Below are 57671 nucleotides of genomic sequence, written 5' to 3' on the forward strand. Positions count from 1 at the left end.
ATGACCTCATATGAGATTTCTGTTCGTCAGACCAGAGATTTGCCCGTGAGTTAGTATATTCCTCACATCCAGCTTCCTTCAGATTCCATCTCACGATGGACACCCTTGCCTTCGGCTATATCCTTCCCACTACCGGGCGGATTCGGGACTTTAACCCGTTAGAAACGTGCGCCGCTAGGCGCACAAGACTCTTTAAAAGACTATGCGTATTCCCCACGCATAGCCTTTTCGTTAATATCTTGTACCATTTGAACCTATTCCCTTTTGCATTCCATAAAAAGCTGAAAGGCACACTTGAATCCTTGTGTAAACCCAATTTCTTCTCCTATCTCAGCAATCGCAAATGCCAGATCAACGCCTTCTCGTCCAGTTTTATCTTCAACCTGGATAGAAGCCTTGTTATTTTCCAGAAGTTTTCTGACTTCTGACAGTAATTTTTCATCCTGCCAGCCGCTCCGTCCCAGTTCTTCCAGTTCCATGTCATACAATTTTTTTATCATACTGTCCATAATGTTCTGAACCTGCTCTGGTTCCAATTCTCCCTTCTATGAGCATATCTAAATATTTACACCTTGCTACAGATTTGAAGATATAAAAAGAGACCAGAATTCAAATTTCCAGTCTCTAATCAATCTTCTATATAAAATTACAATCCTTCATCACCTTTTGGAATATCAGCTAAATTATGCCTTTCCCAAACCATTGCCTGTAATACTGCTGATATAATCGTCAATGTCCTGTACAATGCTATGGTCTCCCATTGTATGCAGCGATTCAAAATACTTTGTAATGTACCCATAGATACCGCATTTTTCAAAAGTTTTTGCCATATCAGCTCCAGAAAGTCCTTTAAAATGGCGGTATCGTTCCATGCAGTAAATTAAGAAATTTGATTCCTTACTCATCTCTCACGACCCTTCTCTACGTGTCACGTAATCGTCATTCAATACTTTACTTCTGACTGACAGCATTTCACGCTATCATACCATTGATTTCCTCGAGTTCATATAACGTAAATGGATCAATATCTACGCAATCAGCTTCGTCCCATTTGCCAGAAATATCCCAGGCAAGCGTTCCATTCATTACCGTACAAGCATTTTTGAAGTTCTCAATATCCCTCATTGGTGCCATAATCTCAGCCTTTAAATCGTTTGTAGCATCATAATCAACTATTTTTCCATCATCAAAAAAAACCTGTACATGAAAATTATCCAAAGGAATCACCTGTACAACTGTAGGAAAATACTCATTCATAAACGTTCACCTCCATATATTATATAAGCGGATTAATTCTGTTCAACGGCTTCATGTCCTTTGACAGCTCCCAGTTCTGCATCAATTCGTCCTGGTGAATTGTACACCACGCCAGTATCAATCGTAATTGCTTATTTGGTAATGATCCCTTTATTACCTGTATATTGTTGATATCAACTAATGCTTTATGTCCATTATACTCTGCATGGAAATGCGGTGGCATATGGTCATTATAATACATCGTTACCCGAATCCCATAAAATAATGATATCTCTGGCATATACAACATCTCCTTTTCAATGCTTTTTTATAGTGTACCATTTTTTTATAATAAACGCTATAAAATAGGATAAGAATTTGCCTTTTCATTCTGTTTCCGTACCCAAAATATACCCAAGATTTCTTCCTCACCTATAAACTTTCGTAAACTTCAACACCCGATTTTCCGCGTATTTACGCCATTTCATACCCTATCAAACTATGCCGTTTATAACCCCTTATTTAATTATTTATACTCCCCTCGAAACACCCGGTAGCTCCCCTACCGGGTGTTTCTCTTTGGATTTATAAGGGTTTGCGGGGTTTTGGGGTTCACCATTCTCGTAATATTTCTGTAACATTTAATAGATATGTCCAAAATATGTCCAAGATTCTATTTTCCGTCCAATCTTGGCTCTCCAAAATAACCCAAAATGAGGACAGTTTTATCACTGCCTCCTACAATGCTGTCCCTTTCTTTGGAACAAATAAATAACTCATATCCGCGTGTTCCAGTTCAAGCAACGAAAGCTTTTTATCAATTCCCCCGGCATACCCTGTCAGACTTCCATTTGTGCCTATCACACGATGGCAGGGAATGATAATAGAAATTTCATTGTGTCCAACCGCACCTCCAACTGCCTGGGCAGACATGCGGGATACATTTTTCAGCTCTGCCATTTTGCGGGCAATTTCTCCGTATGTGATCGTCTGCCCATAGGGAATCTGCAATAAAATCTTCCACACTGCCTGTCTGAATGTTGAGCCGTCCGGATGAAGTGGCGGAGTAAATTTTGGTTCTTCACCGGAGAAATAAACATCCAGCCATTTTTTCGCTTCCGTGAGAATCTCTGTTTCCTGTGGAATATGCTTGTCTGGAAGTGTATTCGCAAAATATTTCTGTCCTTCAAACCATAGACCAGTAATTCCCACTTCATCTGCCGCCAGTAAAATATGCCCTAACGGCGATTTATATTTGTATGTGTATATCATATTTATACCTCAAAAATGCATGGAATCCTACGATTCCTATGAACAGATTTACAAAACAAAGTTTCCATTTTCCCTTAACCACTCATCCGCTGAGCAAAATCATCACCATCTGCACACAAGTGGTTCCGCAGGTGTAGCCACCATACTGACGCAGGTTCGGGATATCGATAAAAACATCAGCATCCTGGGTCTGCCCAGAATAAGGGAGACTGAGCAGATGGACTCTCTACCGCCTGCACCTGGTAAGTGAATAACAAGAAACATATGGCACCATCAAAAGCACCTGGTATCAAAATTCTGCATAGCTTTTTCATTTAGGCTCCTCATTCACCGTTCATACAACATGCTCCTTAAATGCTTTTCATTGTCAACACATCAATTTGTAAAATACAGAAAATCCCCACATGGTCTCTCATAATTATTAATCAGCTTATTCATGACCTGACCATTGTAATACAATGTGGCTGAGCCGCCGCCGTCCAGGTTGTAGGCGTACTGACAGCCATAGCTGTTGAAGATATTAACAAGATCCCAGTGGTTCAGACCGGCGTAACTGCCAGTGTCGGTGACAAGAAGCACATAAATGCCAGGTTTCACCATTCCCACAGCAGTTCTCGGATAATATTTGGCTGTTTCTGACCAGGCCGGCTGGGCCTGTCCATCTTTGATCAGGATTGGGCCAAAATTATAGGTATCTTTTACCCCCTCTTCCAGAAGAGCTTCGCCTTTCAATCCCTGCTTTGGTGTATAAATAGTGCCATCATACCTTACAGCCATTACACTGTAACTGGTCTCATAATTTCCATAAATCACACCATTCTTGATACACATTCCAAGAGGTGACGGCCGCCCTGTCTGGTAACTAAACGCACTTCCATTCACTCCGATAATACCCCCATTACCAGAAACCGCACCGGAGGTAGTCTGTCTGGCACCACCATAGGTTCCATAAGATAAAGCGGATTTCAGCTGTCCGGAATTTTTGATTTTTATCAGCGCTACCCAGTAAGGAACATTATGTGTGGATTTTCTGCGCAGATCAATATTAAGAGAGCTGCTTTTATATGTATAGCGGTTATCATTCACCTTCACATCCGGTCTGGTCTGTCCGGTTCTTCTCCCGCTATCATTTACATAATATTTTCCCACCCACACATTTGTATACAAAGCACCTGTTTTCTTATCAAAATAATAACGATATTCACCAATTTTCTGCCATCCTGTTGCCATTCTGGAATTAGGAAGGAAATAATATCGCTTTCCTCCGTAGCTCAGCCAGCGGTTGGCAATTGCCACACCTGACTTATTGAAATAATAAGAGTATTTCGTTCCTGTAGCCCATCGGTTGCGGAACATAATGCCATTCTTCCGGTTGTAATAATACCGTTTCCCGCCTGATTTCAGCCAGCCTGTATAGCGTTTTCCATTCTTTGTGCTGTAATAACGCTGACCTTTGTAGGTAATTTTTCCCCAAAGCAGTTTTCCCTTGGAATTATAAAAATAATAGTCTTTTCCCCGCTTCACCCAGCCATGCTTTTTCGAAGTGATACTCACAGTCGTATTGGAAGCCTTCACATAAGAAGCGGCCCACACCGAAGAGGAACACATGGTAAATATCAAAAACAGAAAACAGATAATCCCAAAGCTTCTTTTTTTCAATTCCTTCTCCCCCCTCATTTCAATAAAAAATCGTAACAGTTCAGTACTTTCACAGTTACACGCTCCGTGATGTACAGAACTCACTAAGCATTTGCTTTCTGGTTATAAAAAATTCGGGGCAGACAAATTACTTCGTCTGCCCCGCTGTATTTGCCTTGCTGCAGGTAATTATTATGCGGCTGCCTGCTCGCATAAATTACTGATTAAGCTGCCGGTGTCTCACTGTCATCCAGTGTATCTCCAGCCATATCTGTCTGCTCTTCGGACTCAGCAACACCATCTGTCTCCGTACTCTCAATATCGCTGTCGCCTGTAGCAGCGATCACATCGTCCAGCCATCCCTCAGGCATGCCTGCGCTGGTCAGATTCTCTGTGATTGCATCCATATTCATGGAAGCTGTATAAGCTTCAATTTCATCATCATTACTGAAATCATAAACATCTGTCAGGGAAGCAACATCAACTGCTGCAAGTGACTCACCGCCATTGCCGCCTGTCAGAGAAACTGAACCAAGAGTTGCACCACCTGCTGCAATAGCAAGATTCCAGTCAATGCTGTCCTCATCTGCACCATCGGCTGTAAAGATCAACTGCATTCCACCAAATGGATCATAGGAATTTCCATCTTCATCTTCCACAGGCGCACCGGAAATTGTGTAAGTTCCCTTCCAGATTCCGTCCTGTACTGCCTTGGTATCATAATCTGTAACATCAATCACAGCTGCATCCGCTTCACCGGAAGAAATCGTGTAAGTTCCGCTTAACAAGTCACCTTTCAGCTCACCGCTTCCTTCAATTGCAACCTTGTCATCTCCGGAACCCAGCTGCATGGAAAATCCTCTCTTATCTCCATCCGCTGTACACAGATATCCGAAAAGCTCTTCCTCCTGCTCATCATCATTCAGAAGGAACTGGCGTCCAACAACCTCTCCGTCACTGTCAACCCATGCCCTTAAAATAAATCCGGACTCGTCAGTCTCATCAGCTTCTGTATCCAGATCTTTCTCCATATCCTCGATTGCTTCCAGGAAAGTCTCATAAGTATAATCTGGATCATTCATGGCTTCTGTCCAGGTCTCAATAAGCCCCTTCAGTTCTTCATCAGACTTGGCTGTATCCAGAATCTGCTGGAACATTGGAAGTGCCTCTGCCTGTGTAACATGTCCTTCCAGAACACTAAGCTCCTGGCTTACATCTCCTGCAACAGCTTCCTGTGCTCCAGGATTCTCAGCATCTGCAACATTATCAAAAATAATATCTGTGTATCTTGTAAGAATAGAGGTCACTAAGTCTGCTTCCGGAAGGTTCTCCAGAGTGGAAAAATAGCTGTTCATGCTATCTGCCAGGTCAACACTCGTGGTAAAGGAAGAATCCAGTTCCTGATCTGCCTCTTCCACAGCTTCCTGAGTCATCTGCTCCATATTCATTTTAATATAGCCCTCACTCAGCTCCGGAATTCTCATATAAATTTCAGAATTCTCTGTATCAAAATAATATTCTATTGTACAGATCTTGGTTCCATTTACATTCACATCCATAAACTCAGTCATGGACTTATCAGACATACTTACATTTCCACTGATGGAAGCATCCGCCAGCCAGGAGATATCCACAGGAGAAAGCATTCCCAGAATTGCTTTTCCGCCATCTTCCAGACTTACCTTTATTTCCGCATTTCCCTTAACTTCTTCTGTATCCATTTCAGAAAGGCTCTTTGCGTAATCCGTGCCAAATTCCTCGATTATTTTGGCAAAAGCTGCTTTCTCTGTTTCCTTGTAAGAATCTGCTGCCCATGTGGTAGCCGGTACTGTACTGATTCCCATAAGGGATGCTAACAAAATTGCGGTAATTTTCTTTCTCTTCATAAGATCCTCCTTTGGTATAAATCCTTACGGATTCTGCAATCTTTCTGTTGCTGTTCGCTGGTAACATTTCCAACTGCTCTCATTACCAGTTAAGCAGCCAGTTTCTGTCAACGATCCACCACAGACCATACAGTGATCCATAACAGACATATCTGACAAAACAAGTTAATATCAGAATAGCATTTGCCGAACTTATTGTCAATAACCCATAAATATTCTGACGATTCCCGTGACAAAAAAGTGGTTACTGTTCCATCTGTGACCAATAAAACAAAAATTTTTCCCACAAACAAATCCTATAAATCCGGACAGGCTCTGATATATCATATTGTACCATTTACTCTCCACTGTCCTGTATAATATAACTATCCAGTTTTTCCATATACCTCTGGTCACGCTCAACAGTAATCACAATCACGTCATCCGGTTCATATTTATCCAAAAGCTCCTGGTCAAAGTCATCAATTCTCACAAATATGGTTTTCTGATAGCGATAGGGCATGTATTTTTCAAGGCGGAGTCGAAAAGAATCCCCGATCACCATTAAAGTTTTCTCATTCTCCGAATTGGATTTAAACACTTTCAGGATCTCCTCGCCGCCTTCACTCTCCTCTTTTTTCACCTTGTAACGGATACCATCGTGAAAATAATTCAACCCATACTCCCTGTCATCATTCAGCTCTTTATACCGCCCGATCATCCTGGACAGATCCCCCCTGCAAGGTTTAGTTCCGATCAGAACCTGAATATCTTCGATTGGCAGACTTTCACCTGTCATATCCTGTACAATTTTCTCGTTGGTAATATAGCCGCCTAAATTGTTCATATGAGTATCATATTTTCGGAACAGCTGGTATTTTTCAGTAAACTCCCTCAGATAATCTGCCAGAAAATCAAATTCCACGTCGGAATTTTCTTTCATATATTTTGCAAAAGTCTCCATTCTGGAATCCCCGATTCCAATCACCTTTGGCTTCTCCGGCATATACTTCGAATAAAGTGTCTCTTTGTTGGGAGCCACGTAGTAATGGAATTGTTTCACACCCCTGTCCAGGAACCAGTCCCGTACTTTTGCAATTCCGGATGCAATTTCCGCACTTTGTTCCAGTGTATACACATTGGTTTTCTGGTAATCTGCCATGCATTTTCTCCCTCCCTTTCCGGCAGGTAAAACAGCCAGTTATCTTCTCCGATCACCACATCCCCGATCTTTGTATTGCGGAAAAATTCCGTATCAATAAAGTTGCAGAACTTCACCAGGTCATTTTTGAAGGGCACATGATCCTTATAATACGCCTCAAACTGCTCCGGGAAGTCTCCCAGAGATTCCAGATTCACCTCCGGAAATTCAGCCAGTTTTCTGTTTTCATTGTTTTCCGTATCAAATCTGCCGGAAAATCCAGCCCACACCACTCCTGGCAGAACCAGACTTCCTGCAAATAATACGATCAGAATTTTCTGTTTTCTCATATGCTTCCTGTTAAAATCTGAAATAAATAAACGGGTTATAGCTGTTATTTACAAGTGCCGCCACACTCAGCCAGAAAATCACCATACAGGCGATCATTCTCGGAACTGTCACCATTCCATTGGCAGGGATTTTTCCAGCGGAATGTACCCGGACCTTCTCATATATCTTCTGCAAAACTCCTGCAAATAAAACACCCATAACGATCAGAAAGATCATTTTGCTGTCAAGATATGCAGAAAGAAGAATGGTTCCTCCATGTGCCACAAACATATTTCTCACATAAGTGAAAAACAGGGAAATATTTTCTGCACGGAACAGAATCCATCCAAAAAACACCGCGGTCACTGTGTAGCCCCAGCCCACGATTCCAGGCAGTTTTTCCAGTTTTTTCCCAAGCCACACACGTTCCAGTATAAGAAAAAGGCCATGATAAAGCCCCCAGAGGATAAACGCTATTCCAGCCCCATGCCACATTCCGGTAAGGAAAAATACGATAAGCAGGTTTCGATAGGTGCATGCCGCGCCTTTGCGATTTCCTCCCAAAGGAATATAGACATAATCACGAAACCAGGAAGACAGAGAAATATGCCATCTGTGCCAGAATTCCTGCACGGAACCAGCTGTATAGGGATAATTGAAATTTTCCTGGAATTCAAATCCGAACATTTTTCCAAGACCAATGGCCATATCGGAATATCCGGAAAAATCGTAATAAATCTGCATCATGTAAAGAATTGCGCCCAGCCACAGAGCCTTCCTGGATACCGCGTATGGACCATATTTAAAAATTTCATCCACCACACGGGCAAAGGAATTGGCAAGGAGAACCTTTTTCCCAAGTCCCCAGCAAAAACGCATTATCCCGGCTGCAAATTTTCGGATAGTCTCTTTTCTTCCTGTAATCTGAGCTGCAATGTCGCGATATTTTACAATAGGTCCTGCGATCAGCTGTGGGAAAAAGGAAATATACAAAAGCATATGCCAGAAATTATGCTGTGCCGGCACCTCTCCCCGGTACACATCGATTACATAGGACAACGCCTGGAAAGTATAAAAAGAAATTCCAATTGGAAGCGCCACCTGAAAAAGAGTGGTTCCTATTCCATCTGCTGAAAAAAGTCCGGTTATGGCTTCTGTCAGAGTTCCAAAATACTTGAAATATCCCAGCAGCCCCAGATTAATAAGCAAAGTTGCCACAAGAATCTTTTTTTTCCTGGTCTGATATTTTTCAATCAGAATTCCGCCAGTAAAATTCACTGCCACGGAAAACAACATAAGGAAAACATAAAGTGGCTCTCCCCATGCATAAAAAAGCAGACTGAAAAATACCAGGATTCCATTTCGGATTTTTCCGGGACTTATATAATATGCTGCCAGTACTAAGGGCAGAAAGATCCATAGAAAGAGCATCGAGCTGAAAACCATGTGTATCTCCTTTATTTTTCAAACAGGCTCCAGAGCATGTTTGTCTGTCAATGCTCAGTATTATAACATAAAAGACCCTCCCCATACCAGTATCCTGAAAAAATTCACATTCTGGTATGAGAAAGGTCTCCGTTTTTTAACTGAGAGAAAAATCCATCCGTTCTCACTTATTTCGTATTATAACTGCACAGAACTTTTTTCGCGTGCAGATTACGGGAATGATCTGAGGCATACCCTCCTCATTCCAAGCCACTTACCAGATTTTGGAGTCCACAGCTGCGCGCTCGATCGGCAGGCCTTTCATATATCTTTCCATGAACATATTAAAGCCTTCCACACCCTCCGGATCTGGATTCAGGGTGCTTCCCTGATTTCCTGCAAATACCTTGGTATCCAGGAAGTCTTCCAGGGTCTCATTCTCCTCTTTATTTACAAGATAGGAAGCGAGCACTGCAATTCCCCATGCACCGCCTTCACCGGCAGTCTCCATAACAGAAACCGGGGCATTTACAGCATCTGCAAGGATCTGCTGTCCAACACCTTTTGTCTTAAACAGTCCGCCATGACCAAGAAGACGGTCAACCTTTACCCCCTCTTTCTTAAACAGGATGTCAAGACCAACTCTCATAGCGCCAAGGCAGGTATAAAGATTGGTTCTCATAAAGTTGGCAAGGTTGAATTTGCTCTCTGGAGAGCGTACAAACAGTGGTCTTCCTTCTGTAAATCCAGTCATATGCTCACCGGAGAAATAGCAGTAGGATAAAAGTCCGCCGCAGTCCACATCCCCTTCCAGAGCCTTGTTGTATAAGGTTCCGAAAAGCTTGTTCATATCAGCTTCCATTCCCATTGCTTCTGCAAACTCACGGAAAATATTTACCCATGCATTCAGATCAGAAGTACAGTTATTAGAGTGTGCCATTGCAACCGGATGTCCGGATGGAGTCGCAACCATATCAATTTCAGAATATGGTGCAGATAACTCCTTCTCCAAAACAATAGAGGCAAATACAGAAGTACCTGCGGAAACATTTCCGGTACGCTTTGCAACGCTGTTGGTAGCTACCATTCCAGTGCCAGCGTCACCTTCCGGCGGACACATAGGAATTCCGGCTTTCAGCCTGCCTGTTACATCAAGAAGCTTTGCTCCCTCTTCTGTCAGGCAGCCAGCATCCTGTCCCGCAACAAGACATTTCGGCAGAATGCCGCGAAGCTTCCATGGGAACCCATAAGAAGCAACCTGCTCATCAAACTGCTGAACCATTTTTTCATTGTAATCCCTGGTAGTGCTGTCCACTGGGAACATTCCTGCAACATCGCCAATTCCAAGAACTCTTTTTCCAGTCAGTTTCCAATGTACATATGCCTCCAGAGTGGCAATATAATCAATATCTTTTACGTGAGGCTCGCCTTTTAAAATTGCCTGATACAGATGTGCGATACTCCATCTCTGAGGAATATTATACTGAAAAAGTTCGGACAGTTTTCTGCTTGCCTCTCCCGTAATATTATTTCTCCAGGTTCTGAACGGAACCAGAAGATTTCCTTCTTTGTCAAATGGCATGTAGCCGTGCATCATGGCACTGATTCCAATAGCACCAACGCTTGTCAGCTCCACACCATATTTCTCCTCTACATCCTTTGCCATCTGCTGATAACAGTCCTGCAAACCGGACCAGATATCTTCCAGACTGTATGTCCATACACCATTCTCATAGCGGTTCTCCCACTCGTGTCCGCCGGATGCGATTGGTGCATTATTTCCATCTACCAGAACTGCCTTGATTCTTGTGGAACCGAACTCGATTCCAAGTGCTGTCCTGTTATCCAGGATTGCCTGCTTTGCTTCTGCTGCTCCCATGTATAAAATCCTCCCGTTGTTGTTATATAATACACAGCTTTTCTACTGCATATTGTGCTATTTCTCCAAATTTCAAACTATTTAGAGCCTGTTTTTATTATAATATGCTTCCAGAAGGGCGTCAATATCTCTCCCAAAAGCTTTTTGTAAAATATGCGCAGCTGTTTGTGCCAGGCATTTTTTCGGGGACAATTGCCACCCTACAGAATATCAATCAGTGCAGCAATATCTTCCATCTTCGTCGCCCAGCTTGTTGCAAAGCGGATCACAGTATGATTCTCGTCATATTTTTCCCAAAAGCTGAACTTCACTTTTTCGCCCAATTCCTCCATTTTCTTATTTTCCAGGATAACAAAAATCTGATTGGTTGGGGAATTAATGAAAAATTCATAGCCCTTCTCTTTTAATGCAGCTTTCAGTTTTGCAGCGGTTTCAATAGCATTTTTACTGATTTCCAGGTACAAATTTCCTGTGAAAAGAGTATCAAACTGAATTCCAAGCAGTCTGCCTTTCGCAAGAAGCGCTCCCTGCTGTTTGATCATAGTAAAGAAATGTTTCGGTACTTTCTTCGGAAAAACGACTGCTTCACCGCACAGGGCACCAACCTTGGTTCCTCCGATATAAAATACGTCTGTATAATTTGCAATATCCTTCAAAGTCACATCTGTCTCTGCCACCAGTCCATAGCCCAGTCTGGCTCCATCCAGGAATAGCGGGATCTCATATTCCCTGCATACACTGGAAATATCTGCCAGTTCCTGCTTTGTGTAAAGAGTTCCGTATTCTGTCGGATGTGAAATATAAACCATGCCTGGAAAAACCATGTGATCATAGCTTCCGTCTGCGTAGTAGGTCTGGAGATAATCTTTCAGATCTGCGGCAGAAATTTTACCATTGTCCTGGGGAAGTGAAAGAACTTTATGTCCGGTAAATTCAATTGCTCCGGCTTCGTGCGCATTTACATGACCGGTAACTGCGGAAAGCACTCCTTCATACCGGTTCAACAAGGACGCGATCACCACTGCATTTGTCTGGGTACCCCCTACCAGGAAATAGACCTCCCCATCCGGACAGCCACATGCCTCTTTTATTTTTTCCTTCGCCTGGTCGCAGAAGGATCCTGTCCATATCCCGGAACCTTTTCCATATTGGTTTCCATTAATCTTTTTAAGATTGCCTCATGAGCACCTTCGCAATAATCATTTTCAAAATACAACATGATGTAACTCCTTTGTTTCATATTTTTCACTTGTACCATACAGGTATATTTTACTTTGATTTCGTTTTTTAATCATATACCTGCCCTGAATTTTTTACAAGAAAAATGTTTCCGGATAACAGTTCCGTAACCAAATGGCCAATAAATTCTTTCTTTTATATAATTCAGGGTTGACATTCCCACCTTTGCCGAATTATAATTACCACAACAAAATACATTTGCAGTCACGCTTCAATAAAAGGGAGTAGCTGGCATATCAAATGCACTGTTTCTGGTTTAGTGCATTTTTGTATATGGATTTTCATGCGTCAGAACGGTAGACAGTTCCATGAATCTGTCGCCCGCAGAAAATTGAAATGGCAAGACTTTTATTACAATAGTCGCATATCTTCAGATATGCAGTATTGTAATAAAAGTCTTTTTTATACCCCAAAAACAGGTTATAAAATGCCTTCCCTACAAGGCTTTCATTTTTATAACAATATTAACATTATGCAAGTATTTTTATCTATTTAAGCACTTACATTCAAACACCCAAAAGGAGGAAAAAGAAATGGAATTTTTAACAGACGGAATCCTTGCATTAACCTGGCAGCAAATTGTGATGTTTGCCGTCGGAATCACCCTGATCTGGCTGGCTATCAAAAAGGGATTTGAACCAGCCCTGCTTCTGCCAATGGGCTTTGGTGCCATACTTGTGAACCTGCCTTTTTCCGGAGTTTTAAACCAGACTCTGGCTGGCGGGATCCAGGCAAACGGAGTCATTGAATGGCTGTTCCATGTGGGAATTGAAGCCTCAGAAGTCATGCCGATTTTACTTTTCATCGGAATTGGCGCTATGATCGACTTCGGTCCCCTGCTTTCCAATCCCTCTTTGTTCCTGTTTGGCGCAGGTGCACAGCTTGGAATTTTTGCTGCAATTTTACTGTCCACCATCCTTGGATTTGACCTAAAAGACGCTGCTTCTATCGGAATCATCGGTGCTGCCGACGGACCTACTTCCATTCTGGTATCCCAGGTCCTGAATTCCAAATATATCGGCGCCATTGCAGTTGCCGCCTATTCCTACATGGCACTTGTCCCAATTGTACAGCCCTTTGCCATCCGGCTTGTCACTACAAAGAAGGAACGCTGCATTCACATGGAATATAATCCGAAATCCGTTTCCAAAACCATGAAGATTGCTTTTCCCATTATAGTTACTGTAATCGTGGGGCTGGTAGCACCTCAATCCGTTGCGCTGGTTGGATTTCTCATGTTCGGCAACCTGATCCGGGAATGCGGCGTCCTGGGCACCCTGTCCGACACAGCCCAGAATATTCTGGCAAATCTGATCACCCTGCTTCTTGGAATCACCATTTCCTTCAGCATGCGTGCAGAACAGTTTGTAACAAAAGAGACCTTACTGATTCTGGTGATCGGACTTTTTGCTTTTGTCATGGACACCATCGGCGGCGTTCTCCTGGCAAAATTTATGAATCTTTTCCTGAAAAAGAAGATCAATCCTATGATCGGAGGTGCCGGAATTTCTGCATTTCCAATGTCCTCCCGTGTAGTTCAGAAAATGGCCATGGAAGAAGATCCCACAAATGTAATTCTCATGCAGGCCGCCGGTGCCAACGTGTCCGGACAGATTGCTTCTGTAATCGCAGGAGGCATGGTTATCAACCTGGTGACAAAATTTTTATAAAAAATTTTTATAATGAGGAGGGTCTTATCTATGAATACATCAAATATCATTATTGCACTTGAAATCATGGCAAAAGGTATGGCAGGAATCTTTACTGCCATTCTGATCATCATTCTTTGTGTATGGCTTCTCGGAAAAATCGGAAAATAAATACTCCAATATATCTATAGCGCTTCTCTTTTCATCCCCGACAAAAAAACGAGCCAAGGTCACATGCAGCATTGACCTTGGCTCAATATTTTTACTAATACATCGTTTCGTAAATAACTATACCAATCGCGTAGGATGTAGATCCGAGTGTGCAGGTCTAAAATCCACATTTTCTCTCTGTTACTCTACTGCATCAGCAGCATTCTCAGAGGCAGAACCGGGCTCCCCATCATAATTTTCCAGGAAAGAATGTCTCACACCATATTGTTTATATCCCACAACTGTATCAATATTTACATTCTCTACGCTCTTGAAAATGTTGCCCTCTACAAACGGATTCACCTTTTTCAGGTCACGGATCAGTTCCTTGATTTCTACACGTTTGGAGCGATTTTCGTTATTGCAGGTAGTGCAGGTATCTGTAAATTTACATGCACACTGAATAAAATGGAGATCATTGTAGTCACGCCATGCCTTAATATCATCCTCCCGCACCAGATACAATGGACGGATCAGTTCCATTCCCTCAAAGTTGGTGCTGTGAAGCTTGGGCATCATAGTCTGTACCTGGGCACCGTAAAGCATGCCCATAAGAATGGTCTCAATCACATCATCATAGTGGTGACCAAGTGCAATCTTGTTGCAACCCATTTCTTTTGCAAAGCATAGAGATGCCCGCGGCGCATTCTTGCGCAAAGATAACAAGGAGATTTCTCCACATTAAATACAGACTCAAAAATATCAGACTCAAAAATACGAATAGGAATATTTAACCTTCTGGCGTTTTCCTCGATTACCTGACGGTTGGCCGGACTGTAGCCCGGATCCATAACCAGAAATTTCACCTCGAAATCAAATTTATTATGAAGCTTCAGTTCCTGGAAGCACTTTGCCATCAGCATAGAGTCCTTGCCGCCGGAAATACAGACTGCAATCCTATCTCCCGGCTTCACAAGCTCGTAAGTATTGATTGCCTTGGTAAACCTGGACCAGATTTTTTTCTTAAATTTCTTGCGAAGACTGATCTCCACATTTTTCGCAAAATCTTCGTCCTGGGAACTCTTCATGGCATCCATAAGCCAGGCAATGTACCCTTTCTCAAGGCTTACTGCATCCAGCCCCTCTTCCTCGAGCTTCTTAGCGATTTCTTTACTATTGATTCCGCGGCTGCAGCAAATAACCAGTTTTCTGGTCTTATCCACTTCCGGATTCTCCATGATTTCCTCTGGCTTACAGGCCAAAGCCCCCTTAACAGCGCCATGGGAAATCTCAATCTCGTCGCGGACATCAATGATCTGATAGGACTCCGCTGGTAACTTTTTTAATTCTTCTATTGTTATACTGCTCATTTAAATCCTTCCCTGAATATATTCTATAATGTCCATACTTTATATCACGATCTCAACAAAACTGTAACTCGTTCCTGCTCAGAAGAAACCTTGCTGAATATGATTGTTACTGTTCACTGGTCACGTTCCGCGAGGCGTTTTTTGTGAACAAAGTTCACAGAAAACCCGAGAATTGCGGCGCGAAATCATGCGAATGCATGATTTCTGTGCATCGCGAAGCGCGTTACTGTGAACGGAGTGAACAGTAACATATGATTCTCTAAAGCATGTCCGACATTTTTTTGTTACAAAACGGACATGTCGTCTATCGGCGACATCTCTATATATGAAAATCAGCTGCTGTGCGCCTGCGACACTCCCGCATCTGCCGTTTGTGACGTTCATAGTATCATGTTAATTCCGATTCTTAATCAGTGACACAATAAACAAAATCAACGCCAGTACCGCAAAAAACGGAATCACTGCCACCAGAATATGAAACAGCAAAAAGACGACTATCAGCAGGATCACCACGCCCAGAAGTTTGCTGTACCAGGTATCAAACCGCCATACATGTACATGATTCCGGCTGGAGCTCTGGGTATTCTGTGCGTCATCCGAATAGGTGCTGTACTCCTCATAATCCAGCTGCCCGTTATCCACATCTGTATCCAGCAAAGTCCTGGCGATCAGCCTTGGATCTCCAAGTTCATCAAGAACCTGCTGCTCATCGCGTCCACTACGTACCTGTGACTGAATATAATCTTCATAGTAACGCACATGCGCCGCCACCTTACCCTCATGCATCTGTCCGGACAGCTGACTTCTCAATGTATCCAGAAATTCTGTTCTATTCATTCAATTATTCAACCTTTCTTATATAAAACCACGAATCATTATCCTGTTTCAAACAGGCTCTGTGCATTTTCTATTCTAACAATACTTGCCCTCATACGCAACTATCCAAGTCATAAAATTTTTATGAAGTCTGAATCGGAGATTATATTTTTCCATTCAGACAAATTTTCTCCACATTCAAAGCATTTGTTATTTTTCACAAATATACATCGTCTTTTTTGACAATAATGCTGTCTGTTAATTTATTGACAAAATGTTTTTTTAATGATACAATGAGCACATCAATTGAAAAGCTTCTGAATACTGACGGATCGTGGAGTTAACCACAGGGACTTCAGGAGCAGATCATGAGGATTACTGTTTACAGCAGCTGCATCATATTTTGCAGACAGCATAGACCGTAATTTCCAGCCGACCGTCTGGGCAGTATTTGAATCATCAGATACTGCCCTTTTTTTACCGGGAGGTACCTCTGACATGAGGGAAATACCGTTGTCTTTTTAAGAAGCGGTCATATAAAAACCATTTAATCTTACACAACGAAAGGAGCTTTTATTATGGGGTTTAAAAGTGACATCGAAATCGCACAGGAATGTGAAATGAAACCAATCACTGAGATTGCAGCTAAAGCAGGTATTGCGGACAAATATCTTGAGCAGTATGGTAAATACAAAGCAAAAATCGACTACAATCTTCTGAAAGAAACAGATAAGAATGATGGCAAACTGATTCTGGTTACCGCTATCAACCCGACTCCTGCCGGAGAAGGAAAAACCACTACTACAGTTGGTCTGGCAGACGCTATGCAGAAGCTTGGCAAGAACGTTATGGTAGCTCTTCGTGAGCCATCCCTTGGACCGGTATTCGGTGTAAAAGGCGGTGCAGCAGGCGGCGGATATGCCAGGTAGTTCCAATGGAAGATATCAACCTTCACTTCACAGGTGACTTCCACGCAATCGGCGCAGCAAACAACCTTCTTGCAGCAATGATCGATAACCATATTTTCCAGGGCAATGCTCTTAACATCGACCCACGTAAGATCACATGGAGAAGATGTGTAGATATGAACGACCGTCAGCTTCGTAATGTAGTAGACGGACTTGGCGGAAGAACAAACGGTATGCCTCGTGAAGACGGCTATGACATCACGGTAGCTTCCGAGATCATGGCTGTTCTCTGTCTTGCAAGTGATATCAAAGACCTGAAAGAAAGACTTTCCAGAATCATCATCGGTTATACATATGGCAAACCGTCAGAGCAGAAACCGGTAACAGCTGGTGATCTTCATGCAGAGGGTGCTATGACAGCACTTCTGAAAGATGCTCTGAAACCAAACCTTGTTCAGACACTGGAGCATGTACCTGCAATCGTTCACGGCGGACCATTCGCAAACATTGCTCACGGATGTAACTCCGTAACCGCTACCAAGATGTCTCTGAAGCTTGCTGATTACACCATCACAGAGGCTGGATTCGGTGCTGACCTTGGTGCCGAGAAATTCCTTGATATCAAATGCCGTATGGCTGGTCTGAAACCAAATGCAGTTGTTATCGTTGCTACTGTCCGTGCACTGAAATACAATGGCGGCGTTCCGAAGGCTGATCTTAACAATGAGAACCTTGAGGCTCTTGAGAAAGGTCTTCCAAACCTTCTGAAACACGTAAGCAACATCAAAAATGTTTACAAGCTTCCATGTGTTGTTGCAATCAATGCATTCCCGACAGATACCAAGGCAGAGCTTGACCTGGTAGAAGCAAAATGTAAAGAGCTTGGCGTTAATGTTGCACTTTCTGAAGTATGGGCAAAAGGCGGCGAAGGCGGTATTAAATTAGCTGAGGAAGTAATCCGTCTTGTTGAAGAGCCAAACGACTTCACATATTCCTATGAGCTTGAAGGCTCTATCGAAGATAAGCTGAACCAGATCGTTCAGAAAATCTATGGCGGTAAGAGAGTTGTTCTCACAGCAAACGCTCAGAAACAGGCAAAACAGCTTGAGGAACTGGGATTCGGAAACTGCCCGATCTGTGTAGCAAAAACACAGTACAGCTTAACAGATGACCAGACCAAGCTTGGTGCTCCTACAGACTTCGAAGTAACCGTTCGTAACCTGAAGATTTCTGCAGGTGCAGGCTTCATCGTAGCCCTCACAGGAGAGATCATGACCATGCCAGGTCTTCCAAAGGTTCCGGCTGCTGAGAAAATCGATGTAGACGAAACAGGTAAGATCACAGGACTGTTCTGATTTTTACATGTCAGCCAGGTTTCCGTGTAAACATGGATTTGGCACGTTGCTCACAAAAATCAACGCCCGGGAGACCCAAACTCCCGGGCGCTTTTTACATACAAGCAAAGTGTATCCTTTGAAAATAAAATAAAGGATTTTATCAGCCTGCCAGGGACAGACGCCCTGGCAGTATTATGTATATTACTTATTTCAGCTTCTCCCCTGTAAGCATCTCATATGCCTGGAGATATTTGTCAATTGTCTTGTCCACGATTTCCTGTGGAAGAGTCCAGTCGTTGTCCGGGTTTGCTTTCAGCCAGTCACGGGCAAACTGCTTGTCAAAGGATGGCTGGCCATGACCTGGCTCATATCCATCTGCCGGCCAGAATCTGGAGCTGTCCGGTGTAAGCATCTCATCACCAATAACAATATTACCATTTTCATCAAGTCCAAACTCAAATTTGGTATCTGCAATAATAATACCTTTGCTTAAAGCATACTCAGCACATTTTTTATATAATGCGATGGTGTAATCACGAATCTTCTCTGCATACTCCTGACCATGTCCCGGATAGTATTTCTCAAGATGGGTAACGCTCTGCTCAAAAGAAATATTCTCATCGTGGTCGCCAATCTCAGCCTTGGTAGAAGGTGTGTAAATAGGCTCAGGCAGCTTGTCAGACTCTTTCAGACCTTCCGGAAGAGTAATTCCGCAAACTGTACCATTCTTCTGGTAGCTTGCCCAGCCGCTTCCAGTGATATATCCACGAACGATGCACTCAACCGGGATCATATCCAGCTTGCGGCACATCATGCTGTTTCCGTCAAACTTATCCTGCTGGAAAAACTCCGGCATATCTTTTACATCAACAGAAATCATGTGGTTCGGCAGGATATCCTGGGTCATATCGAACCAGAACTTGGACATCTGTGTAAGAACAGTGCCTTTCTTCGTCACTTCGTTGTTCAGGATCACATCAAAACAGCTGATACGGTCTGTCGCAACCATGATCAGGCTGTCTCCGTTGTCGTAAATCTCGCGTACTTTGCCTTCTTTAACTGGCTTCATTTCCTGCATAGCTTTACACCTCATCACTTTTCTATTTTTCATTTTTGTAAAAGTCCCAAAGGCATGACTGTTTCACAATCTCAGCCTGCCTGTTTCCGCTTTTACAGCACCCAATTATTTTACCATTTTGCAAACAAAAAAACAATTCTCTTAAATGCCGAAATCAAGGCATCTTTTCCCGAAATCCATGTGAATCTTCACATGTAACCATTCAAAGTGATTGATTCCTGCACTATCTTCGTTTTATAATAAGAAAAAACAACCAGCAGGATACTCTGCCTGCGAGGGGCATTTCAGCTCACAAAACTAATTTACCATATATTCCAGGAGGCACTATGATCTATAAATTTGCAGCCGCCGACATGGACGGTACTTTATTAAATGACAAAAACGAAATTACACCATACACCATTGAAATAATCCGGCAGGCAGCCGCGCAGGGACTGATTTTCTCCATTTGCACCGGGCGCCCCATTCAGGGAGTGGAGCGCTATCAGAAACAGCTGGGCATTCAGGGACCTGTGATCACTTATAATGGGGCTATGATCCTGGATTCTGCTGACGGACGCGTTCTGTATAGACAGGAGCTGAAAGCTGACGATGCGCGTCTGATTCTGGAAGCAGGACTGAACTATGATACTACCATGTGCATCTGGTCGGACAATAGATTATATGGGAACAAGCTGAATAACCGGATTCAGGAATACAGCCAGGCTACCAAGGTAACGCCCCTTCTCATGCCATCTATCGACAAGCTTTTGGCGCAGGGAATTACGAAAATTCTCTGGTATGACGATGTTTCCCAAATTCAGCAAATAGAAAAAGAGCTACGGAAAACAGCTCATTTTCATAACGTAACTTTTTGCACCTCCAAGCCCTTCTATCTGGAGTTCTTCAGCAGTAAGGTGTCAAAGGCTGCAGCTATTGATTGCATTGGTAAGCTCTACGATTTCACCCCCGCTGAAACTATCGCTATCGGCGACGGTTTCAATGACCTCTCCATGATCCGCTATGCTGCCCTTGGCGTTGCCATGGCAAATGCACCAGATGGCGTGAAAGAGTCTGCGGATTATATCACTGCACGCACTAACAATGAGGATGGTGTTGCAGAAGTTCTGGAAAAATTTGTTTTATAGGATCATGACTATACAAAAATGGTGATTGTGTTAATTATTTCACATTCAACACAATCACCATTCTATTAATCCGTTTTAAACCAAATTATGTCCGCCTTGCTATATCTCTTGCAGATTCTTAAACATTACAACTGTAGACTTCGCTCTTACAGCCGAATATGCTTGCTACATCTCTTACAGATTCTTAAACAGCGGCTTCATAGCCGGATACAGTTCTTTGAACTTCTGGTATCTCTCCTCATATTTCGCAGCCAGTTCTGGAGTAGGCTCTACAGTATCCACTACTTTTGCAAGCTTCTTGCCAGCAGTCTCAACGTCCGGATAAACACCGCATCCTACTGCTGCCAGCATAGCACCGCCAAGGGATGGTCCCTCTTCCACTTCCAGAACGTCAACCTTAATATTCATAACATTTGCAATAATCTGCTTCCACAGCGGGCTCTTTGCACCACCGCCACAGATCTTGGTACGCTCAATTTTAATTCCAAGACTCTTTGCAACCTCCAGAGAATCACGAAGTGCGAAAGCAACTCCCTCCAATACAGCCTGAGTCATATCTGCTCTTGAGGTGTCCATGGACATGCCGAAGAATACGCCTCTTGCATCTGGATCGTTGTGTGGGGAACGCTCGCCCATCAGGTATGGCAGGAAGAATACGTGATTCTCACCAAGCTTCTGGATAGGCGCCTGCTCTGCTGCGAAGTCCTTCGTTCCAAGAATCTCCTCGGCCCACCATTTATTACAGGAAGCAGCGCTGAGCATACATCCCATCAGATGATAGCTTCCATCTGCATGGCAGAAAGAATGAAGGGCATTGTGCTCATCTACACCAAAATTCTTGCTGGAAATAAATACAGTTCCAGAAGTACCAAGGGAAATATTGCACTGTCCATCACCAACTGTTCCAGTACCAACAGCTGCTGCCGCATTGTCTCCAGCACCAGCGATAACCTTTACATTCTCAGAGAAGCCAAGCTCTTTAGCAACCTCTGGCTTCAGTGTTCCAACAACCTCCCAGCTCTCATAAACCTTCGGAAGCTGCTCCTCTTTCACACCGCAGATTTCCATCATTTCTTTAGACCAGCAGCGATTCTTTACATCCAGAAGAAGCATACCTGAAGCGTCAGATACATCTGTGCAGAAGGAGCCGCTTAAACGATAAGCCAGGTAATCCTTTGGAAGCATGATCTTCACAACTTTTGCAAATTTCTCTGGCTCATTTTTCTTCATCCACAGGATCTTCGGAGCAGTAAAGCCTGCAAATGCGATATTTGCAGTATACTGGGAAAGCTTGTCCTTTCCGATCACATTATTCAGATAATCTGTCTCTTCAGAAGTACGTCCGTCATTCCACAAAATTGCAGGACGAATTACCTGATCCTGATCATCTAAAGTTACCAGTCCATGCATCTGTCCGCCGAAGCTGATTCCGGCAACCTGGGAGCGGTCAATGCCCTCTGTCAGTTCTTTCATACCAGCCATACTCTGGGTATACCAGTCTTCCGGATTTTGCTCAGACCAGCCCGGATGCGGGAAAAATAATGGATATTCTTTTGATACGATATTACAGATTTTTCCGGATTCTTCCATAAGAAGAAGTTTTACTGCGGAAGTACCAAGATCAACACCGATAAAATACATTTTTATCCTCCTTAAGTTCATGCCTTAGGCGTTCCTTCTAGGCTTTCCGGCCAGAACCCTCTTAGAATGCTCTGCCCGCCTATTCTAAAAACAGCCGTACCGCATAAAGTGGTACGGCCGTTTCTATATACGCCTATAATTCTATTCAAATCGTCCCTTCCTGCTTTTTAAGCAAGAAGCAATCATTCTACATTGCTCTCAACTTTGTACACAGCAATTACTTACCGCTTATTTAAGTATTAGCCCCATGGATTCTCTGTAGGATATCTTACACCAGCCGGCTGGTTGTAACCGATTTTCTTAACATCAAGTCCAAGGAATTTCACTACTTCGTAGAATGCCTTTCCATAATGTCCGAACATAACTGCACCGTGATGCGGGTAATTACCCTCGATCAATACGTGACGGTAGAATCTTCCCATCTCTTTGATTGCGAAGATACCAATACCACCAAAGGATCTTGTAGGTACGTCAAGAACTTCACCTTCTGCAACATAGGAAACAAGCTCTCCTTCAGAGTTGCACTGCAGACGATAGAATGTAATATCAGAAGCAGCGATATCACCCTCAAGAGTTCCTCTTGTGAAATCTGGTTCAGATCCTTCCGGCTCAAGAAGTCTGTGCTGGATCAGCTGATATTTAACAGCTCTGGAATCGCACATCTTGCAGGCCGGAGTATTTCCGCAATGGAAGCCCATGAATGTATCGGTAAGCTTATAATCATATTTGCCCTTGATATCCTCATCATAGATGTACTGAGGAACGGAGTTGTTGATGTCAAGCAGTGTAACAGCGTCATTGGAAATGCAAAGTCCGATATACTCGCTAAGAGCTCCGTAGATATCAACCTCGCAGGATACCGGGATTCCTCTTGCAGCAAGACGGCTGTTTACATAGCATGGCTCAAATCCAAACTGTGACGGGAATGCAGGCCAGCATTTATCAGCAAATGCAACGTATTTTCTGGCGCCCTTGTGAGCCTCAGCCCAATCAAGAAGAGTAAGCTCGAACTGTGCCATTCTCTCACTAAGGTCAGCATAGTATCTGCCCTCGCCCATTTCCTTTGCCATATCTGCGCAAACCTCTGGGATACGAGGATCGTTCTCATGCTCTTTGTAAGCAACCAGAAGGTCAAGCTCAGAGTTCTCTTCGATCTCAACACCCAGCTCATAGAGTCCTTTGATTGGTGCGTTACATGCGAAGAAGTCCTGTGGACGTGGTCCAAAGGTAATGATCTTCAGGTTACGAACACCGATAACGGCACGTGCAACTGGTACGAAGTCAGCGATCATGGTAGCAATGTCAGTTGCAGTTCCAACCGGATATTCCGGAATATAAGCTTCAAGATGACGCATCTTTAAGTTGTAGGAGCAGTTCAGCATACCGCAGTAAGCATCACCACGACCATTGATCATATCGCCATCGCCCTCAGCAGCAGCTACATACATGCAAGGTCCGTCAAATCTCTCAGCAATCAGGGTCTCTGGAGTCTCTGGTCCGAAGTTTCCAAGGAAAACAACAAGTGCATTACACTCAGCTTTGTTTACATCCTCGAGAGCCTTCTCCATGTCTTTCTCATTCTCAACAGTTACTGGACATTCATAAAGCTCACCCTTGTAAGCGTCCATGATAGCTGCGCGTCTCTTCTCAGAAAGCTGAATCGGGAAACAGTCACGGCTTACTGCGATTAATCCAAGTTTTACTACTGGTATATTGTTCATAATAGGTATTCCTCCATATTTTAATTTTTTAAGAAACTTTCAATTGTGGTAGCTATGTAAGCTCCTCAAGTCTCAATATTCATTTTTCAAACAGACTTTAGTAGTTACCCACCAACAACGTGTCGGTTTATCTTCTGAAAAAAATGAGCAACTATGAATTATTTTATCAGTCAATTGTGATATTCTCACCCTTCAGACCATTAAATGCGCCAGCGATCTTCGCATCCTCATGTGCGATCAGCCATTTGTTCTTGGCTGTCATCAAGCTGTCCTCTCCCGTCTTCTCAGTCTGGAAAGTAAGGTCTGTGTTAGTTCCTTTCGGAAGTACAACAACACACTGGAAACCGCCCTCATTCACATGACATGGTGCGTAGTGAAGTGTGGTAGCGTATACCTCGATTCCGGTTCCTGCCGGTACAAGGAATGCCTCGATCTTAGATGTATCATAGGTATGATCCGGCTCAATGTCCTGCTGATGTCCGATAAGAAGGACAAGATCTGTAACCGCTACATTGATCTCGGAATTACGATGATACTCCACTGCATTCAGCTTCTTGTTATGGCCGTTGCAGTATCCGATCTGGATCGGCAGCCCGCCGTATCCCTTGTTCTGCAGGTCCTTCATAATATCCAGTGCCTCCAGCTCCTCAACAGATGGAACATAGATTACGTCCTCTGGAACCGGAGTGTGTTTCATCTCCTTGATAAGACCTGTAAAGTCGTATCCCTCCAGCACCTGTCCATATTTACGGAATGCCGGATCTGTTACTTTCTGAATCTTCACGATTAACCTCCTTTTGCGCATATCAGAATGCGGACATGGCTGCTATCTGCCACTCTCACAGCAGTCCAACATGCTCATACTCAAGATTCCCGAACCAGCTGCTGATCTCAGTCTGCCCTGGTTCTTTCTGCATGAAAAAAGCATACCATATTCTGATATGCTTTACGACGGTTTTCTTGTCTTATCTATAGCACTTTTTTGACATTTTATTCTTTTGGAGTTGTATTAAATTTTTGTCTTACTTCGCTTGGAAGTCTGTTATATTTCTTCTGAAACTCTCTGGAAAAGGCTCTGCTGCTGGCAAAGCCGTTGTCCAGGGCAATCTGGCTCACTGTTTTCTCTGTATTCATCAGTTCCCGACATGCATAAGACATGCGAATTTCCTGTAAATAAGTCTTAAAATTGATTTTTGCATACTTTTTGAACATTCGCGACAAATAAGCGTCTGAATAGCCAAATAAATTTGCCATCTCAGAAAGTTTCAGTTCTTCTGTATAATGCTCACGCATATAAGTGGTAATTTTTGACAAAGCATCCAGTCGTCGGCTATCCTGAATTTCCTCCTGTGCAGCCTCGGTCTCACGATAATCCCTTACCATCAGGTACAAAATATTGTAGTACAGGGCCATAGTCCGGTACTCCCATCCTTCTTCACGGGCACAGTACACCTTATAAAGCTCCTCAATAAAAAATGCCAGCTTCCGATTATCCGGAGCCTTGGACTTCTGATCCTTTGCCACACGGGCTGCACTTGTAAATCGGATAAACCGCTGGGCAGTAAAATATTTTTCAAACTGCTTCAGTGGAATCTGCAAAACCACAGTCTCATTTTTCCTGGGGGCGTGAATGGAGTGGATCTCATTGGAATTGATGATGATCAGCCGCCAGCCTCCAGGGGGTACTCTTCTTCATTAAGAAAAAAAGTCAGTCTGCCTTTTAGCACTGCAAAAATCTCAATTGAGGTATGCCAGTGTTTTTCTCTTTCGTAATTGCCGTGTCCGCCTTCAAATAAAAAGATTTTGAAAGGAAGACCTCGTTTGGTATGATCAATTCATGCTGAAATTCCAAGATTTCACCTCCGGCAGGTATATTTCTATAAAGCCGCGCCATTTTCTTTCAGTTCCGAACCGGCTAGAGCGTGTTTGAAAAAGGCTTTCTGCAAGATGTTCGTCACAATTTGTGGGAGATTTCGCTCGGATGAGGGCGCCGTAGCGGGCTACGGCAACCGAATTCAGGTGAAATATACCGCAAAGTGGAGCGTGCAGATTGCGGGAATGATTTTTCAAACACGCTCTAAAGTCTCTTGCTGTAAGAATATCATTTTCCCCTATATTTGACAATCCTGTTTCTTAGATTCTTTTTGGCTCCGCTGCCACGTCTTTTCTCGTTTCGTATTTTCTTAAATACAAGTTTTTTCTTATCTTGTATTTACCAGCTCAAACGCTTATAATTGAAATTAATTTTCAATATGTTATTTTTATTTTCGGGAGGTTTATCATGAAATTTATATATCCTGCTGTTTTTAAGAAAACCGAAGATGGTCGTTATAAGGGAACTTTCCCAGACCTGGAAGGCTGCTTCGGAGAAGGAGACACTTTAGACGAAGCTATCGAAAGCGCTAACGCTGCTGCATTCGACTGGATTTCTGTAGAGCTCTCCGAAGAAGTTCCAGAGCTGCCTCCGATCACAGATCCAGATGATATGGAATTAGAAGATGAGGATGTGGTCAGAAATATCCAGGTGAACATCCGGTTGTATGATGGGTGGGATGAATGAAGTTTACCGTGAGTGTTTGAAATGTCCGCTTACGTTCCAGACTTCACTGACTTACCTAATAAGTCCAAAATGGGGAGGCAAAGCCTCCCCATTAATTTTACCACTGTACCTGGTCAGAACCTTCTCAGTTACAAAATATTTTTGTTTTATCTTGCCTGCTTCTTCACTGCCACTGCAATGGACAGACCGGGAGCATAATATGGAATCAATGTAGCCTGCAGTGCATGATAAATATCAGACTTTCCAGGCCATACGGTCTCCAGAAGATTGTTCTCTCTGTCCAGCTGGTGGAACCAGGAACCGTTTACGTGATCCAGAACTTTCTCATCCAGATATTTCATAAACTCTGCATAATCTGCTGCGTATTTCTCATTATCTGTTACATGGAACAGAACGGAAGAGGTGTTGATTGCTTCTGCAAGAGTCCAGTGCATTCTGTCATGGACTACAGGTTTGCCGTTCCAGTCTGTTGTGTAACAGATTCCCGGTGCACCGTCTGCATTCCATGCGTCAGCAACTGCGCGGTTATACAGATTCTCTGCAGCTTCAATATAAGGTGCTGCGCCAGCCTTATCCTCTTTATATGTAGAAAGCGCCCACTGTGTGATCAGTCTTGCCCACTCAATTCCGTGTCCCGGAGTTGCGCCGTATGGCTTAAACTGGTCGTCCGGGCGGTCTTTGTTGCATTCCAGATCCGGTACCCAGTCACTGGAAAAATGCTCCGGTATACGCCAGTTATTGTCCTTTGCCCATACCAGAACATGGTCGATGATCCTGCCTGCACGTACACGATATTTCTCATCCCCGGTCACATCAGCTGCGGCAAGAAACGCCTCAACGGTATGCATATTTGCATTCAAGCCTCGATAGGAATCCAGCTCTGTAAATTCTGTGTTCCAGGTATCACAGGAAAGTCCTTCTTCCTCGTTCCAGAATCTCAGATCATAAAGTGCCAAGGCATCTTTCAAAAGCTCTGCTGCCCCTTCTCTGCAGGCCAACACGCCGGAAGAAGCTGCCAGAATTACAAATGCATGGGCATAGCACTGCTTGGTTGGAACAATTTCATTGTCCTTTGTAAGACCTGCATACCAACCACCATTTTGATCATCGTGAAGCTCGCCTCTAAGCCCCTTCAACGCTGCATCAGCCAATGCCTCGCTGCCTTCATGTCCAAGCATGGAACCAATGCTGTACACATGTGTCATACGGCTTGTGATCCAGGTTTCACGGTTACGGTCTTTCCAGGGAGTGCCGTCATCTCCAAGATAATAGGAGCTTCCTCCTGGTGACGGAAACTGATGTCCGAAGCTTAATAAGCCATCTCTAACATCCTGCAGAAATTTCTGGTTTTCAGCTGTTCCAAGCTGATATTTATTCTCTGTAACTGCCATTTCTGTTTTCTCCTTTTATACTGTAATATCCTGTGAAAGTCCCGCTCTACAGCTGACTCTCATATATAGTGATGTCACAAATAGGCAACAAATCCGTTTTGTGATGATCTCCCACTTTGCAATCTTCATTTTACCTTATCTGGAAGGCCTTGAACAGAGGGGTGAACTTTGGCTTTTATGGGGATTTTTACTGTTTCACTTTTCTGACACAATTATACTCCCAGACGGGATTTCGGTCAATTTATTTAAGTTTCATCAAAACAGCCGCCATTAGTACGTTATTTGCACTAATAGCGGCTGTAAATGTTATTATTGTTATAATAATCTATATTCTGTTTTTTTCAAAAACAGTTCCAATCAGCAGATAGCTTTTCCAAGCTCAATGCAGGCTGCCTGAGCCTCATCATCGGGCTCTTCGTTGCAGATTACACTGTCAACAGCAAGTGCAACGCCATCGTTCTGGCATTTTTCTTCCCAGCTGCGCATCCAGTCGCCGTCTCCCCATCCGTAGGAACCGAAGAGCGCTACTTTTTTGCCTGCAAGCTTTGGCTCACATGCTTCGAATACCGGCTGGAATACGGAATCCTCAAGCTCCTCATCTCCCATTGCAGGGCATCCGAAAGCTACACCGTCAAAACTGCTGATATCTGTTCCATCAAAATCATCTGCACTGATCACTTCTACCTCAGCTCCTGCAGCTTTTGCACCTTCCGCTACTTTATTTGCCATTTCCTCTGTATTACCAGTTCCGCTCCAATATACAACTGCTACTTTACTCATAACTTCACTTAACCTCTTTCTTTTATAATTTTATTGCCAGCCTGTGAGATCATTTATGTTTTATCCTCCACATCTGGCACTTTAATAACGAAAGTCAGCTTTTCCGTGACTCTTATCGCTTTTTGGCTGTCACCCATAGTGGACTTTCATTGTATGTCAGGCAGCCACTGTCAGCTGCAGAACACTCCTGCCTTTTGCCCATAGATTCCGATAAACCTCCCGGCATTTATGGTACTTCTGAAACATTTTCAATGCTTCACATTCATTACAATATACTTTCCAGCAGCCGGAACATTTATAATTCTGTCCGCCATTCTGGATAAAACCAATTACGTCCCCAAGTGGATAATCAAGAAAAATCCCAATCTCATGTGGAAAATCTTCTGATGCCTCAAAGCGCTTCTTCAGTAACGCCAGGCACTGTTCCGGTTCTGTATTTTCATATCCATATTTTTCCAGAAACCGGGCAACTCCAGGACGATTCAGATTCTGTGCCAGCTGTTTTTCCCGGTATACATAAACCAGAGAACGGTTACCACGACTGCGAAGTGCCAGCAGCTTCACGCCCTTTGGATTCATCAGCTGATTCCACCTGGAAATCTGAAGGTCTATATTTTCTCCCTCTTCACAACAGGCATTGAAAAGATTGGCTGCTTTTAATGAAGCAAGGGTGGGAGCACAGTGCTCAATGAGACATTTCTCAATCATGATAAACTCCTTATCTTTTTTATGCCATCACCGCATGCTCATCCAGCGCACACTTTAAGGCGCTTGCGCTGCTGGTATGGATGCGCGCTACCGGAATGTTGTTTTTCTTTGCTTCCTGGGATGCACTGATGACCATTTTATGGGACACTGTATTGGTAAAAAGCACCATCAGATCCGGGCATCCGATTTTTTTACGGATGGCGCCGTTCTCTTTTGGAAAAACCTTCGCCTTATATCCATAGTCTTTGCAGATATCGGTATACTGACATACCATTCTCTCATTTCCGCCGATGATTACAATACTCATGTAAATTGTCCTTTCCGGGTTTCCTGAAGCTTCTGAAAATGAAGAAACCTCCCTGCTTCCATGCAATGTTTTCTCCTTATTTTCGTTAGTCTGTTCTAACCCTTTATTAAAAAAATTAGAAGCTTTCCGTTTACTGTTTACAACCTTCCCAGTAACGCCTGCACTTCTGAAATATGTTTTAGTTGCTGCAGTCCTTTACATTTTATTTTATGTAAAATGTGCTGATTATATATTTTTATAGTTCTACGCTTTGGTTAGCTTATGCTAACTTTTATGGTGTTAGTTTACACTAATTCCTTATTTCTGTCAAGTACTAAGCAAAAAAAAGAGAGCTAATGAAAAACAGTCTCATTAACTCTCTGATTATATTCAGAAGTTCCACTATTACCGCAGAGCGTGTTTGAAAAATCATTCCCGCAATCAGAACCCGATTTTTTTACAATGTCCGCAATGCGCGACACATCCGTTCAGATTTCCTCAGTGCCCACCAGATTCTTCATACTGTTCATACCGATCAGCAATGTTGAAGTATTGTGAAGCAATGCTGAGGTAGTCGGCTGCAGGATTCCGGCAACGCCCAGCAGGATCAGACCAGTGTTAAATCCTACGATCGTTCTGTAATTATTGTGGATACGCTTCATCAGCGCGTCACTGATATGCTTCAGAATTACGATACCTTCCAGATTATCCGCACCGATAGTGATGTCTGCGATCTCTCTTGCAATCTCGGCGCCTTCGCTTACTGCAATACCTGCGTCAGCTGCAGAAAGGGCCGGGGAATCGTTAATTCCATCACCAAGCATGACAACCTTGCGTCCTTTTGCTTTCTCTTTTTCCACAAAGCTTGCTTTATCTTCTGGAAGAACCTCGGAATAATATTCATCAACGCCAACCTTGGCTGCAACAGCCCTGGCTGTACGTTCACTGTCTCCGGTCATCATAACCACCTTGCTGAATCCGGCTTTTTTCAGCGCTTTTACAACTGCAGGAGCTTCCTCACGGAGAGGATCCTCAATGCAGATAACAGCTGCAAGACTGCCTTCAATTGCAAGATACAGATGGGAATACTCATTTGGAAGATTTTTAAACTTCTCTTCCATGCCTTCCGGAATGGTACATTTCTCATCCTCGAATACAAAATGGGAGCTTCCGATGATTGCTTTTTTCCCTTCAATGGTTGTAGAAATACCATGAGCCACAATGTATTCTACTTTGGAATGCATTTCCTCATGATCCAGTTTTCTCTTCTTCGCTGCGTCTACAACAGCTTTCGCCATGGAATGGGGAAAATGTTCTTCCAGGCAGGCTGCAATTCTTAGCAGTTCATTTTCGTTCTGTCCATTAAACGGGACAACCTCAGCTACTGTAGGTTCTGCCTTGGTAAGCGTACCAGTCTTGTCAAATACGATCGTATCGGCATCCGCAACTGCCTCCAGGAATTTACCGCCTTTCACAGTGATTTTGTATTCTCCTGCCTCCCGGATAGCGGAAAGTACGGAAACCGGCATTGCCAGCTTCAGAGCACAGGAGAAGTCAACCATCAATACGGAAACAGCCTTGGTTACATTTCTGGTAAGCAGATAGGTAAGTGCTGTACCGCCAAGTGTGTATGGGACCAGTCTGTCCGCCAGGTGCTCGGCCTTGCTCTCAAGACCGGATTTCAGCTTCTCAGTATCCTCAATCATGGCTGCGATCTTCTCATAACGGCTGGAACCACCAACTGCTTTTACAGTAATGACAGCCTCACCCTCTTCCACAACCGTACCTGCGTATACGGAATTTCCTTCCACTTTTCTTACAGGAACAGATTCACCAGTCAGGGAAGCCTGGTTTACCATAGCCTCGCCCTCTGCGATCAAACCGTCAAATGGAATCACATTTCCCATATGTACTACAACCATATCTCCGGCCTGGATCTTGTCTGCGTCCACCAGCACCTCTGTACCTTCACTGCGAAGCCATACCTTACCAGTGTTCAGAGACATGGTACGTGCCAGATCATCCACAGATTTCTTGTGGGTCCACTCCTCAAGCAATTCTCCAATTCCAAGCAGGAACATAACAGAACCGGCTGTGGAGAAGTCGCCGCGGAAAATGGAAACACCGATTGCAGTTGCATCCAGAACCGGAACCTCGATCTTACGCTTCCAGAGTGTCTTAACCCCCAGCCAGATGTATTTCACAGACATTGCGGTGGTATAGATTGCAGACAATGGATATGGCAAAAGCAGCTTGCGTCCGTAATGGAAAATAACTTTATTTACCAGCTTCTCCTTATAAGTCTCATTTAATTCTCTTCCGGAATTCTCCAGCACCTGGGCGGGTACGCTGACACGGCTGTAACCAAACGCCTGAATTGCCTTCAACAGTTCATTTCTCTCTCCTGTGTAGTAAATAAGAGCATCACTGGTACGGTTAAAGACCTGAGCCTTCTTTACTCCATCCAGATTTTCCAGATAATACTGAAGGGTATCTGCCTGGGTAAAATTCATATATTTCTGAAAAAGATGGACTCTGATACGTCCTTTTTTCTCATGTTTAACTGTAAATTTCAACTTGTTCACCTACTTTTTCTTCAAAGCAAAAGTTGCTGTTCATTACGTTCACCACAATCACTTCGCGCTACACTCTTCGCGTTTTCAGTAAAATTTGTTCACCCAAAATATCCGGCAGAACTTTTCGAACGAACAGCAACGATTAAGAGGACTGTCGCAAAAACGGCAGTCCCCAATATGTTTGCAATGTATTTCACTGCCATCTTACTCAGCAGTTTCCTCTGTCTCAGCTTCTTCAGTTTCTTTAAACTCAGTCTCGCTCTCAGCTGCCTCATCCTCAAACGGCTCCTCAGCTGCTTTTCTGTCCTCATTGATCTGCTGTGCATCTGCATAGATATCACCTGCATTTTCCTGAACAGTTGTAACCGTCTTCATTACACAGTCCTTTGCTCTTAAAACAGCTGCTGTGCACTCTGTGTAAACTTTTTTCGCATCTTTGCTGGAAAGAAGCTTGATACCTGCTGTTCCGAATAAAACACCTGCTGCAAAAAGTCCTGTCTTGTCCCATTTAAAACTTGCCATGATTAAATTCCTCCTTATAGTGAAACGCTATTGTTGTTAATTGTTTTTCAATATTTTGGTATTATATATCAGGTTTTCTGAAATTCCCAGTACTATTTTGCTTATCGAGAAATATTCTCATTATCTCCCTGTTTTAGGGCGTGTTTGAAAAAACTTTCTGCAAGATGTACGTCACAATTTGAGTGAAATATACCGCAAAGAGGAGCGTGCAGATTGCGGGAATGCTTTTTCAAACAGGCTCTAACTCTCTCCCCTGGATAACTGCTATTTTTATATGCCTTCATACTATCATGCAAGTTTTCAAGCACCGCACTTTGACATGGTCATCTCAATACTCTCAATATCCTGATCTCCAATATAGCCCATATTTTTCAATCCTTCTCTTACAACCTGTTTCCAGACTTCAGAAGGCAGCTTACAGACAGTAGCATCGCTAAGTCTTACCGTGCAGCCATTTTCCTGGCAGCATGCTGCACAGCTGGAAATCCGGTACATGTTCTTTCGGCTGATGGCGCCGATTTTTTCCAGCATATTTACCATACGGTAAATTGTGGCAGGTCCAATATTTCGGTCTTTCTCCTGCACCTTGTAATAAATCTCCTTACAGCAGGAACACTCCTCCTCCAGAATAATATCCAGTATCAGCTGGCGCTGTCTGGTGATCCTGCAGCCTTGTTCGCGTAATCGTTCAAGAATCATATCTTTCTGCATTTGTGTCCGCTGATATGCTTCCTGATTTTCATATGCTTTTTCTTCAACTGCGTTTTTCATCATTTTCATCGCCATCCTTTTTGATTTCTGTATGATTTTATATCAGGGCTGGAATTTCTATATAAGGAGAAACCATAACGGTTCACGCCTTCACTGCTGCAGAGCATCTTTTTCCAAAGTGAAAAGATATGGTGATTTCCCCTTATATAAAAATTCCAGCCTGTATCTTTTAAGGGATACAGGCTGAATTATTTTTAACAACTTTGCTTAAGCAATACTCTTTGTATTAACTTTTAAGCTGTTGCTCTCTTTATATGGTCTGAACAGCAGGTACAGGAATGCTGCAACCAGAACGAATGCAACAACTGTTCCGATTCCAAATCCGCCGCCTGTAAGCAGTGTACCAATCTGATAAATGCAAAGGGAAACTACATAAGCAAGACCGCACTGATAGCCGATTGCAAACCAGAACCATTTTGCATTGTTCATCTCTCTCTTAATAGCACCCATAGCTGCGAAACAAGGAGCACAAAGAAGGTTGAATACCAAGAATCCGTATGCTGCAATAGGAGTCATTACCTGTGCAAGATTTCCCCAGATCTCAGCTCCATCCTCTGCAACCTCAGCAAATCCGAAGAGCATACCAAATGTAGCAACAACGTTCTCTTTTGCAATAAGACCTGTTACGGCAGCAACTGCCATCTTCCAGCCTTCTCCTGCTTTTGTCCATCCAAGAGGAGCAAAAATCCAGGCGATTGCAGAACCGATCTTGGCAAGAATACTGTTGTTCAGCTCTTCTACCATTCCAAAGGAACCGCCTTCCCAGCCGAATCCCATAAGGAACCAGAGAACGATGGTGGAAAGAAGAATGATGGTACCGGCTTTCTTGATGAAGGACCAGCCTCTCTCCCACATGCTTCTCAGAATATTGCCAACGGTTGGCCAGTGATATGCCGGAAGCTCCATAACGAATGGTGCCGGCTCGCCAGCGAACATTTTTGTTTTCTTAAGGATAATACCGGAGCAGATGATTGCTGCGATGCCAACAAAGTAAGAGCTTGTAGCAACCCATCCGCTGTTGTTAAAGAATGCACCTGCGATCATTGCAATGATCGGGAGCTTCGCACCACAAGGAACAAATGTTGTAGTCATGATTGTCATTTTACGGTCACGGTCGTTCTCGATTGTACGGGAAGCCATAACTCCAGGAACACCACATCCGGAACCGATCAGCATTGGAATAAAGGATTTTCCGGAAAGACCGAATTTACGGAAGATTCTGTCCATGATGAATGCAACACGAGCCATGTAACCGCAGGACTCAAGGAATGCAAGGAACAGGAACAGAACCAGCATCTGCGGCACGAAACCAAGTACAGCGCCAACACCGGCAACAATACCGTCAAGAATCAGTCCCTGCAGCCATGCAGCGCAATTTACAGCTTCCAGAGCAGACTCAACTGCCGGAGGAATAATCTCACCGAAGAGTACATCATTTGTCCAATCTGTTACAATAGTTCCAACAGTGGTTACAGACACATAATAAACAACCCACATTACAACTGCGAAGATCGGAAGCGCCAGCCATCTGTTGGTTACGATTCTGTCGATCTTATCGGAGGTTGTAAGTTTCTTTCCTGTAGAGGATTTTGTATAGCACTGTCCAATAATGGAAGAGATGTATACATAACGCTCGTTTGTGATAATACTCTCTGTATCATCATCGAATTTATCTTCCAGAGCCTTTACTTCGTAAGACACATCCGGAACACTCTTCATCTGCTCTACGATCTTGTCATCTTTCTCGATAAGCTTGATTGCAAAGAAACGTTTCTGAGCCTCTGCAACAGTTCCTGTCAGCTTATTCTCAACAGATTTGATCGCATCCTCAACATCCTGTGCAAATTCGTGAACCGGAATTGTTTTCTTTTTGCTCTGTGCTGCGCTGATTGCTTTCTCAGCAGCTTTCATGATTCCGGTTCCTTTCAGAGCGGAAATCTCAACTACTTCGCAGCCAAGCTTTTTGCTTAATTTGTCAATGTGGATCTTGTTTCCGGATTTCTGAACCAGATCCATCATGTTGATAGCCATAACTACCGGGATTCCAAGCTCCATGATCTGTGTGGACAGATACAGGTTACGCTCAAGGTTTGTACCATCTACGATGTTGATGATCGCATCTGGCATTTCATTGATCAGGTAATTTCTGGCAACCACTTCCTCAAGTGTGTATGGGGAAAGGGAATAAATACCAGGAAGGTCCATGATGGTTACATCCTTATGACCTTTCAGTTTACCTTCTTTTTTCTCTACTGTTACACCAGGCCAGTTACCAACGAACTGGTTAGAGCCGGTCAGTGCATTGAATAATGTGGTCTTGCCGCAGTTAGGATTACCTGCAAGTGCAATCTTAATCGACATTTTCATGCCTCCTCTTTCTTTCCAGATTTTCTTTTTTTCCGGGCTTATTATATACAGCTTCTGCTGATTTTAGTTGCCCTGTGCTGCCTATTGTTTTAATCAGCTTTCGTTTGTTAGCCTTTCAACCTTATATTAGGTTTCGCTAACCCGCAAGGTAAAAAAAATTGCCCATTCTATTCCAGAACATGCAATTTCATGCTGTGCTGATTTTACCACTGTTCATATGACAACATTTGTAAAATGTTTTTCAAAAATATGTGACCAGTAACTTTTCCCTTATGTACACACAGCAAAGTACTATATCCTGTACAGTACTTATTCTACCTCTATCATTTCTGCATCGACTTTTCTCAGAGACAGTTCATAATCTCTCACGGTTACCTCAATAGGATCTCCAAGCGGTGCAACTTTACGTACATAGATCTGTACCCCTTTGGTGATTCCCATATCCATGATACGTCTCTTTACTGGTCCTTCACCGTGCAGTCTCTTCACTGTGACAGTCTGACCTACGCCAACTTGCCGTAATGTTTTCATAATACTTGCTCCTTTTTTCTGGATTTCAGACCATGATCCGATTCGCCATATCCTTGCCAATGGCAACTCTGGAATCTTTCACATTCACGATCATATTACCGCTGATCTCACTTACAACGGTTACTGTAGCTCCCTGTACAAACCCAAGATTTTCAAGGAATTTACGGGTTTCTTCTTTACCGCCGACTTTTTTAATCACCTGCGGCTCTCCTTCGTTTACCATTGATAACGGCATCATATCATCCTTCCTTTTTTGTGCTTTAGAAACACCTATTTATTATTATGTTTCGCTTACGTTGATTAGTATATTCTAATTTATATAAGCTGTCAATAATTTATTTGCACTTTTTTCTCATTTTTTTCACTGCAATTTCGTAAATTTTGACCAGTGCTTTTTGAAAATGTTTCGGGATTCCAGAGTGTGTTAAAAAAAATCTCTACAAAATATACCGCAAAGTGGGGCGTACAGATTGCGAAACGTTACCAGTGAACATCAACTGCGGGAATGCTTTTTCAAACACGCTCCAGGATGAATGGTGGATTTATGAGGAATTATTGTTTATAATGTAAAAGAAGATAAAAAGTGTTGAATGAGCGTATTTTTATGCTTCATACATTGTTTTAGATAGTAAAATCTGTGAAAAAGTTACATGTATAAAAAAATCACATGCACTTTATTGAAAAGAAAGGATTACTTTTTATGAAACAGGGAAGCAAAATCGGGATTGTCTGTTGTTCCAACGGACTTAGGCCAGAACAGGCCGAAACAATAAAAATGTTGGTGCAGATTCTGGAAAAATCCGGACTAGAAGTAGATCTTAGCCCTTATCTTTATGGAGATGAAAACGGACAGGCTGGAACTGCCAGGGAACGTGCCGGGGCTCTTATGAAATTTTATGAGGATGATTCTGTCACGGATATTTTTGACGTATCTGGCGGGGATATGGCCAACGAGATTTTATCCTATCTGGATTTTCAGACCATTGCTTACGAAAAAAAGCATTTTTGGGGATATAGTGATCTGACAACAATTATAAATGCCATTTATGCCCGAACAGGGAAATCATCTGTCCTGTACCAGATACGAAATCTCACCTACGATCACAGCCAGTCCCAGATAACGGACTTTCTTAGTACTACCTTGGCGGGGGCCACTTCTCTTTATGATTTTCCTTATGAATTTGTGAGGGGGACTCATATGGAGGGAATTGTAGTAGGAGGAAATATACGGTGCCTTTTGAAGCTGGCTGGCACGCCTTACTGGCCGGATATGCGGGAGAAAATCCTGCTTCTGGAGTCCTTTGGAGGAAAACTGCCGCAGATGGTGACTTATTTAAGCCAGTTGAACCAGATGGGGGTATTTAAGAAGGTGAATGGGATTTTATTGGGGACGTTTACGAAAATGGAGGAGGATAACTGTCAACCAGATATGGCGCAGCTAGTCCTTGAATTCGCAGAAAAAAAGACACCCGTTGCGAAATCACCTTTGATCGGGCATGGAACGGATTCAAAGGCGATTCGCATCGGGCATCGTTTAAAGTTATTCTCCGCAGAAGAAAACAAACGGATATATAAAGAATTTTAGATCCTAGCCACTCCGCTCTTAATGGCAGCTTCAGCAGTAGCCTTCGCAACCGCATCTTTCACTCTTGAATCAAATGCTGCTGGCAGAATATAATCAGCGCAGAGTTCTTCGTCGCTTACCAGGCCTGCAATGGCATAAGCTGCGGCAATCTTCATTTCGTCGTTGATGTCAGATGCACGGACATCAAGGGCACCGCGGAAGATTCCCGGGAAGCAGAGAACATTGTTTACCTGATTCGGGTAGTCGGAACGACCTGTGGATACTACCGCTGCGCCTGCTGCCTTGGCCTCATCCGGAAAAATCTCAGGAGTCGGGTTTGCGCAGGCAAGATGATCGGATCTTTCGCCATAGTGCGAACCATATCCGGAGTAAGGGTTCCAGGTGCGGAAACACCGATAAATACATCAGCGCCTTTGATCACTTCACTCAAGGAGCCTTTCTCCTGATTGGCGTTTGTGATCTTCGCCATCTCTTCCTTAATTGGGTTCAGCCCCTCACGGCCTTCATAAATTGCACCTTTACGGTCTGTCATAATAACATTCTTAAGGCCCATGGAAATAAGAAGTTTAATAATCGCAATTCCAGCTGCTCCCGCTCCGGAAGTAACGATCTTAATGTCTTCGATTTTTTTGCCAACAACCTTCAGCGCATTGATCACACCTGCAAGCGTAATAACTGCAGTACCATGCTGGTCGTCATGGAAAATCGGAATATCACAGCACTCTTTCAGCTTCTTCTCAATCTCAAAGCATCTCGGTGCGGAAATATCCTCCAGGTTTACACCGCCGAAGCTTCCAGCCAGAAGGCGAACGGTCTGCACGATCTCATCTACGTCCTTGCTTCGAACACAAAGTGGAATAGCATCTACATCACCAAACTCTTTGAACAGAACACATTTGCCCTCCATAACCGGCATACCAGCCTCCGGGCCGATATCTCCAAGGCCAAGAACAGCGGTACCGTCAGTTACAACAGCAACGGTATTCCAACGTCTGGTCAGTTCGTAACTTTTATTAATATCTTTCTGAATCTCAAGGCAAGGCTGTGCAACACCAGGGGTGTAAGCAAGGCTTAAAGCATCCTTGGAATCAACCTTTGCTCTTGAAACAACTTCAATTTTACCTTTTAACTCATAGTGCATCTTTAAGGATTCTTTTGCGTAATCCATGTTCGTATCTCCTCTTCTGAAAAAATGTGTGGGCACCTGCTCTCATTATTATACGCAGCAAGTCCCGCTCGGATACAAAATATCCACTTTGGGCTACAAGGGAAAGTATATACGAAACTTCGTCAAATCACAACATGAAAATATGAATAAATCTCTCAATAAACAAAACACCGTTCCAACCTGGCTGCTACTATTAACCCGAACCCTCAAAACGTATTGCCGAAAATAAAATGCTCGGCATAAATCAGGGCAAACTCCCGAAGAAATAGAAGTCTGCCCCAATATCCTCCAATATTCTATTTTCTTATAATTCTCTTACTCCACATTCTTCAGCGCCACATCCATTGGAATCTTCTTGATCCTTCTAAATTGCAACAAGGCTACCAGCACATACGCTCCCATTCCCATCGCAAACATCTCCGGATAAACCGCTGGTTTCAGATATAAGGTCAGCCAGCCTGAGAAGGATGACATCAGATATCCGTAAATTCCATATATCGTCCAGGTAGACAGCAGCAGGCTAAGTAAAATGGACAAGATCACCACCCACGTAGTGGATGTAAGATACAGGCTGTTGATCTCCCGGTTCTCATACCCCAGAATCTTTACCATAGAAATGGCATTGGCATTTTTCTCAATGATCAGCTTGGTAAGCAGATAGATCAGGAGGGCAAACAGCACAACTGCAAATATATTGATCAGCTGGAACATTTCTCCCATAGACACATCCAGCTGACGGCTGACCTTTGTCAGATCGTCCTCCGTAATCGTTGTTGCGATCAGATCCTCATCCAGATCTGTGATCTTTTCCCTGGAAAAATAACCGTTAAAATAATCCTCCTTTTCCCCAAAGGTTTTCCTGTAGGAGGAAATCGGCATAAATACCGTCAAAGATGCCGGATAATCGTAGATCCCTGCACTGTAAACTCATAAGTCTCACTTCCGTAAGCTTCCTTCAGAACAATGGTATCTCCGGTCTTTATCTTATACTTTTCTGCATAACCGTCAGAAATCAGAACTCCATCAGTTGGAAGTTCCGCGCTTACATACGCACTGTCGTCCGCGATTCCATAGACCGTTATGGTCTCTCCTTCCTGATCTGGCAATACATTTTTCATGGAATTCAGGCAGAATTTTTCTGCTGACTTCTCATTTGTTTTCAAAGATGGAGTAAGAAATTTCTGCAACATTCCCATAACCGTATATTTCTCATCTTCATCTGGCTCCTCCGGTACATTCAGCACATACTGGTACGGCGCGATCATGTTCTTCAAAATTTCTTCCTGATAATGATCCAGAAGCGGCTTCATCATCATTCCAAAAAGCAGCAGTACATTTGCAAAAAAGATTCCAATAAACAAAGTCAGATAACTGGACTTATTCTGCAGGATAATACGAAGCCGGAAGCGGTTGAAAAACTTAAAGTCCGGAAGACGCACAGCTTTTTTCCGTTTGGAAGCAGACAGATCATGACGCAGGAATTTCAAAGGAGAAAGACGCAGTTTCCCTGAAATCAGAATCAAATTGATTCCCAGCATGATCACTACCGGAACCACTGTGGTCAATATAAATGCATCTGCATTCCAGCGTGTTTCATAGGTCGGCAGGCTGTAACTGCCATAATACATACCTGCACAAAGATTTTTAAAGGAGGTGTAGCCCAGCACGTTTCCAAGAACAGAAGCAACCACAGTTACGATCACCGGCATGGAAATATAGTGGACCAGAAGTTCTCTTCTGGAATATCCGGAAGCACGCAGAGTCCCGATCACAGAAGCTTCTTTTGTAATGGTATTATTTGTTGTAACTGCAAACACAAAAGCAATGATGACGATCAGAATATACAGCAGCACCTCCATCATAGCCTTATCACCGCCCATATCTTCACCGGTAAAAGTGATGGCCTGATTGGAATAGGCCGGGATAAAACCTGTCACATTTCCATATTTGACCAGAACCTCCAGAAAATCCTCTGACATGTTTTTCGCTTCAATATCATCCTTTGGTGCAGTCTCATACTGCCAGGAATAGCGGTACTCCAGATGGGTTGTTCCAAAAGCATCCGCACCTTTCTCGGTCATAATACCCACGCCAAATTTTACAGCATCAAACATCATATCGCTGTTATCGGAAAATAAACAACTGTAGTCAGGTAATGCCACCAGTCCGGTAACTGTCAGTTCTTCTCCTGCGATTTTCAGCTTGTCACCAACCTTCAGCTTGTTATTATCTGCATACATCCGGTCAATGGCAATCTCGTTCTTTGCAGCTGGCATTCCCCCTGACATCAGGCACACAAGATTCATATCGGTACGCTCCTGATAGATACGCATGGTTTCCTCTTCGTTTCCGTCCAGATCCGCATCTGTGGCCTCATCCCGATAAAAATTTTCGCAGATTCGTACTTTTCCATTTTTTTCAATTTTCTTTAAATCGCTTTCGCTGGCTTTCGAAGAAAGGGTAAAGTTGCCATGCTCAATGTTATATTTTTCGAAACCTTCGTCATAAGCAGCCAGCATACTGTCATCAGCCACAAGAAAGCCCGAGACAAAGCCTATGGTCAGTGTCATAAACAGAAAGATCACAATATATTTTCCGAAATCACTTTTCAATTCTCTTGGAAGACGTTTCCACAATGGATTCTTCATAGCGCACCGCCTTACCAGTCCAGATCGTCGGCTGCGACTTTGGACTCATTGAGATAGTTTTTGCGGATCTGACCGTCACGAAGCTTCACTACGCGGTCTGCCATATTCTTAATGGCATCGTTGTGGGTAACCATGATGATGGTATTTCCGTACTTCTGGTTGACCTGCTCGATCAGACGCAGAATTTCCTTGGATGTGTTGTAATCCAGTGCACCTGTAGGCTCGTCGCAGAGAAGAATGTCCGGATTTTTTACAATAGCACGACCAATGGCCGTTCTCTGTTGCTGACCGCCGGAAAGCTGGTTGGGCAGCTTATGTCTGTGCTCATAAAGCCCCAGTGTATGAAGCAGCTCGTCAATATCCAGTGCCTTATCGCTGAGATATGCGCCCACCTCAATATTTTCCTTTACATTTAAATTTGGGATCAGATTATACATCTGAAAAACATATCCCAGATGCTTCCGGCGGTAAAGAGTCAGCGCTTTCTCCTTCATATCTCCTGTTTTTTCCCCATCTATGGAAATATAGCCCTCATCTGGCTCATCAATTCCACCGATAATATTCAAAAGTGTGGATTTTCCAGAACCAGACGGTCCAAGAAGCACGCAGAATTCCCCTTTTTCCACAGAAAAATCAATTCCCCGAAGAACCTCTGTCCTGCTGTCTCCGGAACCAAAGCCTTTCTTCAAATCTTTAATTTCAAGAAACATCTCTTTTCCTCCCTGTAAACCATTATCGTTCATGAACATTTTTCATAAAAAACAATTACAAGCATTCATCATTCTGTCTTTTGTTAGTTTATGCTAACTTATATTTATCATACCTCTTTTATCCGGTTATGAAAAGGAGGGGAATTGAGAATAATTCTCAACATCTGCATTTTCGCTTTTTCGAAAATTATTTTGTTAAAAATCACCTTTACCAAATTTTTCTTCTTAATTTTTTACATATTTTTTCACAGAAAATGTGGCATTTCCATAAAAAATTCGATATAATATTCACAATGTTTATAGTTTTTCACAACATTGTGAAATCTGTTATTCGGGAGATTTTTGCATGAAAAAAATAGCACTTATTACAGATGGCTGGGGACGTTATGTAACCTATACCTGGATTCAGGGATATCGAAATTACATGGCTGCCCACCAGTCAGATATGGATTTATATATTTTTCAGAGCTTTGGGAATTTCAGTATGGATGAGAAGCATAATGCAGGAGAATATAACATTGCACGGCTTCCGGATTTTTCAGAATTTGACGGCATCCTTCTGGATCTTGCCACCGTGTCCCAGCCAGACCTGATTGCAGAGATAATTGAACGCGCGAAGCTCAGCAGCATCCCAGCAATTTCTCTTCTTGAGCAGATTCCAGGACTGTACCATTCCGGAATTGACAACTACGAAGCCATTAGCCGGATTGTTGAGCACCTGATCACAGAGCATGGATGCCGTACCTTAAATTTCATCGGCGGGCCAGAATTTAACAGGGAAAATCAGCTCCGTTTCAAAGCTTACAGGGATGCCCTTCTTCGCCATGGGATTCCTTTCGAGGAGCAGCGCGTGATCCATCATAATTATGAAATTGAAACCGGAATCCAGGCATTTTCCACATTTAAAGAGAAAAACCTGCTTCCAGATGCCTTTGTCTGTGTCAACGACAATACAGCTGTAGGCGTCTGTCTGGCCGCCAAGGAAGCCGGATATTCTATTCCCGGGGATTTTCTGGTAACCGGTTTTGACAACGAAGACAAAGCTTCCTATTATGAGCCCAGAATTACCACGGTAGGCTTCTCCAAAGCCGATATCATGGAAAATGCCCTTTTAATGCTGGAAAAAATCTGGAATGGAAATGCAGAGGAAACTTATATATACGCACCTTTCACCTACGTTTTTCAGGAAAGCTGCGGTTGCGTTTCCCAGAATCCACCTGACCGTGGAGAGTATGTAATCAAGCGCATCGTTGCAGAGCGATATGCAAAACTGGATGATGGATCTGAACCGTGTTCTCCTGGACTGTGCAGGATACACAGAGCTTGCAGGACGTATGCAGAACTGGCTGACAAAACATGGCTGCGGAAATATTTATCTGTTTATGAACCCAGATATCTTTATGAGCGAAAATATGGATGCACTGCCTGAGCTTCCGGAGGATACTTATCAGACAGAAGGATACCCGGAGGAGATGGCACTGGTTTACCCGCCCCTGAATGGTACGAACCGGCTTCACCTTAATCTGAAAGAAATTCTTTCACTTCCACAGACAGAAGCTACCAGAGGACAAAATATTTACCAGTTCTGTCCTCTGCATTTTCGTGAACGGGAGATTGGCTTTCTGATCATCACCAATTGTGATTATCTTCTGGAGCATCAGTTCCTGTTCGAAACCTTAAATGCACTCCAGACTTCCATGGAAGCCCTGTATGCAAGACTTACCCTGCGTAAAATGAATAAACAGCTTTCTCAGCTTTACATCCATGATTCTCTCACCGGGCTCTACAACCGGATGGCTTACGAGAAGCTTGCCATGCCTCTTTTCCATCAGTGTATGCAGGAAAAGAGACCAGTTGGAATCATGTTTGTGGATGCAGATCACCTGAAATATATCAATGACACCTTTGGACATGATATGGGAAATCTTGCTATCAGCAGCATTGCTTCCGTCCTGCGGCAGCACTGTCCGGCAGAGTCCGTTTCCATACGCTATGGAGGCGATGAATTCGTATGCGTAATTCCTGATTATGATAAACAAAAAATACAGGAGCTGGCTCATACCCTTCTGAATTCTCTGGAAGTGTTTTCTGCCAACAGTCGGGTGGGCTTCCCCATTGAAGCCAGCATCGGATGGGTAATTGCTGATGATCCGGATCTGACCCTGAATGATTATATCAATCTGGCAGATGAGAAAATGTATTCTGCAAAAAAAGCGCGGAAGGCTGAGCGGAAGATTTGATCTGGAGCTTTAACTTGTTTCTGACAAGAATCTCGCCACAATAAGTATCCGGTCCAGGCTGTGTCGGTGTTTCCATTTTGATCTGATATGTTCTATAAGTATAAATAACATGTTTTAACGCCTAAAAAGACACCAGATTCGTTCAGGAAAATCTGGTGTCTTATAAAAAATACCGTATCATTTTTGAATCGCAAAACGTGCCTGCTCCAGATTTTTCCTGTCTACAAGTATTTCGTACTGCTTGGCTTGCTCCGCTGGATTTCCTGCACTTCCCACACGTCCCCGAATAGTTCCGCTGTCTGTCCATTCTCCCAGCTGATCTTTTACTTTGTACTTATACTTGATATTCTGACTATCCAGAATATCCCGGATCTCATTAAATCTTTTCAAGTCTGTGCCAATCCATAGGCTTTCTGAATTAAGTACTGTGAACATTTTTCCTCTCTCCTTCCGCGAACTTTAATTCACTCAATAATTTTTCCGAACAAGCTTCACGCTTTTGTTTGAATTACCGTACCATAATTATAGTATTATTTCAATATTGGATTTATATTTCTTATTACCCGCGGTCTGATTTTGTGTACAAAAAAAACAGAACCATCGATTTCTCAATGATTCCGCTTCTCAATTACGTGTGTTAGAGGATTCGAACCCCCGGCCTTTTGGTCCGTAGCCAAACGCTCTATCCAGCTGAGCTAAACACACATTTATTACTTGTGAAGTATTTGTCCCTCACAACAATGGATATTCTACACGATACCTGTGGTTTTGTCAACACCTTTTTGAAATTTTTTTAAAATATTTTTTTATAGGTATTTTTTGCACGATTGGTACTATTTTAAAGACTCTATCAGAGCTCTCTAACTTCTTCCAGCATGACGGTGCCTCCCTATCTCCTGGCTTTCTTCGCCTGCCAGTTCAGCACTGCGCCAATCATATAAATAGCCGGGAACATCAGCATTCGGATCACGGAAGCCGGATCGAAATCTCCGAAGATCATAGTAACGATCACTTCTGCCACAACCTCTGCAATAAGAAGGCCTCCCATTCCCACACAAAGGCCTGCATTCTCCACCTTACCAGCCTGTTTCACACCAACCACGCCAGCTGCCAGATAGATTACTCCTGCCACCAGAACCATCACATTGCTTGCAACCAGCTGGCTGTAAGTCATACCGTTCTGATTCAGATATTCTACAACTGCGCTGTCACTACTGCCCTTCATAACCAGAGAAAGCATGTTTCCACTTCCAAATGCCAGCAGAACGCCAAGAAACAGAAGAAGCATGCCGCCAACCTTCAGGATTGTCTCTCCCGGTGCCTGTTTTTTTAACATAATCCAATACTCCTCATTTCGTAGAATTTTCAAAATATTACAAACACAGCCCCCGCTCCCAAAAATAAAAAGCCCGAAACAGAGTCCCAAAGGCTCTCTGTAAGTTTTCAAACAGCTTCTGACATCTTTTTAATAAAAATCACGGACAGACCTAAAACGTCTGTCCGCTAATTTCAAATTATCCGTAGTTCAAGAAACTATTTTCCTAGAGCATGTTTGAAAAAGGCTCTAGAGCGTCAAAGCACCTGCTTACGCATCCAGAAGAAACGCCTTATAAGCCTTCTTCGCCTCGTAAACATCCGCCTTGCTGGTAACCTCCCACGGTGCATGCATACTGAGAACAGAAACACCGCTGTCGATTACTTCCATACCATAAAGAGCTGCGATAAAAGCGATGGTTCCGCCGCCGCCTACATCAACCTTACCAAGCTCAGCTGTCTGGAAGCAAACCTTATGGTCGTCAAAAATTCTGCGGACTCTTGCCACATACTCTGCATTGGCATCATTGGAGCCGGATTTTCCACGGGCACCTGTAAACTTGTTGAGAACGATACCTCTTCCAAGATACGCAGAGTTCTTTTTCTCAAAAGCTTCTGCAAATGCAGGATCATAGCCGGCACTTACATCTGAGGAAAGCATGCTGGAATTCTTCAGAGCCTTTCTCAGTCTGAGATCTGAATACTGTCCCATTGCATCCAGGACCTCTGCTACACTGTTCTCAAAGAAATGGGACTGCATACCAGTTGCTCCCACGCTTCCGATCTCTTCCTTATCTACAAGGAGACAGCAGCTTGTACGCTTCGGTGCTTCCATCTCAAGAAGAGCCAGAAGGGAAGTATATGCGCAAACTCTGTCATCCTGTCCATAACCCGCGATCATGCTGCGGTCAAGACCACAGTCACGAGCCTTGCCAGCTGGAACGATCTCAAGCTCTGCGGAAAGGAAATCTTCTTCTTCCACACCGTATTTCTCGTTCAGAATACGAAGTATATTCTCCTTAACAGCCTCTTTCTTCTCGTCATCCGGAAGATCCTTCAGCGGCTGGCTTCCAATCAGGATATCCAGCTTCTCGCCCTCAACAGCCTCGGAAGCTTTCTTCGCCATCTGCTGTCCAGCAAGATGGATCAGAAGATCTGTAATGTAAAGAACCGGATCATCCTCATCCTCGCCGACGGTTACATTTACAACAGTGCCATCCTTCTTCACAATTACGCCATGCATTGCCATTGGAAGAGCAACCCACTGATATTTCTTCACTCCACCGTAGTAATGAGTGTCAAGATAAGCCAGATCCGTATCCTCATATAACGGATTCTGTTTAATATCCAGTCTCGGAGAATCAATGTGCGCACAAAGGATATTCATACCCTGTGCCAGATCCTCCTCTCCAATATGGTACAGGGCAATGATCTTCTGCATTCCAACCTGGTAAACTTTATCTCCTGCTTTCAGATCTTCGCCATTTTTCACCTTTTCTTCAAGGGAAACATAGCCTGCTTCCTCAGCCTCTTTCACAATCTGAGTGATACATTCACGTTCTGTCTTTCCTACATTTAAGAAATGACGATATTTCTTTGCCACAGTTTCCAGATCCTGCATATCAGCATCTGAATATGTGAGCCATGCGTTTGGACGTTCCATAATCTATATCCACCTTTCTCCTGTTTTCATTTTACACAGGGAAAATAATCCCTGTGTTTTCCTCATCCAAAATTCATTATAGCGTATAACTAGGTAAAAAGCTACCGGCAAATAGGTTTTCTTGCACAAATCTTTTGCCGCGCATTCCAACACTTTGCACTGCCTTTTTTGATATGGCCAAATCCGGTTCAAGGTCTCCTGTATCGGTTAAAACAAGCATATACTTCCTGTCGTCTTGGCACTGCATAGCCGCAGGAAGTATAGCCTTCTGACAGAAAAGACAGCCCTTCTTTTTCCAATTTACTGCAAAGCAGCTCCACAATTTCCGGCAGTGTTCTTTTCCCATCAATCAGCTTTTCCACTGCATATTTCAGCAACGCACCTAAAGCTCCTGTCTGCTCACTGTCGATCAGCTGTTCCACATATCGCAGATCCACCTCCTGTTTTCCAATGGAAAACCATCTCTGCCATGTACCTTTACTTTCAGCCTTTCCGGCTTATCCTGCGCCTTAGAATGACCATAATAATCCTTCTTGGAACCATTCAACGGCATATTTTTTGACATGATGCGATGGCTTTGTGGTACTTTAAATCCAGCTGCCGTATTCTCATTTAAAGGATAATCCCTGCAAAGTTCCCGGACTTTTTCTGTGATATCTACCGGTATATAATTGTCCATCTGGATCACGGAATCTGCAATATGGAAAAAAGCCCCGGAGCTTCCGGCAACCAGAATTGTGGAAATCCCCTCCTTTTCATACAGATCCCGGGCGCGTTCCAGGAATGGGGTGATCGGCTCTTTTTCCCGGCTGATCACATGCTGCATAAAGGCGTCGCGCACCATAAAATTAGTAGCAGATGTATCTTCATCCAACAGAAATACCTTGCTTCCAGCCTCTATTCCCTCCACGATTCCTGCTGCCTGGGAAGTACTTCCGCTGGCATCTTCCGTAGAAAAACAGGTGGTATCTTTTTTATTGGGAAGGTCATTTATAAACAGAGAAATATCCACATCTTTCACAAATCTGCCATCCTCAGAACGCAGCTTCTGGGCTGTGGAATCCGTGATCACATATTCTCTTCCATCTCCCTGAATGTGGTTATACACGCCCAGTTCCAATGCATTCAGAAGGGTAGATTTGCCGTGATAACCACCACCAACGATCAACGTGATTCCCTTAGGAATTCCCATTCCGGTTATTTTTCCCTTATGGGGAAGCGCCATAGTCACCCGAAGACTTTCCGGCGAAGAAAATGTCACGCTCCCTTTCATCGGCTTAGATGAAATACCACTCTCTCTTGGCAGAATCGCGCCGTCATTTACAAAAGCAACCAGGGAACGCTTCTTTAATTCTTCCCTGATATACGCCTGATCTTCTGCCAGGAAAATAGTATTTTCCAGATCTTTTCCACTTAAATTTCTGTATACAAATGCTTTTTCCACACAAACCGGGAGAAATTCAAAGAATATTTTCTCCAGTTCTCCCGCATTTATAGTACGTCCATTTGCCGGAAATCCTACAAAAAACCGCACGGTAATCCCCTGCTCTGTAATCTCACAGGCCGTTCGCTCCAGCACCTCCTGACCGCATCCGGTCACGGAAATAAGTCCGCTTTTTCCAGAGCCTTTTGCCCGAAAAGTATAGCGGTTCACCTGCTGTTCAAACTGTCTGGTAAGATAGTCTGCCAGAGTAATTCTGGTCAGTTTATCTTTATAATATTCCGCTGGAAATCCAGCTTCTCTGTGGGAAATTTTCACACTGATATGGGACGGTGACGCAAATGGATCGCCCTGTACATGCTCAATTGACAAAACATATTTCTTAAACTGATATGCCCCTTTCAGGGATTTATAGGCAGGATAGCTCTTCCGATTGATGGAATGAAGCATGTCCTGCAGCTGATTTGATGACTGCATAAGTACCTCCATTGTCTATAATAACATTGTCAAGCAACGATATCACGCTCTAACTCTTCGCCGCATTCAGTAATAATACTAATTTTTCCCACAACGTAAAACCACCGCCCAGTCAGCGTTCTTGCCAACAGACGGTGGTTTATTTATACATTTTTAGGGAAAGGAAAGAGTTTTTCTTAAGAGTTCTTTCTCTTAAGATGTATATATCATATCGCATAATTGTGAAAAGCATTTGTCCAAATTATAATTTTTTTCTAAAATTTCTAAAATGAAAATAACTAATTCGTAACTGGCATCACAATTCCATCCCTGTTCTTCCCATTGTGTCCTGTTTTCAGATCATAACGTTTCATTATCTTCTGAAAGTCAGAACATAACTCTTACCATCCGTTAATACTATGAAGATTACTGTTCACGCCCTTCACAACAACACACTTCTCAATGCACAATGTCAGTCGTGTCTCTGATCCTTATTTCCATACGCTTCGCAAAATCTTGCTGCAAATGCCGGCGGCTCATTGTTGGCATAAAGGTGGGAAATATCGCCGAAGGAGCTCATGCGGAAAGCTGCGATTCCCTGACGGCGTTCTTCTGTGGTCAAGGTTGTCACAGAGGATGGAGCAGCCACGCAGCCATGCCAAAGTACCATCGGAGAGATATTCAGCAGATGGCTGAGAAGTACACACTCCAATCCAAAATGACAGAAGAAAATAATCGTGTCGTTATTTTCTTCATTTACTTTATAATAGTGACCTTTCCTCTCATATCCATGCTTCGCGAGAAGCTTGTCAAACTCCCCAATCACATGGTCATACTCTTCTTTCACATGCCCTTCCTGCATAGCCTCATTCTCAAACCAGTGGTCATACTGGAAAAAGCGCTCGTCTGCCATCCAGTCCTGTGGAAGCCAGTCCCATGCAATAATCTTCTTATCTTTCACATCCGGGCGCCAGATCTGACAGGGAAATTCCTTCAGCCATTCACACTCTGTGGCTGTTCTTCCCATCTTTTTCAAAGTCGGAGCCGCAGTATCCTTCGCTCTTCCAAGGGGGGATACATAGAAAGCTTTTACATCTAATTTGGAAAGCTTCTGTGAAAGATACTCCACCTCTTTCCAGCCTTTTTCCGTAAGGGAATCTATATCATAATCCGGGTCACCATGGCGTACAATTAATAATTTCATAATGTCACTCCTCGTTATTTCGCTTTTGAATCACTAATAATTTCAAGCTGTTTCTTATTTCATTGAACAATAACGATTTTAGCATATCTTCACAGATAATTCACCATATTTCTTACCGTCATTTCTTTACAATTTTTATGAAAGAAGTATATAATAATACTATATCAACGGGTCTTTTGACGCTCATATCTTATATGAATTCAAACAGACGCTGATCGGATCATACTTTAATAAATACAAGAACTAAGTGGACGCAATAACCACTTTCAGATTACATTTTATCCCTCAATATAACTCAATTTACGATTTCAAGCGAGGTACCCACATGAAAAAACTTGCCATCATTTTCCCAGGTGTCGGTTATACCTGCACCAAGCCCCTTCTCTATTATACTGCTTCCATGGCTGCTGAGCGTGGTTATGAAATCATCCGCCTTGACTATGGTCAGGACATTCATACCTTCCACGGCCGCACTCCAGCAGAACTGGAACCTATCATAAAACTGGCAATAAAAAGAACGCTTCCCCAGTTGGAAAACGTTCCTTTTTCTAAATACGATGATATAATTTTTATTTCCAAAAGCATCGGCACCACAATTGCCTGCCAGCTTGAAACAGCCCTGCAGCTGAAGGGAAAAGTCCATCAATTTCTTATGACTCCAATTCCTTCTACCCTCCGTTATCTCTCCGATATCAACGGGCTCTTCTTCGCCGGAACCGCTGATCCATACATGCCGGAGTCCAAGATACGCGCTGCTGCAAGAAACTTCCCCGATAAAACCGGCGGGATTTTCGAGGGCTGCAACCACTCCCTGGAGCAAAAAGGCGACACTTTAGATGCGCTGAAGAATGTCAGACTGATTGTAGAATGTCTGGATAAAATGCTAGTCTGATTTTTGTTTTCTATTAACAGGGAAGAAGCACTTCCCTGTTTGTTCCATAAAAGATATTATTATGTCCAATTAATCTGTCTAAAATTTCTTCCATCCGTTTCCAGTTATTATTTACATCAAACTCATAGCTGTGTCCCCATATGTAAAATAACTGCTTTTCTTCACTTTTTTCTTTTAAAAATTTCTCCAGAAGTTCCCATATATTTTCGTCAGCATGATGACAAGTTGGTTTAAATATCAATAAATTCTTTTGTAATTTAAATGCTCCGGAAGACACAACTGACCGTGCATATTGAATTTTACATTTTTTCAGTATCTGAACCACTTCATCATTATATGTTCCATAAGGATACGCCATACCGGTAATCTGGCAGTCAAACATCCGTTCCAGATTTTGTTTATCCAGGAAAACTTCATTATATACAGTGTCTTTATCAAGCTTTGTTAAATCTTGATGAGTCAATGTATGAACCGCGATTTCATGACCCTTATACAATTCTTTTAATCCTTCTGCATTCATATGATGCACTCTTACATTACCAAAGTCATAATGGCTGGCATATGTCTGCATTCCACTGTTTATATTGAATGTTGCTTTTACATGATAATAGTTGAACATGTCTACCAGTCTCCTGTCCTGGCAAACTCCATCATCATAGCTAAATGTTACTGCCTTTTGTTTCCCATCCCACATATATTCTGTAGCCTCGTTTCATATCCTTCAAGCTGCATGCTCCAAACGGCTCCTTCACATACAATCTTTGTTGTTTGTTTCTCTCCTGAATTATTAATAACAACTAATTTTTGTGCGTCTGGATAATAGGCACATTCCACATGCAGATTATCTGTAATGCATTCTGCCTGTTCTTCCCGTCCAGCCTCTAATATCAATTGCAACAATAATCTGGTACTTTCCTCTGAAAAAGCAAATCCCGTCATATAAATTCCACTTCCTTTTCCAAACTGGTGTCTGGTAATACCCGGATACCCACCTGCAGCCTCTGCCAATACCTCTGTTTTTTTATCTGTCAGGTATATATGTTCCATTACTGGCCATTCCAGTATATCTAATATATGATTTTGTGGTGCTTTTACTTCATACTCCCATTTTCCATGACATACCCTTGCCCCATTATCTTCATCTACGCCCAGTACCTGTGCCAATCTGAAAAACGTATCATATCCACTGGTTGCTGATGGCTCGCCAATTCCAATAAAACAGCCCCCTTCATATACCCACTTTGTAATTGCCTCAACAACTTTCACGTCTTTCCAGTTATCACCGCCACTCCATGCGTCACCCGCTTTTCCTGCATTAATAATGACTTTGTATCTGGATAAATCTCCGCTTCTGGCTGTCTCAAAATCAATAAAATCAACATCCACAGGCAAACCTGAAAGCGCCTCATTTATATGAATCAAATTATGCATATATGTTTCATGAAAATGTCCAGACAAAGTCCATGAACGCAATTTGCCCCAACAATGTAAAACCGCTACTTTGGTTTTCAAAGTCCAAGGCTTTCCTTTTCATGAAAAGACTTCAACATGCGAAATTCATCTGCAACTTTTTCAATGTAATCGCAAAAATCCGGATAATTCTCCGTAAGATGTAAATATCCGCCTAATCCAATTCTTTGAATCGGTTCACGCAACAATGCACGCCTTACATTTCTCCAATACTGCATTGCATCCCTTGTAGGATTTCCTCCTTCTGTAAATGTAGGTGCTCCTCCAAGCCCCACCGGGAAAAGATAAGGATGAAGCCTGAGTTCATGAACTTCTGTATCTACACCTGCACAAAGACGTGCTTCATACCCGGAAAATACGCATTTAATAATCCCATCAAAACCAAATTCATAAAATCTGTCATTATATGGTTCAATTCCAACCCAGCTGTCATCGTAAAATACGTAAGCCTTTTTTCCATATTCATGCACAATATCTATTAGTTTTTTTCCAAATGAAATTACAAAATCATTAATAAATTCCATCCAGTCTTTTTTTGCTTTTGTTGGCGGCATATGGGTTACCCGATATTTCCCCTGATTCACAAAATCCTCTGCGGTAAGTGCATATCCATATTTCTGTTCGAAATTGTGTAAAGCAAGAGGACTCACTGTAAAATCGTAGGAGCCCCAGTCTGTAAATAAATTTCGTTTTCTGGCATCGCTTCCCCAAATCCAGACAAAATTATAAAACATAGAGGTAAAACGAACCACTGTAGTTGCAGGATGTTCTTCGCACCATTCTTTCATCCAATTAATTAAATAAACCTGTGTTTCAGCGTATACAGGATCTATCGGTATAAGATGCTCTTTATCCCAGTTATTGGTAATATGATTATACATGGAAATTTCTTCCCAACTTCGATATGCCAGAAAGCTGACTGTATATTTGTGCCATAATACACAGTTTTCAATCCTGACAACACCTTTTTTCTTATCATAGCTCCAGTTTTCTTTATTTACTTCCCTGTCAGTTGTGCGGTCATACACCTGCCAGTAACCCAAAGCTTCTGCACTGTCATTAATTTTAAACTGCTCCTGAAAAAACTCTTTTAAAAGCTCTAGTTCCAGACAATGCTCAACTGCAATTTTCGGTTCTGTGACAAGAAAAGTCTGCTGCAATTTATCCAAATTTTCCATAGCCCAGGGATTATGACCGCGGATGATACAAATAGTAGAATAAATACCATATCCTGCCTCCGTTATCTCCAGAGACAGTTCTGTCCCATCAGAATCCCTTATTACGTCTGCTCCCCATTTTTTTGCAAGTTCTAAGGTCAATTTTTCATAACCAGCCTCGCCAGGCAAGGTAAAGCCACCTTTATTTTCTAACTCATTCATAATTTTTTCCCGCTTTCAAGTAGTAGTACAACGCCCAGTCCTGATCATTTGCCCATGGATCCGCATACTGGCATCTTACCTTATTAACCATAAAAGGATATACATATGCGCAGCTTGCACTTCCGTCACTATTTATCATACTTAGTACACCTCGCAATGAATTTTCCGCCTTTACACCATATGATCTCTCACCGGTTATTTTTTCATATTCCCGAAAAGCAACACCACTTAAGGAACTCCAGTAATGTGGAAATGTATCTCCAAGATTTTTGTACTTTCCAAACCAATATCCATCCCAATGACGAACCGCATTTTCATACATATGAAAATCTGGCTGATGTCCATTAAACAGCACCAGTACAGCTAATTGTTTCTTTCCTTCTTCCAGATATAATATTTTTCCTGTAAGTTCGTATAACTGAAAAAGATAATTTACTGCAGGGGCAACAATACTCTGCTCATATTTTACTTCATGCGGTGGATAACATAATCCGTTTTTTATAAGCATTTCGCCATGTGTTTCATAGTATCTCAGAAGTTCCTCTGCCTCTCTTTCCATACCGCCCGATTTCAACAAATTCACAGATTCCAGCATAGGGATTCCAATTGCATAGAATGAAGCTCCGTCTTGTGCATAATAAGATTTCATAATTTTATACATATTTTTAAGATCAGCAACCTCATTATACAATCTGTATCTTTCCATAAAAAAAATTGCAAGCCATGGATAATTGTACAAACGGTTCCAGGTATTATCTCTTCCTGCATCATTGTATACAATACCTGTATTCTCATCGTAGAGCTCTCTGTATATATATTCGGTATATTTCTGCAGTGCTTTTTCCACTTTCATATCTTTATTTTTCTGCAGCCAGAGCGCCAGAAGTGCCCCCATTCCCACTCTTTCCCTGCCACCGTTATGATCGTATTCTTTTTCATAAACCAATCGCTTATCTTCATTATCATAAGTGAGAAATGCACCATCTAAAAGGCTTCCATCGCGAAAATACTGCTGTTTTTCAACAATAAATCTGCATCTTTTTTCTGCAAGCTTCTCCACCCTTGGTAATACCAGAATAACCGCAGATGTACTGTATTCTTCTCCCTTTATGAAGAACTCTTTTTCACCCTGACTTACAGAATCCATTTTAATTCTATAATCTATGCAATTACCGCTTTCTGTTTTTTCAGTTGAAATTTTTTCACCTGCAAGAGTGACTTTGATTTCTTTTTCATGCCAGATTGCTTTATCTGCTTTTATATGAAAGCTTAAGTTCTCGCCCTCAAAATAAATTCCATGTTCCAACTGTATCAACAGCTGCCCTTCCTGATGAAGCAATTTTTCTTCAAAATCCCTTTGATCGTCATACCAGAAAAGATCCCATTGGATTACGGTCATTTCTCCCGGTTTTAAATTGTTTATTTTAGGATTTAATATAATGATTCCCCGGTCATTGCTAAGTTCTTTTTCATTTCTTATAATGCTGTAACATTCTATTTTTCCCTCTTTCAGAACCAACCCAAGATTTGGATTTTCTCCTCCCATTCTGATCCCTGCAATATAACTTTGACTTTCACCACACCGAATATGTGCATGACAGCGCTCTTTCATACAGATTTCAGAAGCCGTATAATTATCCGGAAATGGCACTGCAATACCTATTCCACCTTTTTGAGGAAAATACTCACAATCCCTATTATTAAAAAAAATATATTTTTCAGTTATCTTTCCGTCTTCAGATATTGTTCTTTCTATTCTTCCTACAATTCCATCCGGAAGAAACATTTCTCCCCAGTTTTTACCTATGGCAACCCAGTTCATTTTATATTTGTCATTTTGGTTTACAATACTTTCCAGCTGATGATTTTCATTTTCTTTAACAATAAACTCCATACCCAAACCTCCGTATATCATCCTTTTACAGATCCCGCCATTACACCACTGATAATATATTTCTGCATAAATATATAGAAAACCAGCAGCGGCAATATACCTAATACCATCATTGGAAACAGACTAGTCCAGTCTGTAGAAAACTGACCGATATTGCGATATACTTCCTGTAAAATAACATCTTTTTCTCTTTTCTGTATAAAATACAACGGTCCCATAAAATCATTCCATACATTTAAAGTATTTAAAATTACGATTGTAGCAATCATCGGCTTCAGCAATGGAAGCACAATTGTACCAAAAATTCTGAATACTCCTGCACCATCAATTCTGGCAGCTTCTTCCAGTTCTATAGGAACTGAAGAAATGGAATTTTTCATTAAAAAAGTAGCAAATGGAATATTGATAGCAATATCAATAAAAATAACTGCTGTCAGCGTATTCATTAAATCCAGGCTTCTTACCAGCTTGTACAGACCAAGAACTGCCATCTGGTATGGAAACATCATTCCGGAAAGAATTACCAGAAAAATAATTTTTGTAATTTTACTTTTCTCTTTGCGGTTTAAAACATATCCACACATAGTACTGCACATTACAATGCCAAATACAGCACATATTGTAATAAAAAGAGTATTTCCAAATGCTCTTGGATACTGCATTTTTTCAAATGCATTGATATATGGTGTAATATCCCAGAAAGACGGAAGTGCCATCGGCTTTGCAGCCGCTTCAGTTCCTGATTTAAACGTAGTAACAAGCAGATAATAAATAGGAGTTAAAACAATAAACGTGATAATTAGCAAATAAACATGCTTCAAAATCTCCATAATATTTTTTTTCGTTTTCATCAGTTTAAATACTCCTCCCATTTTTTAAATATTCCAAGCATTACAGCGGAAACAACCATTGTCATCAACAGAAATACAATTCCAAAAGCTGATGCATAACCGAAATTTCCATCTGAAAATTTTGAGTACATTAATGTCAGAATAGTTTCTGTCTGATGTGCCGGACCTCCGTTTGTAGTTGACAAGACAAGATCAAATACTTTCAGTCCTGAGATCGTGCTTGTTACAAAATTAATTTTTATGGCAGGTGCAAGCCTGGTAATGTAATATGCCAAAACTGCTGCCAACTGTTAGCTCCATCCACAGAAGCAGCTTCATAAAGATCTCCACTAATACTTTGCAAACTTCCTATGTAAATTACCATAGACCATCCAAACCACTGCCACACTGAAATTGCAATTATGGAAAATATAGCGATTTTTCCATTTCCGAGAAAGTTGAT

General features: G+C 42.6%; 51 protein-coding genes, 1 tRNA gene and 5 pseudogenes (1 of these 57 running past the window's edge). 9 read left to right on the top strand and 48 right to left on the bottom strand.

Annotated elements, in window-relative coordinates; translation table 11 throughout:
- Positions 1-254: 254 nt before the first annotated feature.
- The 12 genes and pseudogenes from DW904_RS14180 to DW904_RS14235 all read right to left on the bottom strand — a co-directional run bounded on the left by DW904_RS14180 (position 255) and on the right by DW904_RS14235 (position 12005).
- Positions 255-509: a hypothetical protein gene (locus DW904_RS14180; RefSeq protein WP_147422327.1), complete on the bottom strand. Its 255-nt coding sequence runs from the start codon at positions 507-509 to the stop codon at positions 255-257.
- A 174-nt stretch (positions 510-683) separates the two neighbouring features.
- The gene (locus DW904_RS14185; protein WP_118581760.1) at positions 684-905 is read right to left on the bottom strand and encodes a DUF3791 domain-containing protein; all 222 of its coding nucleotides are present in this window, start codon (positions 903-905) and stop codon (positions 684-686) included.
- 67 nt (positions 906-972) lie between these two features.
- Complete coding sequence (locus tag DW904_RS14190) at positions 973-1257, bottom strand: DUF2442 domain-containing protein (RefSeq protein ID WP_118581763.1); 285 nt, start codon at positions 1255-1257, stop codon at positions 973-975.
- Positions 1258-1276: 19 nt separating this feature from the next.
- A complete protein-coding gene (locus tag DW904_RS14195; RefSeq protein WP_118581766.1) occupies positions 1277-1537 on the bottom strand; it encodes a DUF4160 domain-containing protein in 261 nt (86 codons plus the stop codon).
- Between the two features lie 437 nt (positions 1538-1974).
- Entirely contained in the window at positions 1975-2508 is a 534-nt protein-coding gene (locus tag DW904_RS14200) for a methylated-DNA--[protein]-cysteine S-methyltransferase (RefSeq protein WP_118581769.1), read from the bottom strand.
- Between the two features lie 375 nt (positions 2509-2883).
- Positions 2884-4167: a phosphodiester glycosidase family protein gene (locus DW904_RS14205; protein WP_202187728.1), complete on the bottom strand. Its 1284-nt coding sequence runs from the start codon at positions 4165-4167 to the stop codon at positions 2884-2886.
- Between the two features lie 203 nt (positions 4168-4370).
- Positions 4371-6032: a hypothetical protein gene (locus DW904_RS14210; RefSeq protein WP_118581775.1), complete on the bottom strand. Its 1662-nt coding sequence runs from the start codon at positions 6030-6032 to the stop codon at positions 4371-4373.
- Positions 6033-6369: 337 nt separating this feature from the next.
- Positions 6370-7173 (bottom strand): hypothetical protein, encoded by an 804-nt coding sequence (locus tag DW904_RS14215; RefSeq protein WP_118581778.1) that lies wholly within the window; start codon positions 7171-7173, stop codon positions 6370-6372.
- Positions 7071-7502, bottom strand: coding sequence for a hypothetical protein (locus DW904_RS14220; RefSeq protein ID WP_118581781.1), 432 nt, complete (start codon positions 7500-7502; stop codon positions 7071-7073). The genes DW904_RS14215 and DW904_RS14220 overlap by 103 nt, the downstream gene beginning before the upstream one ends.
- Positions 7503-7512: 10 nt before the next feature.
- Positions 7513-8928, bottom strand: coding sequence for an MBOAT family protein (locus DW904_RS14225; protein ID WP_118581784.1), 1416 nt, complete (start codon positions 8926-8928; stop codon positions 7513-7515).
- 253 nt (positions 8929-9181) lie between these two features.
- Positions 9182-10786, bottom strand: a complete 1605-nt coding sequence (locus DW904_RS14230; protein WP_118581787.1) for an FGGY-family carbohydrate kinase — start codon at positions 10784-10786, stop codon at positions 9182-9184.
- A 200-nt stretch (positions 10787-10986) separates the two neighbouring features.
- Positions 10987-12005, bottom strand: a pseudogene (locus DW904_RS14235) (aminotransferase class I/II-fold pyridoxal phosphate-dependent enzyme).
- A gap of 553 nt (positions 12006-12558) precedes the next feature.
- Here DW904_RS14235 and DW904_RS14240 point away from each other — a divergent pair.
- The gene (locus DW904_RS14240) at positions 12559-13695 is read left to right on the top strand and encodes a sodium ion-translocating decarboxylase subunit beta (RefSeq protein WP_118581790.1); all 1137 of its coding nucleotides are present in this window, start codon (positions 12559-12561) and stop codon (positions 13693-13695) included.
- 330 nt (positions 13696-14025) lie between these two features.
- Here DW904_RS14240 and DW904_RS14245 read toward each other — a convergent pair.
- Together DW904_RS14245 and DW904_RS14250 are read right to left on the bottom strand one after the other, a co-directional pair.
- Positions 14026-15194, bottom strand: a pseudogene (locus DW904_RS14245) (ATP-binding protein).
- Between the two features lie 393 nt (positions 15195-15587).
- Positions 15588-16031, bottom strand: a complete 444-nt coding sequence (locus DW904_RS14250) for a DUF1700 domain-containing protein (protein WP_118581793.1) — start codon at positions 16029-16031, stop codon at positions 15588-15590.
- A 557-nt stretch (positions 16032-16588) separates the two neighbouring features.
- On the opposite strand from DW904_RS14250, the pseudogene DW904_RS14255 reads away from it, so the two are divergent.
- Positions 16589-18273: pseudogene (locus tag DW904_RS14255) on the top strand (formate--tetrahydrofolate ligase).
- Between the two features lie 187 nt (positions 18274-18460).
- Here the strand turns inward: DW904_RS14255 and DW904_RS14260 are convergent.
- On the bottom strand, positions 18461-19333 hold the full coding sequence (locus tag DW904_RS14260; RefSeq protein ID WP_173717512.1) for a phosphoribosylaminoimidazolesuccinocarboxamide synthase: 873 nt from the start codon (positions 19331-19333) through the stop codon (positions 18461-18463).
- Positions 19334-19659: 326 nt separating this feature from the next.
- Here DW904_RS14260 and DW904_RS14265 point away from each other — a divergent pair, with 326 nt between their 5' ends.
- Positions 19660-20460: a Cof-type HAD-IIB family hydrolase gene (locus DW904_RS14265; protein WP_118581796.1), complete on the top strand. Its 801-nt coding sequence runs from the start codon at positions 19660-19662 to the stop codon at positions 20458-20460.
- A 174-nt stretch (positions 20461-20634) separates the two neighbouring features.
- Here the strand turns inward: DW904_RS14265 and xylB are convergent, their stop codons facing one another.
- The 6 genes from xylB to DW904_RS25725 all read right to left on the bottom strand — a co-directional run bounded on the left by xylB (position 20635) and on the right by DW904_RS25725 (position 25850).
- Positions 20635-22101 (bottom strand): xylulokinase, encoded by a 1467-nt coding sequence (gene xylB, locus DW904_RS14270; protein ID WP_118581799.1) that lies wholly within the window; start codon positions 22099-22101, stop codon positions 20635-20637.
- 239 nt (positions 22102-22340) lie between these two features.
- Positions 22341-23822 carry a fucose isomerase gene (locus DW904_RS14275; protein WP_118581802.1) on the bottom strand — a complete coding sequence of 494 codons (1482 nt, stop codon included), beginning with the start codon at positions 23820-23822 and terminating at the stop codon, positions 22341-22343.
- A gap of 166 nt (positions 23823-23988) precedes the next feature.
- Positions 23989-24606, bottom strand: a complete 618-nt coding sequence (locus DW904_RS14280) for a DUF4867 family protein (protein WP_118581805.1) — start codon at positions 24604-24606, stop codon at positions 23989-23991.
- 206 nt (positions 24607-24812) lie between these two features.
- A complete protein-coding gene (locus DW904_RS14285; protein WP_347562153.1) occupies positions 24813-25427 on the bottom strand; it encodes an AraC family transcriptional regulator in 615 nt (204 codons plus the stop codon).
- A 56-nt stretch (positions 25428-25483) separates the two neighbouring features.
- A complete protein-coding gene (locus DW904_RS25720; protein ID WP_347562159.1) occupies positions 25484-25657 on the bottom strand; it encodes a cupin domain-containing protein in 174 nt (57 codons plus the stop codon).
- Positions 25653-25850: a DUF6783 domain-containing protein gene (locus tag DW904_RS25725; protein ID WP_308768503.1), complete on the bottom strand. Its 198-nt coding sequence runs from the start codon at positions 25848-25850 to the stop codon at positions 25653-25655. The genes DW904_RS25720 and DW904_RS25725 overlap by 5 nt, the downstream gene beginning before the upstream one ends.
- On the opposite strand from DW904_RS25725, the gene DW904_RS25730 reads away from it, so the two are divergent.
- Positions 25770-25943, top strand: coding sequence for a DUF6783 domain-containing protein (locus tag DW904_RS25730; RefSeq protein ID WP_306467822.1), 174 nt, complete (start codon positions 25770-25772; stop codon positions 25941-25943). The genes DW904_RS25725 and DW904_RS25730 overlap by 81 nt on opposite strands.
- Before the next feature lie 160 nt (positions 25944-26103).
- A complete protein-coding gene (locus tag DW904_RS14295; protein WP_118581811.1) occupies positions 26104-26382 on the top strand; it encodes a type II toxin-antitoxin system HicB family antitoxin in 279 nt (92 codons plus the stop codon).
- A 146-nt stretch (positions 26383-26528) separates the two neighbouring features.
- Here the strand turns inward: DW904_RS14295 and DW904_RS14300 are convergent, their stop codons facing one another.
- The 10 genes from DW904_RS14300 to DW904_RS14350 all read right to left on the bottom strand — a co-directional run bounded on the left by DW904_RS14300 (position 26529) and on the right by DW904_RS14350 (position 36552).
- Positions 26529-27773, bottom strand: a complete 1245-nt coding sequence (locus tag DW904_RS14300) for an AGE family epimerase/isomerase (RefSeq protein ID WP_118581814.1) — start codon at positions 27771-27773, stop codon at positions 26529-26531.
- A 357-nt stretch (positions 27774-28130) separates the two neighbouring features.
- The gene (locus DW904_RS14305; protein WP_118581817.1) at positions 28131-28553 is read right to left on the bottom strand and encodes a flavodoxin; all 423 of its coding nucleotides are present in this window, start codon (positions 28551-28553) and stop codon (positions 28131-28133) included.
- Between the two features lie 156 nt (positions 28554-28709).
- Positions 28710-29261 (bottom strand): DUF3793 family protein, encoded by a 552-nt coding sequence (locus DW904_RS14310; protein WP_118581820.1) that lies wholly within the window; start codon positions 29259-29261, stop codon positions 28710-28712.
- Between the two features lie 19 nt (positions 29262-29280).
- Positions 29281-29568, bottom strand: a complete 288-nt coding sequence (locus DW904_RS14315; protein ID WP_118581906.1) for a DUF2325 domain-containing protein — start codon at positions 29566-29568, stop codon at positions 29281-29283.
- A 467-nt stretch (positions 29569-30035) separates the two neighbouring features.
- The gene (locus tag DW904_RS14320) at positions 30036-32123 is read right to left on the bottom strand and encodes a heavy metal translocating P-type ATPase (protein ID WP_118581823.1); all 2088 of its coding nucleotides are present in this window, start codon (positions 32121-32123) and stop codon (positions 30036-30038) included.
- 204 nt (positions 32124-32327) lie between these two features.
- Entirely contained in the window at positions 32328-32645 is a 318-nt protein-coding gene (locus DW904_RS14325; RefSeq protein ID WP_118581826.1) for a DUF6110 family protein, read from the bottom strand.
- Positions 32646-32945: 300 nt separating this feature from the next.
- Positions 32946-33419 carry a transcriptional repressor gene (locus DW904_RS14335; protein WP_306467816.1) on the bottom strand — a complete coding sequence of 158 codons (474 nt, stop codon included), beginning with the start codon at positions 33417-33419 and terminating at the stop codon, positions 32946-32948.
- 204 nt (positions 33420-33623) lie between these two features.
- The gene (feoB, locus tag DW904_RS14340) at positions 33624-35777 is read right to left on the bottom strand and encodes a ferrous iron transport protein B (protein ID WP_118581829.1); all 2154 of its coding nucleotides are present in this window, start codon (positions 35775-35777) and stop codon (positions 33624-33626) included.
- 315 nt (positions 35778-36092) lie between these two features.
- Positions 36093-36314, bottom strand: a complete 222-nt coding sequence (locus tag DW904_RS14345) for a FeoA family protein (protein ID WP_118581832.1) — start codon at positions 36312-36314, stop codon at positions 36093-36095.
- Positions 36315-36339: 25 nt separating this feature from the next.
- On the bottom strand, positions 36340-36552 hold the full coding sequence (locus DW904_RS14350; protein ID WP_118581835.1) for a FeoA family protein: 213 nt from the start codon (positions 36550-36552) through the stop codon (positions 36340-36342).
- A gap of 462 nt (positions 36553-37014) precedes the next feature.
- Between DW904_RS14350 and DW904_RS14355 the strand changes: the two genes are divergently transcribed.
- The gene (locus tag DW904_RS14355) at positions 37015-37899 is read left to right on the top strand and encodes an LD-carboxypeptidase (protein ID WP_118581838.1); all 885 of its coding nucleotides are present in this window, start codon (positions 37015-37017) and stop codon (positions 37897-37899) included.
- Here the strand turns inward: DW904_RS14355 and DW904_RS14360 are convergent.
- From DW904_RS14360 to DW904_RS14370, 4 genes and pseudogenes are all read right to left on the bottom strand, one after another.
- Positions 37896-39067: pseudogene (locus DW904_RS14360) on the bottom strand (malic enzyme-like NAD(P)-binding protein). The gene DW904_RS14355 and the pseudogene DW904_RS14360 overlap by 4 nt on opposite strands.
- Positions 39068-39382: 315 nt before the next feature.
- Positions 39383-39946, bottom strand: coding sequence for an FtsX-like permease family protein (locus DW904_RS25735; RefSeq protein WP_347562154.1), 564 nt, complete (start codon positions 39944-39946; stop codon positions 39383-39385).
- A gap of 8 nt (positions 39947-39954) precedes the next feature.
- Positions 39955-41715, bottom strand: a complete 1761-nt coding sequence (locus tag DW904_RS14365; protein WP_347562155.1) for an ABC transporter permease — start codon at positions 41713-41715, stop codon at positions 39955-39957.
- Positions 41716-41726: 11 nt separating this feature from the next.
- The gene (locus DW904_RS14370; RefSeq protein ID WP_118581841.1) at positions 41727-42425 is read right to left on the bottom strand and encodes an ABC transporter ATP-binding protein; all 699 of its coding nucleotides are present in this window, start codon (positions 42423-42425) and stop codon (positions 41727-41729) included.
- 346 nt (positions 42426-42771) lie between these two features.
- Here DW904_RS14370 and DW904_RS14375 point away from each other — a divergent pair, with 346 nt between their 5' ends.
- Together DW904_RS14375 and DW904_RS14380 are read left to right on the top strand one after the other, a co-directional pair.
- A complete protein-coding gene (locus DW904_RS14375) occupies positions 42772-43854 on the top strand; it encodes a substrate-binding domain-containing protein (RefSeq protein ID WP_118581844.1) in 1083 nt (360 codons plus the stop codon).
- The gene (locus DW904_RS14380) at positions 43838-44665 is read left to right on the top strand and encodes a GGDEF domain-containing protein (RefSeq protein ID WP_202187729.1); all 828 of its coding nucleotides are present in this window, start codon (positions 43838-43840) and stop codon (positions 44663-44665) included. Before DW904_RS14375 ends, DW904_RS14380 begins: the two co-directional genes overlap by 17 nt.
- A 177-nt stretch (positions 44666-44842) precedes the next feature.
- Here the strand turns inward: DW904_RS14380 and DW904_RS14385 are convergent, their stop codons facing one another.
- From DW904_RS14385 to DW904_RS14415, 6 genes and pseudogenes are all read right to left on the bottom strand, one after another.
- Positions 44843-45100, bottom strand: coding sequence for a hypothetical protein (locus DW904_RS14385; RefSeq protein WP_118581850.1), 258 nt, complete (start codon positions 45098-45100; stop codon positions 44843-44845).
- 196 nt (positions 45101-45296) lie between these two features.
- Positions 45297-45370, bottom strand: a tRNA-Arg gene (locus DW904_RS14390).
- Positions 45371-45554: 184 nt separating this feature from the next.
- Positions 45555-46001: a hypothetical protein gene (locus DW904_RS14395; RefSeq protein ID WP_118581853.1), complete on the bottom strand. Its 447-nt coding sequence runs from the start codon at positions 45999-46001 to the stop codon at positions 45555-45557.
- Between the two features lie 249 nt (positions 46002-46250).
- Entirely contained in the window at positions 46251-47642 is a 1392-nt protein-coding gene (locus tag DW904_RS14400) for an aminopeptidase (RefSeq protein ID WP_118581856.1), read from the bottom strand.
- Positions 47643-47830: 188 nt separating this feature from the next.
- Positions 47831-49560 (bottom strand): annotated as a pseudogene (locus DW904_RS14410) (ABC-ATPase domain-containing protein).
- Positions 49561-50011: 451 nt separating this feature from the next.
- Complete coding sequence (locus DW904_RS14415) at positions 50012-50743, bottom strand: histidine phosphatase family protein (protein ID WP_118581862.1); 732 nt, start codon at positions 50741-50743, stop codon at positions 50012-50014.
- Positions 50744-51068: 325 nt separating this feature from the next.
- On the opposite strand from DW904_RS14415, the gene DW904_RS14420 reads away from it, so the two are divergent.
- Positions 51069-51635 (top strand): hypothetical protein, encoded by a 567-nt coding sequence (locus tag DW904_RS14420; RefSeq protein ID WP_118581865.1) that lies wholly within the window; start codon positions 51069-51071, stop codon positions 51633-51635.
- A gap of 13 nt (positions 51636-51648) precedes the next feature.
- On the opposite strand, the gene DW904_RS14425 is transcribed toward DW904_RS14420, so the two are convergent.
- The 7 genes in view from DW904_RS14425 to DW904_RS14450 are tightly spaced (at most 17 nt apart) and all read right to left on the bottom strand, a layout consistent with a single transcriptional unit that may run on beyond the window.
- Complete coding sequence (locus DW904_RS14425) at positions 51649-52329, bottom strand: polysaccharide deacetylase family protein (RefSeq protein WP_118581868.1); 681 nt, start codon at positions 52327-52329, stop codon at positions 51649-51651.
- A complete protein-coding gene (locus DW904_RS24060; RefSeq protein WP_347562156.1) occupies positions 52302-53147 on the bottom strand; it encodes a lacto-N-biose phosphorylase central domain-containing protein in 846 nt (281 codons plus the stop codon). The genes DW904_RS14425 and DW904_RS24060 overlap by 28 nt, the downstream gene beginning before the upstream one ends.
- Complete coding sequence (locus DW904_RS24065) at positions 53144-54484, bottom strand: 1,3-beta-galactosyl-N-acetylhexosamine phosphorylase N-terminal domain-containing protein (protein ID WP_243110430.1); 1341 nt, start codon at positions 54482-54484, stop codon at positions 53144-53146. Before DW904_RS24065 ends, DW904_RS24060 begins: the two co-directional genes overlap by 4 nt.
- Positions 54477-56378, bottom strand: coding sequence for a hypothetical protein (locus DW904_RS14435; protein ID WP_118581871.1), 1902 nt, complete (start codon positions 56376-56378; stop codon positions 54477-54479). Before DW904_RS14435 ends, DW904_RS24065 begins: the two co-directional genes overlap by 8 nt.
- Before the next feature lie 17 nt (positions 56379-56395).
- Positions 56396-57229 (bottom strand): carbohydrate ABC transporter permease, encoded by an 834-nt coding sequence (locus tag DW904_RS14440; RefSeq protein WP_118581874.1) that lies wholly within the window; start codon positions 57227-57229, stop codon positions 56396-56398.
- Positions 57229-57516, bottom strand: a complete 288-nt coding sequence (locus DW904_RS14445) for a sugar ABC transporter permease (protein ID WP_118581877.1) — start codon at positions 57514-57516, stop codon at positions 57229-57231. Before DW904_RS14445 ends, DW904_RS14440 begins: the two co-directional genes overlap by 1 nt.
- Positions 57468-57671, bottom strand: the end of a protein-coding gene (locus DW904_RS14450) for a sugar ABC transporter permease (protein WP_118581880.1). The gene runs 441 nt beyond the window's last position; 204 of the gene's 645 nt are visible here — the last part of the coding sequence; its start codon lies beyond the right edge, outside the window; its stop codon occupies positions 57468-57470. Before DW904_RS14450 ends, DW904_RS14445 begins: the two co-directional genes overlap by 49 nt.

This window comes from Ruminococcus sp. AM42-11 (genome assembly GCF_003480145.1).
GTDB classification, from domain to species: domain Bacteria; phylum Bacillota; class Clostridia; order Lachnospirales; family Lachnospiraceae; genus Blautia_A; species Blautia_A faecis.

Coding starts and splice junctions, on each gene's coding strand:
- DW904_RS14180 (WP_147422327.1), bottom strand. CDS start 509: ATGGACAGTATGATAAAAAAATTGTATGACATGGAACTGGAAGAACTG.
- DW904_RS14185 (WP_118581760.1), bottom strand. CDS start 905: ATGAGTAAGGAATCAAATTTCTTAATTTACTGCATGGAACGATACCGC.
- DW904_RS14190 (WP_118581763.1), bottom strand. CDS start 1,257: ATGAATGAGTATTTTCCTACAGTTGTACAGGTGATTCCTTTGGATAAT.
- DW904_RS14195 (WP_118581766.1), bottom strand. CDS start 1,537: ATGCCAGAGATATCATTATTTTATGGGATTCGGGTAACGATGTATTAT.
- DW904_RS14200 (WP_118581769.1), bottom strand. CDS start 2,508: ATGATATACACATACAAATATAAATCGCCGTTAGGGCATATTTTACTG.
- DW904_RS14210 (WP_118581775.1), bottom strand. CDS start 6,032: ATGAAGAGAAAGAAAATTACCGCAATTTTGTTAGCATCCCTTATGGGA.
- DW904_RS14215 (WP_118581778.1), bottom strand. CDS start 7,173: ATGGCAGATTACCAGAAAACCAATGTGTATACACTGGAACAAAGTGCG.
- DW904_RS14220 (WP_118581781.1), bottom strand. CDS start 7,502: ATGAGAAAACAGAAAATTCTGATCGTATTATTTGCAGGAAGTCTGGTT.
- DW904_RS14225 (WP_118581784.1), bottom strand. CDS start 8,928: ATGGTTTTCAGCTCGATGCTCTTTCTATGGATCTTTCTGCCCTTAGTA.
- DW904_RS14230 (WP_118581787.1), bottom strand. CDS start 10,786: ATGGGAGCAGCAGAAGCAAAGCAGGCAATCCTGGATAACAGGACAGCA.
- DW904_RS14240 (WP_118581790.1), top strand. CDS start 12,559: ATGGAATTTTTAACAGACGGAATCCTTGCATTAACCTGGCAGCAAATT.
- DW904_RS14250 (WP_118581793.1), bottom strand. CDS start 16,031: ATGAATAGAACAGAATTTCTGGATACATTGAGAAGTCAGCTGTCCGGA.
- DW904_RS14260 (WP_173717512.1), bottom strand. CDS start 19,333: ATGCAGGAAATGAAGCCAGTTAAAGAAGGCAAAGTACGCGAGATTTAC.
- DW904_RS14265 (WP_118581796.1), top strand. CDS start 19,660: ATGATCTATAAATTTGCAGCCGCCGACATGGACGGTACTTTATTAAAT.
- xylB (WP_118581799.1), bottom strand. CDS start 22,101: ATGTATTTTATCGGTGTTGATCTTGGTACTTCCGCAGTAAAACTTCTT.
- DW904_RS14275 (WP_118581802.1), bottom strand. CDS start 23,822: ATGAACAATATACCAGTAGTAAAACTTGGATTAATCGCAGTAAGCCGT.
- DW904_RS25730 (WP_306467822.1), top strand. CDS start 25,770: ATGTTCGTCACAATTTGTGGGAGATTTCGCTCGGATGAGGGCGCCGTA.
- DW904_RS14295 (WP_118581811.1), top strand. CDS start 26,104: ATGAAATTTATATATCCTGCTGTTTTTAAGAAAACCGAAGATGGTCGT.
- DW904_RS14300 (WP_118581814.1), bottom strand. CDS start 27,773: ATGGCAGTTACAGAGAATAAATATCAGCTTGGAACAGCTGAAAACCAG.
- DW904_RS14305 (WP_118581817.1), bottom strand. CDS start 28,553: ATGAGTAAAGTAGCAGTTGTATATTGGAGCGGAACTGGTAATACAGAG.
- DW904_RS14310 (WP_118581820.1), bottom strand. CDS start 29,261: ATGATTGAGAAATGTCTCATTGAGCACTGTGCTCCCACCCTTGCTTCA.
- DW904_RS14315 (WP_118581906.1), bottom strand. CDS start 29,568: ATGAGTATTGTAATCATCGGCGGAAATGAGAGAATGGTATGTCAGTAT.
- DW904_RS14325 (WP_118581826.1), bottom strand. CDS start 32,645: ATGGCAAGTTTTAAATGGGACAAGACAGGACTTTTTGCAGCAGGTGTT.
- DW904_RS14335 (WP_306467816.1), bottom strand. CDS start 33,419: ATGATGAAAAACGCAGTTGAAGAAAAAGCATATGAAAATCAGGAAGCA.
- feoB (WP_118581829.1), bottom strand. CDS start 35,777: ATGTCGATTAAGATTGCACTTGCAGGTAATCCTAACTGCGGCAAGACC.
- DW904_RS14345 (WP_118581832.1), bottom strand. CDS start 36,314: ATGAAAACATTACGGCAAGTTGGCGTAGGTCAGACTGTCACAGTGAAG.
- DW904_RS14350 (WP_118581835.1), bottom strand. CDS start 36,552: ATGATGCCGTTATCAATGGTAAACGAAGGAGAGCCGCAGGTGATTAAA.
- DW904_RS14355 (WP_118581838.1), top strand. CDS start 37,015: ATGAAACAGGGAAGCAAAATCGGGATTGTCTGTTGTTCCAACGGACTT.
- DW904_RS25735 (WP_347562154.1), bottom strand. CDS start 39,946: ATGCCGATTTCCTCCTACAGGAAAACCTTTGGGGAAAAGGAGGATTAT.
- DW904_RS14365 (WP_347562155.1), bottom strand. CDS start 41,715: ATGAAGAATCCATTGTGGAAACGTCTTCCAAGAGAATTGAAAAGTGAT.
- DW904_RS14370 (WP_118581841.1), bottom strand. CDS start 42,425: ATGTTTCTTGAAATTAAAGATTTGAAGAAAGGCTTTGGTTCCGGAGAC.
- DW904_RS14375 (WP_118581844.1), top strand. CDS start 42,772: ATGAAAAAAATAGCACTTATTACAGATGGCTGGGGACGTTATGTAACC.
- DW904_RS14380 (WP_202187729.1), top strand. CDS start 43,838: ATGGATGCACTGCCTGAGCTTCCGGAGGATACTTATCAGACAGAAGGA.
- DW904_RS14385 (WP_118581850.1), bottom strand. CDS start 45,100: ATGTTCACAGTACTTAATTCAGAAAGCCTATGGATTGGCACAGACTTG.
- DW904_RS14395 (WP_118581853.1), bottom strand. CDS start 46,001: ATGTTAAAAAAACAGGCACCGGGAGAGACAATCCTGAAGGTTGGCGGC.
- DW904_RS14400 (WP_118581856.1), bottom strand. CDS start 47,642: ATGGAACGTCCAAACGCATGGCTCACATATTCAGATGCTGATATGCAG.
- DW904_RS14415 (WP_118581862.1), bottom strand. CDS start 50,743: ATGAAATTATTAATTGTACGCCATGGTGACCCGGATTATGATATAGAT.
- DW904_RS14420 (WP_118581865.1), top strand. CDS start 51,069: ATGAAAAAACTTGCCATCATTTTCCCAGGTGTCGGTTATACCTGCACC.
- DW904_RS14425 (WP_118581868.1), bottom strand. CDS start 52,329: ATGTGGGATGGGAAACAAAAGGCAGTAACATTTAGCTATGATGATGGA.
- DW904_RS24065 (WP_243110430.1), bottom strand. CDS start 54,484: ATGAATGAGTTAGAAAATAAAGGTGGCTTTACCTTGCCTGGCGAGGCT.
- DW904_RS14435 (WP_118581871.1), bottom strand. CDS start 56,378: ATGGAGTTTATTGTTAAAGAAAATGAAAATCATCAGCTGGAAAGTATT.
- DW904_RS14440 (WP_118581874.1), bottom strand. CDS start 57,229: ATGAAAACGAAAAAAAATATTATGGAGATTTTGAAGCATGTTTATTTG.